Source organism: Telluria sp. LT1R51-2 (assembly GCF_059685775.1).
In genome coordinates, this window is the sequence record NZ_JCASIM010000001.1 from 3,209,544 (window position 1) to 3,266,298 (window position 56,755).

The 56,755-nt window shown below is 63.6% G+C and carries 56 protein-coding genes (2 of these 56 only partly in view); 29 read left to right on the top strand and 27 right to left on the bottom strand.

From position 1 onward, the window contains the following. From fliI to AC56LH_RS14240, 12 genes are all read left to right on the top strand, one after another. Positions 1-262 carry the 3' portion of a flagellar protein export ATPase FliI gene (fliI, locus tag AC56LH_RS14185; RefSeq protein ID WP_482899804.1) on the top strand. It extends 1,163 nt beyond the left edge of the window, so the window shows 262 of its 1,425 coding nt (coding positions 1,164-1,425); its start codon lies off the left edge, out of view; it ends in the stop codon at positions 260-262. Positions 263-302: 40 nt separating this feature from the next. Next, the gene (gene fliJ, locus AC56LH_RS14190; protein WP_499647027.1) at positions 303-746 is read left to right on the top strand and encodes a flagellar export protein FliJ; all 444 of its coding nucleotides are present in this window, start codon (positions 303-305) and stop codon (positions 744-746) included. Next, entirely contained in the window at positions 706-2,061 is a 1,356-nt protein-coding gene (locus tag AC56LH_RS14195; RefSeq protein ID WP_499647029.1) for a flagellar hook-length control protein FliK, read from the top strand. Before fliJ ends, AC56LH_RS14195 begins: the two co-directional genes overlap by 41 nt. A 199-nt stretch (positions 2,062-2,260) precedes the next feature. Next, a complete protein-coding gene (gene fliL, locus AC56LH_RS14200; protein WP_499647031.1) occupies positions 2,261-2,782 on the top strand; it encodes a flagellar basal body-associated protein FliL in 522 nt (173 codons plus the stop codon). Between the two features lie 12 nt (positions 2,783-2,794). Beyond that, positions 2,795-3,778 (top strand): flagellar motor switch protein FliM, encoded by a 984-nt coding sequence (gene fliM, locus AC56LH_RS14205; RefSeq protein ID WP_482899808.1) that lies wholly within the window; start codon positions 2,795-2,797, stop codon positions 3,776-3,778. 47 nt (positions 3,779-3,825) lie between these two features. Continuing rightward, positions 3,826-4,269 carry a flagellar motor switch protein FliN gene (gene fliN / locus AC56LH_RS14210; protein WP_499647034.1) on the top strand — a complete coding sequence of 148 codons (444 nt, stop codon included), beginning with the start codon at positions 3,826-3,828 and terminating at the stop codon, positions 4,267-4,269. Then, entirely contained in the window at positions 4,266-4,964 is a 699-nt protein-coding gene (fliO, locus tag AC56LH_RS14215; RefSeq protein WP_499647036.1) for a flagellar biosynthetic protein FliO, read from the top strand. Before fliN ends, fliO begins: the two co-directional genes overlap by 4 nt. After that, positions 4,954-5,694 carry a flagellar type III secretion system pore protein FliP gene (fliP, locus tag AC56LH_RS14220; RefSeq protein ID WP_258835324.1) on the top strand — a complete coding sequence of 247 codons (741 nt, stop codon included), beginning with the start codon at positions 4,954-4,956 and terminating at the stop codon, positions 5,692-5,694. The genes fliO and fliP overlap by 11 nt, the downstream gene beginning before the upstream one ends. Before the next feature lie 12 nt (positions 5,695-5,706). Further along, positions 5,707-5,976, top strand: coding sequence for a flagellar biosynthesis protein FliQ (gene fliQ, locus AC56LH_RS14225; RefSeq protein ID WP_183555720.1), 270 nt, complete (start codon positions 5,707-5,709; stop codon positions 5,974-5,976). A gap of 30 nt (positions 5,977-6,006) precedes the next feature. Then, positions 6,007-6,849 carry a flagellar biosynthetic protein FliR gene (gene fliR, locus AC56LH_RS14230; RefSeq protein WP_499647037.1) on the top strand — a complete coding sequence of 281 codons (843 nt, stop codon included), beginning with the start codon at positions 6,007-6,009 and terminating at the stop codon, positions 6,847-6,849. Positions 6,850-6,914: 65 nt separating this feature from the next. Continuing rightward, the gene (locus tag AC56LH_RS14235) at positions 6,915-7,826 is read left to right on the top strand and encodes an alpha/beta hydrolase (protein WP_499647038.1); all 912 of its coding nucleotides are present in this window, start codon (positions 6,915-6,917) and stop codon (positions 7,824-7,826) included. A 139-nt stretch (positions 7,827-7,965) separates the two neighbouring features. Next, complete coding sequence (locus tag AC56LH_RS14240; RefSeq protein WP_499647040.1) at positions 7,966-9,993, top strand: AsmA family protein; 2,028 nt, start codon at positions 7,966-7,968, stop codon at positions 9,991-9,993. Here AC56LH_RS14240 and flgL read toward each other — a convergent pair. The 11 genes from flgL to flgB all read right to left on the bottom strand — a co-directional run bounded on the left by flgL (position 9,980) and on the right by flgB (position 20,797). Further along, positions 9,980-11,203 carry a flagellar hook-associated protein FlgL gene (flgL, locus tag AC56LH_RS14245; protein WP_499647042.1) on the bottom strand — a complete coding sequence of 408 codons (1,224 nt, stop codon included), beginning with the start codon at positions 11,201-11,203 and terminating at the stop codon, positions 9,980-9,982. The genes AC56LH_RS14240 and flgL overlap by 14 nt on opposite strands. A 17-nt stretch (positions 11,204-11,220) precedes the next feature. Further along, on the bottom strand, positions 11,221-13,191 hold the full coding sequence (flgK, locus tag AC56LH_RS14250; RefSeq protein WP_499647043.1) for a flagellar hook-associated protein FlgK: 1,971 nt from the start codon (positions 13,189-13,191) through the stop codon (positions 11,221-11,223). Positions 13,192-13,300: 109 nt separating this feature from the next. Then, positions 13,301-14,254: a flagellar assembly peptidoglycan hydrolase FlgJ gene (gene flgJ, locus AC56LH_RS14255; RefSeq protein WP_499647045.1), complete on the bottom strand. Its 954-nt coding sequence runs from the start codon at positions 14,252-14,254 to the stop codon at positions 13,301-13,303. A 15-nt stretch (positions 14,255-14,269) separates the two neighbouring features. Beyond that, positions 14,270-15,382 carry a flagellar basal body P-ring protein FlgI gene (locus AC56LH_RS14260; protein WP_499647047.1) on the bottom strand — a complete coding sequence of 371 codons (1,113 nt, stop codon included), beginning with the start codon at positions 15,380-15,382 and terminating at the stop codon, positions 14,270-14,272. Between the two features lie 12 nt (positions 15,383-15,394). Continuing rightward, complete coding sequence (locus tag AC56LH_RS14265) at positions 15,395-16,042, bottom strand: flagellar basal body L-ring protein FlgH (protein ID WP_183555733.1); 648 nt, start codon at positions 16,040-16,042, stop codon at positions 15,395-15,397. 15 nt (positions 16,043-16,057) lie between these two features. Then, positions 16,058-16,840: a flagellar basal-body rod protein FlgG gene (gene flgG / locus AC56LH_RS14270; protein ID WP_258835333.1), complete on the bottom strand. Its 783-nt coding sequence runs from the start codon at positions 16,838-16,840 to the stop codon at positions 16,058-16,060. Positions 16,841-16,904: 64 nt separating this feature from the next. Then, positions 16,905-17,645 carry a flagellar basal-body rod protein FlgF gene (gene flgF / locus AC56LH_RS14275; RefSeq protein ID WP_499647049.1) on the bottom strand — a complete coding sequence of 247 codons (741 nt, stop codon included), beginning with the start codon at positions 17,643-17,645 and terminating at the stop codon, positions 16,905-16,907. 18 nt (positions 17,646-17,663) lie between these two features. Next, on the bottom strand, positions 17,664-19,190 hold the full coding sequence (locus tag AC56LH_RS14280) for a flagellar hook protein FlgE (RefSeq protein ID WP_499647051.1): 1,527 nt from the start codon (positions 19,188-19,190) through the stop codon (positions 17,664-17,666). A 41-nt stretch (positions 19,191-19,231) separates the two neighbouring features. Beyond that, positions 19,232-19,948, bottom strand: coding sequence for a flagellar hook assembly protein FlgD (locus tag AC56LH_RS14285; protein ID WP_499647053.1), 717 nt, complete (start codon positions 19,946-19,948; stop codon positions 19,232-19,234). A gap of 19 nt (positions 19,949-19,967) precedes the next feature. After that, positions 19,968-20,369, bottom strand: a complete 402-nt coding sequence (gene flgC, locus AC56LH_RS14290) for a flagellar basal body rod protein FlgC (RefSeq protein WP_343027988.1) — start codon at positions 20,367-20,369, stop codon at positions 19,968-19,970. A gap of 11 nt (positions 20,370-20,380) precedes the next feature. Then, positions 20,381-20,797 (bottom strand): flagellar basal body rod protein FlgB, encoded by a 417-nt coding sequence (gene flgB, locus AC56LH_RS14295; protein WP_499647055.1) that lies wholly within the window; start codon positions 20,795-20,797, stop codon positions 20,381-20,383. A gap of 167 nt (positions 20,798-20,964) precedes the next feature. Between flgB and flgA the strand changes: the two genes are divergently transcribed. The 5 genes from flgA to AC56LH_RS14320 all read left to right on the top strand — a co-directional run bounded on the left by flgA (position 20,965) and on the right by AC56LH_RS14320 (position 24,397). Then, positions 20,965-21,663, top strand: coding sequence for a flagellar basal body P-ring formation chaperone FlgA (gene flgA, locus AC56LH_RS14300; protein WP_499647057.1), 699 nt, complete (start codon positions 20,965-20,967; stop codon positions 21,661-21,663). Positions 21,664-21,780: 117 nt separating this feature from the next. Then, positions 21,781-22,095, top strand: coding sequence for a flagellar biosynthesis anti-sigma factor FlgM (gene flgM, locus AC56LH_RS14305; RefSeq protein ID WP_499647059.1), 315 nt, complete (start codon positions 21,781-21,783; stop codon positions 22,093-22,095). Between the two features lie 3 nt (positions 22,096-22,098). Beyond that, positions 22,099-22,569, top strand: a complete 471-nt coding sequence (locus AC56LH_RS14310) for a flagella synthesis protein FlgN (protein ID WP_499647061.1) — start codon at positions 22,099-22,101, stop codon at positions 22,567-22,569. A gap of 175 nt (positions 22,570-22,744) precedes the next feature. Then, positions 22,745-23,980: a GGDEF domain-containing protein gene (locus AC56LH_RS14315; protein WP_499647063.1), complete on the top strand. Its 1,236-nt coding sequence runs from the start codon at positions 22,745-22,747 to the stop codon at positions 23,978-23,980. Between the two features lie 96 nt (positions 23,981-24,076). Beyond that, on the top strand, positions 24,077-24,397 hold the full coding sequence (locus AC56LH_RS14320; RefSeq protein ID WP_499647065.1) for a hypothetical protein: 321 nt from the start codon (positions 24,077-24,079) through the stop codon (positions 24,395-24,397). A 19-nt stretch (positions 24,398-24,416) separates the two neighbouring features. Here the strand turns inward: AC56LH_RS14320 and AC56LH_RS14325 are convergent, their stop codons facing one another. Beyond that, on the bottom strand, positions 24,417-25,562 hold the full coding sequence (locus tag AC56LH_RS14325) for a DUF1501 domain-containing protein (RefSeq protein WP_499647067.1): 1,146 nt from the start codon (positions 25,560-25,562) through the stop codon (positions 24,417-24,419). Positions 25,563-25,565: 3 nt separating this feature from the next. After that, positions 25,566-26,936 carry a DUF1800 domain-containing protein gene (locus AC56LH_RS14330; RefSeq protein WP_499647069.1) on the bottom strand — a complete coding sequence of 457 codons (1,371 nt, stop codon included), beginning with the start codon at positions 26,934-26,936 and terminating at the stop codon, positions 25,566-25,568. Positions 26,937-27,122: 186 nt separating this feature from the next. Between AC56LH_RS14330 and AC56LH_RS14335 the strand changes: the two genes are divergently transcribed. The 4 genes from AC56LH_RS14335 (at position 27,123) to AC56LH_RS14350 (ending at position 32,046) form a co-directional block, all read left to right on the top strand. Further along, on the top strand, positions 27,123-28,484 hold the full coding sequence (locus AC56LH_RS14335; RefSeq protein ID WP_499647071.1) for a chloride channel protein: 1,362 nt from the start codon (positions 27,123-27,125) through the stop codon (positions 28,482-28,484). A 307-nt stretch (positions 28,485-28,791) separates the two neighbouring features. Continuing rightward, positions 28,792-30,024, top strand: coding sequence for a Na+/H+ antiporter NhaA (gene nhaA / locus AC56LH_RS14340; RefSeq protein WP_499647073.1), 1,233 nt, complete (start codon positions 28,792-28,794; stop codon positions 30,022-30,024). Next, positions 30,021-31,349 carry a TrkH family potassium uptake protein gene (locus AC56LH_RS14345; protein ID WP_499647075.1) on the top strand — a complete coding sequence of 443 codons (1,329 nt, stop codon included), beginning with the start codon at positions 30,021-30,023 and terminating at the stop codon, positions 31,347-31,349. The genes nhaA and AC56LH_RS14345 overlap by 4 nt, the downstream gene beginning before the upstream one ends. After that, on the top strand, positions 31,342-32,046 hold the full coding sequence (locus AC56LH_RS14350; protein ID WP_499647076.1) for a potassium channel family protein: 705 nt from the start codon (positions 31,342-31,344) through the stop codon (positions 32,044-32,046). Before AC56LH_RS14345 ends, AC56LH_RS14350 begins: the two co-directional genes overlap by 8 nt. A 33-nt stretch (positions 32,047-32,079) precedes the next feature. Here AC56LH_RS14350 and rfbC read toward each other — a convergent pair whose 3' ends face one another. The 6 genes from rfbC to AC56LH_RS14380 form a co-directional block, all read right to left on the bottom strand. Further along, on the bottom strand, positions 32,080-32,625 hold the full coding sequence (rfbC, locus tag AC56LH_RS14355; RefSeq protein ID WP_499647078.1) for a dTDP-4-dehydrorhamnose 3,5-epimerase: 546 nt from the start codon (positions 32,623-32,625) through the stop codon (positions 32,080-32,082). Further along, on the bottom strand, positions 32,625-33,518 hold the full coding sequence (gene rfbA, locus AC56LH_RS14360) for a glucose-1-phosphate thymidylyltransferase RfbA (protein WP_499647080.1): 894 nt from the start codon (positions 33,516-33,518) through the stop codon (positions 32,625-32,627). Before rfbA ends, rfbC begins: the two co-directional genes overlap by 1 nt. Then, positions 33,515-34,420, bottom strand: coding sequence for a dTDP-4-dehydrorhamnose reductase (rfbD, locus tag AC56LH_RS14365; RefSeq protein WP_499647082.1), 906 nt, complete (start codon positions 34,418-34,420; stop codon positions 33,515-33,517). Before rfbD ends, rfbA begins: the two co-directional genes overlap by 4 nt. After that, complete coding sequence (gene rfbB, locus AC56LH_RS14370; protein WP_499647084.1) at positions 34,417-35,493, bottom strand: dTDP-glucose 4,6-dehydratase; 1,077 nt, start codon at positions 35,491-35,493, stop codon at positions 34,417-34,419. Before rfbB ends, rfbD begins: the two co-directional genes overlap by 4 nt. Before the next feature lie 285 nt (positions 35,494-35,778). After that, entirely contained in the window at positions 35,779-37,170 is a 1,392-nt protein-coding gene (locus tag AC56LH_RS14375; protein WP_499647086.1) for a heavy metal sensor histidine kinase, read from the bottom strand. Positions 37,171-37,181: 11 nt separating this feature from the next. Further along, positions 37,182-37,853: a heavy metal response regulator transcription factor gene (locus AC56LH_RS14380; RefSeq protein ID WP_499647088.1), complete on the bottom strand. Its 672-nt coding sequence runs from the start codon at positions 37,851-37,853 to the stop codon at positions 37,182-37,184. A 131-nt stretch (positions 37,854-37,984) separates the two neighbouring features. Here AC56LH_RS14380 and AC56LH_RS14385 point away from each other — a divergent pair, with 131 nt between their 5' ends. Beyond that, complete coding sequence (locus AC56LH_RS14385; RefSeq protein WP_499647090.1) at positions 37,985-38,485, top strand: GlcG/HbpS family heme-binding protein; 501 nt, start codon at positions 37,985-37,987, stop codon at positions 38,483-38,485. 55 nt (positions 38,486-38,540) lie between these two features. Beyond that, positions 38,541-38,978 (top strand): hydroxyisourate hydrolase, encoded by a 438-nt coding sequence (gene uraH / locus AC56LH_RS14390; RefSeq protein WP_499503462.1) that lies wholly within the window; start codon positions 38,541-38,543, stop codon positions 38,976-38,978. A 46-nt stretch (positions 38,979-39,024) separates the two neighbouring features. Here uraH and cynR read toward each other — a convergent pair whose 3' ends face one another. Continuing rightward, positions 39,025-39,921 carry a transcriptional regulator CynR gene (cynR, locus tag AC56LH_RS14395; RefSeq protein ID WP_499647093.1) on the bottom strand — a complete coding sequence of 299 codons (897 nt, stop codon included), beginning with the start codon at positions 39,919-39,921 and terminating at the stop codon, positions 39,025-39,027. A gap of 117 nt (positions 39,922-40,038) precedes the next feature. Between cynR and AC56LH_RS14400 the strand changes: the two genes are divergently transcribed. Then, complete coding sequence (locus tag AC56LH_RS14400; protein WP_499647095.1) at positions 40,039-40,752, top strand: HPP family protein; 714 nt, start codon at positions 40,039-40,041, stop codon at positions 40,750-40,752. A gap of 98 nt (positions 40,753-40,850) precedes the next feature. Here the strand turns inward: AC56LH_RS14400 and AC56LH_RS14405 are convergent, their stop codons facing one another. The 3 genes from AC56LH_RS14405 to AC56LH_RS14415 form a co-directional block, all read right to left on the bottom strand. Continuing rightward, positions 40,851-41,618, bottom strand: a complete 768-nt coding sequence (locus tag AC56LH_RS14405; protein ID WP_499647096.1) for a class I SAM-dependent methyltransferase — start codon at positions 41,616-41,618, stop codon at positions 40,851-40,853. A 235-nt stretch (positions 41,619-41,853) separates the two neighbouring features. After that, the gene (locus tag AC56LH_RS14410; protein WP_499647098.1) at positions 41,854-43,446 is read right to left on the bottom strand and encodes a spherulation-specific family 4 protein; all 1,593 of its coding nucleotides are present in this window, start codon (positions 43,444-43,446) and stop codon (positions 41,854-41,856) included. 7 nt (positions 43,447-43,453) lie between these two features. After that, complete coding sequence (locus AC56LH_RS14415) at positions 43,454-45,637, bottom strand: putative bifunctional diguanylate cyclase/phosphodiesterase (RefSeq protein WP_499647100.1); 2,184 nt, start codon at positions 45,635-45,637, stop codon at positions 43,454-43,456. A 242-nt stretch (positions 45,638-45,879) separates the two neighbouring features. On the opposite strand from AC56LH_RS14415, the gene AC56LH_RS14420 reads away from it, so the two are divergent. From AC56LH_RS14420 to AC56LH_RS14440, 5 genes are all read left to right on the top strand, one after another. Continuing rightward, positions 45,880-46,932, top strand: coding sequence for a M35 family metallo-endopeptidase (locus AC56LH_RS14420; protein ID WP_499647102.1), 1,053 nt, complete (start codon positions 45,880-45,882; stop codon positions 46,930-46,932). A 6-nt stretch (positions 46,933-46,938) separates the two neighbouring features. Next, positions 46,939-49,755, top strand: coding sequence for a type VI secretion system Vgr family protein (locus tag AC56LH_RS14425; RefSeq protein ID WP_499647104.1), 2,817 nt, complete (start codon positions 46,939-46,941; stop codon positions 49,753-49,755). Positions 49,756-49,764: 9 nt separating this feature from the next. Then, the gene (locus tag AC56LH_RS14430; RefSeq protein ID WP_499647106.1) at positions 49,765-52,008 is read left to right on the top strand and encodes a T6SS effector phospholipase Tle3 domain-containing protein; all 2,244 of its coding nucleotides are present in this window, start codon (positions 49,765-49,767) and stop codon (positions 52,006-52,008) included. Continuing rightward, entirely contained in the window at positions 52,005-53,756 is a 1,752-nt protein-coding gene (locus AC56LH_RS14435; RefSeq protein ID WP_499647108.1) for a type VI lipase adapter Tla3 domain-containing protein, read from the top strand. The genes AC56LH_RS14430 and AC56LH_RS14435 overlap by 4 nt, the downstream gene beginning before the upstream one ends. 98 nt (positions 53,757-53,854) lie before the next feature. Beyond that, complete coding sequence (locus AC56LH_RS14440) at positions 53,855-54,121, top strand: PAAR domain-containing protein (protein WP_499647110.1); 267 nt, start codon at positions 53,855-53,857, stop codon at positions 54,119-54,121. A gap of 1 nt (position 54,122) precedes the next feature. Here AC56LH_RS14440 and AC56LH_RS14445 read toward each other — a convergent pair whose 3' ends face one another. The 4 genes from AC56LH_RS14445 to AC56LH_RS14460 all read right to left on the bottom strand — a co-directional run. Then, a complete protein-coding gene (locus AC56LH_RS14445; RefSeq protein ID WP_499647112.1) occupies positions 54,123-54,638 on the bottom strand; it encodes a hypothetical protein in 516 nt (171 codons plus the stop codon). A 78-nt stretch (positions 54,639-54,716) separates the two neighbouring features. Then, positions 54,717-55,472 (bottom strand): flagellar motor protein MotD, encoded by a 756-nt coding sequence (motD, locus tag AC56LH_RS14450; RefSeq protein WP_499647114.1) that lies wholly within the window; start codon positions 55,470-55,472, stop codon positions 54,717-54,719. A gap of 8 nt (positions 55,473-55,480) precedes the next feature. After that, positions 55,481-56,224, bottom strand: a complete 744-nt coding sequence (locus AC56LH_RS14455) for a flagellar motor protein (RefSeq protein ID WP_499647116.1) — start codon at positions 56,222-56,224, stop codon at positions 55,481-55,483. Next, a protein-coding gene (locus AC56LH_RS14460) for an RNA polymerase sigma factor FliA (protein WP_343027940.1) crosses the window boundary here: on the bottom strand, positions 56,206-56,755 show its 3' portion. It continues 179 nt past the right edge of the window; only the last 550 of its 729 coding nucleotides appear in the window; the start codon falls outside the window, past its right edge; it ends in the stop codon at positions 56,206-56,208. The genes AC56LH_RS14455 and AC56LH_RS14460 overlap by 19 nt, the downstream gene beginning before the upstream one ends.

Sequence of the window (56,755 nt, forward strand, 5' to 3'; positions counted from 1 at the left end):
CATCGAACAATCGATCTCGCGCGCCATGCACTCGATCACCACGCACGAGCACCAGCTGGCGGCGCGCAAGCTCAAGCAGTTGTATTCGCGCTACCAGCGCTCGCGCGACCTGATCAGTGTGGGTGCGTATGCGGCCGGCAGCGATCCGGTGCTCGACATGGCGATTGCCAAGAACACCGAGATCGAGGAATTCCTGTGCCAGGAAATCCATGACAATGCCTCGCTTCCCGAGAGCTTGGGGCGATTGACCACGTTATTCTAGTGATTGCGGGCAACGTCATGCCAGTAGAATGTAATTCACCATGGCACAAGCTTCCGCTCTCGAAACACTGATCGACCTGGCGCAACGCGATTCCGACGCGGCCGCCAAGCGGCTCGGTGCGGCCCTGAAACTGGTCGAGGATGCCGAGCAGAAGCTGGCCATGCTGGTCGGTTACCGCGACGAATACGCGCGCAAGCTTGACACCGCCCAGATGGACGGCATCACCCCGTTCGCGTACCACAACTTCGTTGCCTTCATCGGCAAGCTGGACCACGCACTGAGCGGCCAGCGCGACGTACTCAAACACGCGCAGAACAAGGCAACGTTCGAGCGCACGACCTGGCAGGAAAGCGAGCGCAAGCGCCTGTCCTATCGCACGCTGAACGAACGCGCAGCAAGCGAAGCACTCAAGGTCGAGAACAAGCGCGACCAGAAACAGATGGATGACCACGCAGCCCGTGGCGCCCGTTACAAACAACGCTGAACCCACGCCGAACTTCGAGCCCACCATGACGATGCAGACCAATACCCTTCCGTTCCAGGTCACCGGCGCCAACGCCACGGCGCAGCGCCCTGCCACGCCGGATCGCCTGGCCGACGCCGCACGCAGCAGCGGCACTGGCGGATTCAGTGCCACGCTGAACCGTGAAATGGCCACGCGCCAGCCGGCTGCGGCGCCGCCGCAACCGGCGTCGCAACCGAAACCGGCGCAGGGACCAAAGCCGGCCACCGCCGACAAGCCAACCAACCGCGAGCCGGTGCGCGATGGTCCGACCCGGTCGAGCATCCGCCCGCCGATGCACGATGGCGACGCCAAGTCCACGCAGGCGGCCAGCAGCAACACGGCGGACGCGGCCAGCGACGCCGAGGATGCGGCCGCAGCAGAAGCGGCCGCTGCAGCCGCCGCCACGCCGGTAACCGACATGCTCGCCTTCATGGCCAGCCTGACCCAGCCGGCCAGCACCGCCGCCACCGCAACCACGGACGCCGCCGCAGCCGGCGCTGCCACGGACGGCGACGCCCAACTGAAGGCGCTCGAAACTGCGCTCGACAACATGAAGGCCGTGGCCACCGACGACAAGGACACCAGCGCCGGTGGCAAGGGCCAGACGCTCGCGAGTGGCGTGCAGCAGGCGAGCGCCGACCTGCGCACCACGCAGGCACCCGGCACCGCGCTGCCACAGGGCGAGCAGGATGTCGGCCAGTTCCAGGCCCAGCTGCGCGATACACAGCACCAGCAACAGCAACTGCCGGTGGCCGAAGAAGCGCCTGCCCCGCTGGCCGCACTGCAGGCGCAGGCGGCCAAGGTCGATGCCACGGGCAATCCGGCGCTGCCGGGCGATCGCATCCCGGCGCGCCTGGGCACCCAGGCCTGGGACAACCAGGTCAGCCAGCGCATCGTGTACATGGTCGGCAAGGAACAAGCGGCCACGCTCACGCTGAATCCACCCGACCTGGGACCGGTGCAGATCGTGCTGAACGTGACCAACGACCAGGCCACCGTGGCCTTCTCGTCCGACCAGCTCGACGTGCGCCAGGCGCTTGAAAACGCCCTGCCGCGCCTGCGCGAGATGATGAGCGAAAGCGGCATCGCGTTGGGCAACGCCACGGTCGACGCCAACGTGCCTGACCAGCGCCAGCAGCAGCAGGACAGCGGCCGCCGGGCGCAGGGTGGCCAGGGCAGCACGGGTGGCTTGACGGGCGATGGCCAGGATGGCGCGCCGGCCTTGAACGAGGTCGCGCCGCGTACACGCACGGTGTCGATTGGCGACCGCGGGATGGTCGATCTGTTTGCCTGATGCCCTACTAGCGTCAACGGGGCGGCCGCATGGCCGCCCTTTTCTATTCCGCCATCGCGTCTCAGCAACAATCACACGGATTACCACGGCTTCCCCCCTCTTTTCGAGGCTTGCCGGGACGCATCTTTCCGCGACAATGCCATAATGACGAACCCTCACCAACCAGCGGCAACGACACATCTTGAAAGCGAATCCGAAAATGAAAGCTGATCCGAAAGCGGACACCGCAGCGGCACCTTCCGGCTCGAAGAAAAAGCTGATCATCATGATCCTCGCCGCCGTGCTGGTGCTGGGCGCAGGCGCGGGTGCGGGCTGGTACTTCACGCAGGGGTCAGCGGCCCATGCTGAAGACGAAGACGCACCGGCCAAGGAACACAAGAAAAAGAAAAAGAAGAACCCGGACGCCAAGGCCGAGTACGTGCCGATCGAATCGTTCACCGTGAACCTGCAGCCGGAAAACGGCGAACAGTATTTGCAGGTACAGTTCACGCTGCAAGTGGCGGGCCCCGAGCAGGCCACGCTGGTCAAGGACAATATGGCGATCGTGCGCAATCGCATGCTGCTGCTGCTGTCGAGCAAAAAGGCGTCCGAGATCAGCACCGTCGAGGGCAAGCAGCAGCTCGCCACCGAGATCCAGAAAGCCATTACCGAACCCTTCGAGAAAGATGGCGACGAACAAGAAGTGTCCGACGTATTATTCACCTCGTTCATCATCCAGTAGATCCAGACAAACATGGCCGATAATTTCCTCTCCCAGGAAGAAGTCGATGCCCTCTTAAAAGGGGTCAACGGCGATCAGGACGACATCTCGGCGCCTGAAGACACCTCGGGGGTCCGCACCTATAACCTGGCAACGCAGGAGCGCATCGTGCGCGGCCGCATGCCGACGCTCGAGATCATCAACGAGCGCTTCGCCAGGTATTTGCGGATCGGGTTGTTCAACTTCCTGCGCCGCAGCGCTGAAGTGTCGGTCGGTTCGGTGCGGGTGTCGAAATACAGCGAGTTCATCCGCAACCTGGTGGTCCCGACCAACCTGAACCTGGTGCACATGAAGCCGCTGCGCGGCACGGCGCTGATGGTGCTCGATCCGGGCCTCGTGTTCCTGCTGGTGGACAATCTGTTCGGTGGCGACGGGCGCTTTCATACCCGCGTCGAGGGCCGCGACTTTACCCAGACCGAGCAACGCATCATCATGCGGATTCTCGATATCGTGTTCGAGGCCTACGCCAAGTCGTGGGAGCCGGTGTTCCCGGTCGAATTCGAGTTCATCCGTTCCGAGATGAACACGCAGTTCGCCAACATCGCCACGCCGAACGAAGTGGTGGTGTCGTGCACCTTCACGGTCGAGCTGGGCTCGGTGTCGGGCCAGATCCACTTCTGCATGCCGTATTCGATGATCGAACCGATCCGCGATGCACTGACCTCCAGCCTGCAGGGCGAGGCGCTCGAAGTCGACAAGCGCTGGGTGCGCCTGATGACGCAGCAGATCCAGGTTGCCGAAGTCGAGCTGGTCGCGGTGCTGGGCCACGGCAAGGCCAATTTCGACGAAATCCTCAACATGAAAATCGGCGACGTGATCCCGATCGTGGTGCCCGAGATGGTGCAGGCCACGGTCGATGGCGTGCCCGTGATGGACTGCAGCTACGGCGTCTTCAGCGGGCAATATGCGCTGAAGGTCGAGAAGCTGCTCGCCAATAGCGACACATTCAACAAGTAATCGGTATATTGGCGAGGCGCGCAGCGCCCGCCGCACAGGAGAACACCATGTCCGACAATCAGGAAGACCAGGAACACATCGACGACGATTGGGGCGCAGCCATTGCCGAGCAGGCTGCAGCCGAAGCGGCAGCACTCGAACGCCAGGCGTCGCCCTTAGCCGCCCCACCAGCGGCCACGGCAGCCGTGTTCAAGGATTTTTCGAACAAGGGCGCGCGCAACGAAACGCCGAACGATATCGACTTCATCCTCGACATCCCGGTGCAACTGACGGTGGAACTGGGCCGCACCAAGATCGCCATCAAGAACCTGCTGCAACTGGCGCAGGGTTCTGTGGTCGAGCTCGACGGCCTGGCCGGTGAACCGATGGACGTGCTGGTGAACGGCTGCCTGATCGCCCAGGGCGAGGTGGTGGTCGTGAACGACAAGTTCGGCATCCGGCTTACCGACATCATCACGCCGTCCGAGCGGATTCGCAAACTCAATAAATGATCGCACGCCGCGTCGCCGCCAGCTATTTTTCGACCATTGCGGCGCTGCTGCTGGCGGCGCCGCTCGCGCTGGCGCAGCAAGCGGTGCCAGCCACCGATACCACCACCGGCCGGCCAGCCGCCCCCGCCGTGCCGGCGCCAGCCACCGTACCCGCCGCGACCGCGCCGCCGGTTGCGGCGCTGCCGGGCGATGTTGCCGTGCCTGCCGAGCCTGCCGTGTCTGCCGAGCCTGCAGTTCCTGCCGGCACGACCGTGACGACGGCGCCGTCCACGACAACCACCGCCCCTGCCATCGCGCCGATGCGCGCGCCGCCGCAAGTCGCGCTGCCGGCGTCGAACGGCCCTGGCGCAGCGGGCCTGCTGCAAACCATTTTCGCACTGCTGCTAGTGCTGGGCCTGTTGATCGGCCTGGCCTGGCTGCTCAAGCGTTATGGCCCGAAGCCGGGCGGCGGCCTGGCCAACCTGCGCGTGGTCGGCGCACTGAACCTGGGCGGGCGCGAACGCATCATGGTGGTGGAAGTGGGCGACCAGTGGATCGTTGTCGGCGCCGCACCGGGCCGCGTGAATGCGCTGCACACGATGCCACGCCAGGACGTCGACCTGGGCGCGGGCACGGGCGCCGCGCAAGGCAGCGTCCCGGCCACACGCTTTGCCGACTGGCTCAAGAACACGATGGACAAACGCAATGCGTCATAAACACCTGTGGCTGGCCGCTGGCCTGGCCCTGCTGCCGCTGATCGCGGCGGCCCAGCCCGGCATCCCGGCATTCCAGAGCAGCCCGGCGGCCAACGGCGGCACCGCGTATTCGCTGCCGGTGCAGACGCTGCTGCTGCTCACCTCGCTCACCTTCTTGCCCGCTGCCCTGCTGATGATGACGAGTTTCACGCGCATCATCATCGTGCTCTCGCTGCTGCGCCAGGCACTGGGCACCCAGACCGCGCCGCCGAATCAGGTGATGGTCGGGCTGGCATTGTTCCTGACGTTTTTCGTGATGGGGCCGACCTTCGACCGCATCTACAGCGAAGCCTATCTGCCGCTGCAGAACAACCAGATCCAGATGACCGAGGCGATGAACCGGGGCGCCGTGCCGCTCAAGGAATTCATGATCAAGCAGACGCGCGAATCCGACCTGGCGCTGTTCGTCAAGATTTCGCGCTCCCCGGCATTGCAGGGCCCCGAAGACATTCCGCTGCGCGTCTTGATTCCGGCGTTTGTCACGAGTGAACTCAAGACGGCGTTCCAGATCGGCTTTGCGATCTTCATCCCGTTTTTGATCATCGACATGGTGGTCGCGTCGGTCCTGATGGCGATGGGCATGATGATGATGTCCCCGGCCGTCATCGCGCTGCCGTTCAAGCTGATGCTGTTCGTGCTGGTCGACGGCTGGCAACTTCTGCTGGGCTCGCTGTCCCAGAGTTTCTACTAGAGGGCCCGCGCGATGACTCCCGAGAGCGTGATGACGATGGGCCGCACGGCCATGGAAGTGACCCTGATGGTGTCCGCCCCATTGTTGCTGGTGGCGCTGATCGTCGGCCTGATCATCAGTATTTTCCAGGCCGCGACCCAGATCAACGAGGCCACGCTGTCGTTCATCCCGAAACTGGTCGGCGTGTTCGTCACGCTGGTGGTGGCCGGCCCGTGGATGCTGTCGGTGATGCTGGACTACATGCGCCAGGTGTTCACGGGTATTCCCGGCCTGATCGGCTAAGGCCCGCGTGCGCACGCCCGGAGGCGCCCGATGCTGACGCTGACCTCGGCGGAAATGAATGCCTGGATCGCCGGTCTGCTGTGGCCGCTGTCGCGCATTCTCGGCCTGATCGCCGCGGCACCACTGTTCGGCAATGCCGGCGTGCCGGTGCGCGCCAAGGTCTCGCTCGGCATCCTGCTCGCAATTGTGATCGCCCCCCTCGTTCCAGCTGTACCTGCGGCCGACCCGACCTCGTGGGCGGGCCTCCTGATCCTGACCAAGGAGATGATCATCGGGCTGGCGATGGGCTTTGCCATGCGCATCGTGTTCGCTGCCATCGAGTACGCCGGCGAAGTCTCGAGCCAGACGATGGGCCTGGGTTTTGCGATGTTCTTCGACCCCAGCACACGCGGACGCTCGTCGGCCATCAGCCAGTTCATGGCGCTGGTCGCGACGATGGCGTTTCTGGCCGTGAACGGCCACCTGATCCTGCTCGAGGCGCTGGCCGAAAGCTTCATCACGATGCCCATTACCGACACGCCGTTTTCATCGAATACCGCGCTCGAACTGGTGCGCTGGGGTGGACGCATCTTCTCGGCCGGGCTGCAGATCGCCATGCCGATCATTGCCGCGCTGCTCATCACGCAGGTTGCCCTCGGCATCCTGACGCGCGCCGCACCGCAGCTGAACATCTTCGGCATCGGTTTTCCGATCACGCTGGGCGTGGGTTTTTTGACGCTGAGCCTGGTACTGCCCTACCTCGGCGCGCCGATCGTCAACCTGTTCAACCAGGGTATCGAAGTGAGCAGATCATTGCCACGCGCCAGCAATCCGCAGCCGGGAGCTGCCGGTGCGCAGCCGACGGCGACACCGGTGGTGCCGGCGCCGGGATAACGGCGGCTGCCGCGCTGCGCTGCGCTGCGCTACAATGAGAATCATTCTCATCATTGACCATGCGCATGACCACGCCTGCTGCCGTTCCCACCTCCTTCCCACGCCGCCGCATCCTCGGCGCCGCTGCCGCACTGACCGCCCTGGGCACCCCGTTGGCGCGCGCTGCGGCTGAGTGGCAACCCGCCACGCTGCACCAGGCCCGGCAACTCGACATCACCTCGCCCATCACCGGCCAGACCTACCGTATCTTCATCAGCATCCCGACCACCCCGCCGCCACCGGCTGGCTACCCGGTCATCTATGCACTGGATGGCAACGCGACCTTTCCGACGCTGGCGCTGATGGCGCGCACGATCCTGCCGCGGGGCGCTGCGCTGCCCGTCGTCGTCGGCATCGGCTATCCGGGCGAGTTCGATTACGGGATGGGGCGCGGTCGCGACTACACGCCGCCGTCTGGCGCAGATGGTCCTGTGAAGGAAGGCGGCGCCGACCTGTTTCTTGACTTTATCGAACGCGAACTGAAACCGCTGATCGCAACGCTGGCGCCGCTCGATCCGGCGCGCCAGGCGCTGTATGGCCACTCATACGGCGGGCTGTGCACATTGCACGCGCTGTTCATGCGCCCGGCAATGTTCCAGACTTATCTGGCCGCCAGTCCATCGATCTGGTACCGCGAACGCGTGGTACTGGATGGTATGGACGGCTTCAAGCGGCGCGTTGCCGCCCTGCCGTCGAAGCCGTCGTTGATGCTGGCCGTGGGCGAGCTGGAACAACCATCCACCGCGAACGGCCCGCTGCAGGGTCGTGACGCGATTGCAGCCACACGCCGCATGGTGGACAACGCGCGTGAACTGGATGAGCGGCTGCAAAAAACGGGCACACTGGCGCGCGTCCAATTTCACCTGCTGGCGCACGAGGACCACGGGTCGGCAACCTTCCCGGCCATGGCACGTGGCCTTGAATTTTTCCTCACCTGACGTAAAGCGTGAAAAAATACCAATTAAATGTGCAGTAGTGCGACTTAGCCAACCAACAATATTGCCAAGACCCTGCTAGCCTGACGATCCCGGTGCCTCGCTGCGCCAGCCGCTGACCCACTCATGGGCACGAACGACAATGACCCTTTCCAGACCTCTCAAAATTACCGGCTGGATCTTGCTGGCCATAACCGTGGCAGTGATCCTGTTCCTCATGCTGTTCGACTGGAACATGCTGCGTCCTTACATCAACCGCAAGGTGTCGGAGACGACCGGGCGTGAATTTGCCATCCGCGGCGACCTGGACGTCAAGTTCCAGCGTGATCGCAACGGCGAAACGGGCTGGCGGCGCTTCGTGCCGCAGCCGCATATCACCGCCGACAACGTCTACATGAGCAATCCCGTCTGGAGCACGGTCGGCAAGCAGATGGCCGCTGCCCAGCGCGTCGAGGCCGGCGTGCGCATCCTGCCGCTGCTGACGAAGGATGTCGTGATCACCGACCTGCGCCTGGCCAATCCGGACATCGCCGTCCAGCGCCGCGCCGACGGCAGCAATTCCTGGACCTTCAAGGACAATGGCCCCTCCGAATGGAAGGTCGATTTGCAGCGCCTGGCCTTCGACCGCGCGAAGGTGCGTTACGTCGATGAGCCAGTGGGCCTTGATTTGCGCGCTACCGCCGATTCGATCAAGGGCGGCGAAACAGCCTCCACGGCGGTGGGCGTGCCACCGTACGGTCTGGCATTCACCCTTGCCGGCACCTACAACAAGGCAAAGATCACCGGTGGCGGCAAGGCCGGTGCGGTGCTGTCGCTCACCGGCGACGACACCAGCTTCCCGATCGAAGCGCAAGCCACCGCCGGCGACAACAAGCTTGGCCTGCGCGGCATCATCCGCGATCCGCGCTCGCTGTCGGGCTTTGCCCTGAAAATGCAACTGGCCGGCGCCAGCATGGCCGACCTGTACGAGTTGACCGGCGTGCTGCTGCCGGAAACGCCGCCGTATGCCACCAAAGGCACGTTGCTGGGCAAGAAGGACGGCGACTTCTGGACTTACACCTATAAAGACTTCACCGGCAAGGTCGGCGCCAGCGATATCGCAGGCACGCTGGCTTATGCCCAGCGCAAGCCGCGGCCACTGCTGACCGGCGCGCTGACATCGCAGCAATTGCGGCTGGCCGACCTGGGCCCGACCGTCGGCGCCGACACCGGCGAAGGCACCAAGGCCGCCGGCAAGGTCAAGGCCCCGGCGCCGGGCAAGGCCCTGCCGGTTGACCAGTTCAACACGGCCAAATGGGGCGCGCTCGATGCCGAGGTCAAGTTCACCGGCAAACAGATCCTGCGCACTGCCAACATTCCGCTGCGCGACATCGACACCACGATCCGCATGAAGGACAAGGTCCTGACGCTGACCCCGCTGAGCTTTGCGCTGGCGGGCGGACGCATCACGTCGAATATCCGGCTGGACGGTCGCGAAAAGACGCTGGATGCCTCGGCACGGCTGGCGGCGCGCGGCGTGAAGATCCGCGAGCTGTTCCCCAAGCTCCAATCGATGCAGGCAACCTTTGGTGAAATCAATGGCGATGGCGCGCTGGTCGGCAAGGGCAACACCGTGGCGGCCATGCTGGGCACGTCGCAGGGTGAAATCAATGCCGTGGTCACCGAAGGCACGGTCAGCCAGTTCGTCCTTGAGCTGGCTGGACTGAACGTGGCCAATGCGGTCTATGCCAAGATTTTTGGTGACAAGCAAACCATGCTCAACTGCGTGGCAGCGACGACCACGGTGCGCAATGGCCGTGCGAACATCGATCGCTTCGTGCTCGACAGTGAAGATGCGGTCGTGAACGCAACCGGCTATGTGGACCTGGCCACCGAGAAGCTCGACGTAGATGTGCGGCCGAAGACCAAGGGCGCGCGCATCCTGTCGTTGCGCACGCCGCTGTATGCGCGCGGCACCTTTACCGATCCGAAGGTGGGCCCGCATGTCGGACCGCTGGCGCTCAAGGCTGGCGCGGCGGTGGCGCTGGCAGCGATCAATCCGCTGGCTGCCTTGCTGCCGTTGATCAACGTCGACAAGGCGCCCGATACGAACTGCGGCGCCGAGATCAGCGCCGCGAAACAACCACCGAAGGTGAACGGGAAAGTCGCGCCGAAGATCAAAGGTAGTTAAACAGCGACAACCCGGACATCGTCTTGAACGACATCTGCGCTGCCTGCAGCGTCAGTTGCTGCTGCGAAAAGTCCGAGATGGCCTTGACAGTGTCAAGGCCCACCAGATCATCTAGCGTGGAAGCGTACTGGATGTCGAGGTCGTCACCGGTGCTGTCGAGGTAATCGAGCTCTTTCATGTGCGCGCCGACCGATGACTGCACCGTCAGCACGTTGTCGTGCGCATTCTTCAGATTGTCGATGGCCGTGTTCAGGCCATTGGTCAGCGCTGCCTTGCCGGCCGAGCCTTCGCCCGGCAGGCGCAGCGTGGCGATCAGGTCGGTCACGGTGGTAAACACCGACTGCTTCTGGCTCGGTTCGACGCTGAACGTATCGCCGTTGGCCGGCGCGCCCTTGATGTCGAAGGCCATCCCGCCAAAGGTGATCTGCTTGCCGGCTTCATAGGCATTGCCGCTGCTGACCACGGCTTTCGGATTGCTGCTCGTGTTGTAGACCGAATACGTGGTCACGGGCGGCGTGTCGGTACTGACGGCAAACTCGATCCCGTACTTGGTGCTGTTGAACGCCTGGCGGTCCACGACCGAGCCGGACGAGATCAGCGCCGCGCCCGTGTTGCTGCTCCCGGCCTGGGTCTGAAACGTACCGTTACCGGTCGGGATCGCCTCAAAAATGGCGCTGCCCGATGCCGACAGCGGTAATTTGCGCGAATCGCTTACCTGCAACTGACGCACGCCCTGATCGCCCTGGTAGGTCGCGCCGGTCGGCGTGCTGGTGAACGGCTGGGTCGTGGTCATGTAACCCGAAAACAGAAAACCGCCCGATCCGTCGGCAGTATTCGCGATCCCCAGCAGGTCGGCCAGGCGGCCTTCGAGCTCGGTGGCCAACTTTTCGCGGTCGCTCTGCACCATCGAGGCATTACCGCCCGTGACGGCCAGCGTCTGGATGTCTTGCAGCAAGTCGCCCGTGTTCTGCAGCGTCGATTCCACCTGCGCCAGCGACGACTTCGCGCTGTTGCGGTTGGTGGCGAACTGGGCATTGATGTCCTGCGACTGGCTTACTTCGAGCGCGCGCGCCGAAGCGACCGGGTCGTCGGCGGCGGTCAGCAGGCGGCGGTCGGTCGACAGCTGCATCTGCGTGCGCGCAAGCGCGCCTTGCAGTGTGTTGATCTGGCTGGTCGAGTTGGCATACAGGTTTGCGGTGCTGATACGCATGATGTTCTTTCGCTACGTTAGCGGCTGATCGACAGCAGCGTGTCGAAGATGGTGCCGGCGATCTGCATCACCTTGCTCGATGCCTGATAGGCCTGCTGATACTTGATGAGATTGGCGGCTTCTTCATCGAGATTCACGCCCGACACATCGGCCTGGGCGCCCTCGGCCTGTGCCAGCAAGGCATTGCCGGCCTGCGCATTGATCTGCACTTCGCGCGTCTTGTTGCCCACCTGGCTCACCATCTGCGCATACGACGACGTCAGCGTGGCGGTGCCATTGTTGAAGATGTTCTTGGTCTGCAGCTCGCCCAGCGCGGCGATGTTGCGGGTGTCGCCCACGCCGCTGCTGTTGGCCGCGATCGTGAACTTGTCGCCGTTGCCCGGCTTGCCGGTCATCGTGACACTGACGCCGCTGAAGCTGTAGGTCGAGCCGTTGTCGAACTTGACGTTGGCAGCATCCACCTGGCTTGACTCGCCCTTGCTGTTGACCACGGTGACCATGCCAGCCGGGAAGCCGGTCAGGCTGCCGCTGGTTTCATCGAAAGCAAGCGTGACCGGCAGCGTCGGCGGCGCGGTCAGGAAGTCCTTGGACACCTTGCCTTCGCTGATCTTGCCGGTGCCGGTATTGGTCAGCGGCATGCTGGTCAGAACCGGTGCTGCGGCGGCGATCTGCGAGACATCGTTGGCCAGCACCTTGAAGTTGGCCGCACCGTCGATGGTCGGGCGCACCAGGAACGTATCCTTGTTGCGTGCATTGTTCTTGAAACTGAGTTCGACGCCGTCGACTTCAAACGTGGCCACGCCGTTCGCGCCCGGCGTGACGGTCCCGACTTCCTTGTTGTCGGACTGGCGCACGACCTTGTAGTTGGTGCCGTTGAACGTGACTTCGTAGTCGCTGTCCTTGAGCTTGCTCGGATCGGTCACCTTGGCGCTCAGCTCGGCGGCCGGATTGGCATCGGTGCCCTTGGCGTTGTTGATGCTCGCGCCAACAAAAGCCGGCGCCACGTTGAAGAACGCCTGCCCCTTGTTGCCGTTCTGGTCCAGGCCCAGCTGGTGCTGTGCGTTGAACTCAAAGGCCATGCCGATCGCGATCTTGCCGAGCGCGCTCTGGGCCGTATCGAGCGTTTCGGTACGAAACTCGAGCAGACCGCCCAGCTTGCCGCCGGAGAGCGCGCCATCGGGCAGCACCGCCACCTTCGTACCGACCTGGTAACCCACTTCCATGCGGGTCAGGTCGGTTGGCGAGACCATCGCCGCCAGCTGGAACGAGTCGTTGCCCACCACCAGCGGCTGGCCGTTGCCGATGGAAATCGTCAGGCTGCTGTTGTCGCCCGGCGTGACGGTGGCCTTGACGAACTTGTTCAGTTCGAGCACCACCTGGTCGCGCTGGTCAAGCAGGTCGTTCGGCGGGCGCGTCGCGGACGAAGCGAAATTGGAAATCTGCTCGTTGAGCTTGGCGATCTGCGAACCGTAGGTGTTGATGGCGGTGACGCTCGCCTCGATTTCACCATTCACGCCGGTGCGGATTTCACCCAGGCGCGAATCAAGGTCTTGCAGGCGCGTGGCCAGCGTTTCGGCACTCGACAGCATCGCCTGGCGCGACGGCACCGACGCGCGGTTGGCAGCCATGTCCTGCACGCCCTTGAAAAAGCCCTGCATCGCCGGCGACAGGCCCGACGTGGTGTCGGCCAGCAGGTTGTCGATCTGCTTGATCTGCGAATAGTACGATTCCAGGCCGCTGGTGCTGGCCTGGGCCGTGCGCACCTGCGTGTTCAGGAAATTGTCACTGTAGCGCTTGATCTGCGCGATCTCGGTCCCGGTCCCGAGGAAGCCGACACCGGTATCGAGCGCGGCCGAGGTGGCCTGCACCACGGTCTGGCGCGAGAAACCCGCCACGTTCGCGTTGGCGATGTTGTGGCCGGTCGTGGCGAGGGCTGCCTGTGCTGCATACAACCCGGTCTTACCGATGGCGAGGAGGCTACCTGACATAATTTTTTTCTCTCTGTGACAGTACAGTCAACGGCAGGTTTTCAGAAAACTTGACGGTCGGCTGACATAAGAATGGCGTTCGACGGGTGCGTGTGCTCATCTATGTACATCACGCCAGCGAATTCTTGATCAGGCGGGTCAGCTTGGCCGCGTAGTTCGGGTCGGTCGCATAGCCGGCGCGCTGCAGGCCCTGGGCAAAGGTGGCCGCGTCGCTGCTGCCGATGACTTTTTCGTAACGCGGATTCTTCGCGATCATGTTTGCATAATCGCGGAACGAATCGGCCGGGCTGTCGTAGGCGCGGAATTTCTCGACCTTTGTCTGTGGCTTGCCATTCACGTATTCGGTGGTGACGGCGGTGGCGACCTTGCCTTGCCAGCCCGGGCCGGCCTTGATGCCGAACAGGTTGTTGCTGTTGCTGCCATCGGCATTCTTGATCATGCGTTTGCCCCAGCCGGTCTCGAGCGCAGCCTGGCCCAGCATGAACTTGGCCGGCACGCCGGTGGTCTGCTCGGCCGCATGGGCGTGCTCGTGCAGTTTTTCCTGGAATGCGCGCACGTGCGGCGCCTGGATGCGGCCCGTCTCGGTGGTTGCCGGCAGCGGCGGCGCCTTGCTGGCGGCCGTGCCAGCACCGGGCGCGGCGCCATTGCCGTACATGGCGGCAGCGTTGTTCAGCGACGGCGTCAGGCGGCCAGCGCCGGCAGCAGCGTCACCACCCATGCCATCGGCGCCAATGGCCAGCGCCTGCTGCCCCATCTGGTTCGCGCTCAGCTGGCGCACCAGCACATCGGCCAGGCCGACACCGCGCTTGGCCAGGTTCTGGCTGGTCTGCTGGTCGAGCATCGTTGTGAAGGTCTTGGTCTGCTGGTTGTCCAGCATGCCTTCCTGCGGCGTGGCGTCACGCATGCTCTTCATCATCATGTTGATGAACATCGCCTCGAACTGGGTCGCCGCTTCTTTCATGGCGGCCGGCGTGCCGGCTTTCGCGCTGTTCTTCAGCCCGTTGAGGCTGTTGGTGTCGAGCGCGAGCTTGCTGGTCTGGTCAAGGTTGGGCGATGCGATCATGACGTGTCTCTCGATTTAGATGATTTCGAGCTCGGCGCGCAGCGAACCGGCGGCCTTGAGCGCTTGCAGGATGGCCAGCAAGTCTTGCGGGGTGGTGCCGATCGAGTTCATCGCCTTGACCACTTCGGCCAGCGACGCCCCGCCCTTCACGTTGATCATCTGGCCCGGTTCCTTCTTGATCTCGACCGACTGGTTCTGCGTGACGACGGTCTTGCCGCCAGCCAGTGCGTTCGGCTGGCTCACCTGGGTGTCCGAGCCGATCGTGATCGACAGGTTGCCGTGCGAAATCGCGCAGTTGTCGAGCATCACGGCGCGGTTCATCACGACCGACCCGGTGCGGGCGTTCATGATGACCTTGGCCGAAGCCAGCGGCTGATTGACGTCGATCTGTTCCAGCATGCCCAGAAAGGCGACGCGCTGGTCGCTCGACGACGGCGTGCGCACGCGCACCACGCGCCCGTCCATGGCCGTGGCGATGCCGGGCCCGAACTGGTCGTTGACGGCTTCGACGACGCGCGCGGCGGTGGCGAAATCGGTCTCTTTCAGTTCCAGGCGAATCTGGTTGTTTTCGCCCAGGTTCGATGCGACGGCACGCTCGACCGTGGCGCCGGCAGAGATGCGACCGACGGCGAGGTGATTGACCTGCACCTGCGCGCCACCACCCTGCGCCTGGACACCCACGCCGCCGACCACCAGGTTGCCCTGGGCCATGGCGTAGACCTGGCCATCGGCGCCATGCAGCGGCGCCATCAGGAGCGTGCCGCCGCGCAGGCTTTTGGCGTTACCGATCGACGATACGGTGATGTCGAGCGTCTGGCCTGGCTGGGCAAACGCCGGCAGCGAGGTCGTGACCATCACGGCCGCCACGTTCTTCAGTTGCAGCTGGGTGCCGGCCGGCAGGTTAACGCCCTTCTGTTGCAGCATCGCGCGGATCGACTGCACGGTGAACGGCGTCTGGCTGGTCTGATCGCCCGTGCCGTCCAGGCCCACGACGATGCCGTAGCCGGACAACTGGTTCTGACGTACGCCGGCGATGGTGGCCAGGTCCTTCAGACGTTCGGCCTGGGCCAGGGGGGCGATGCCGCCGAAAGTGGCAGCCAACAACAGAGCGGAAGCAAATTTACGCATGGGTAGGTTCTTTCAGAACGGCAGCATCGACAGGAAGAAACGCGACAGCATCGACGTCACTTCGGCGCGATCCAGGCGGCTGTTGGTGCGGTATTCGACGCGCGCATCGGCGATCACGTTCGACGAGACCATATTGCCGGCCTGGATCGTGTCCGGACTAACCATGCCCGAGAAGCGGATGAACTCGGTGCCCTTGTTCATCGCGACCTGCTTTTCGCCGGCCACGATCAGGTTCCCGTTTGGTAGCACTTCGGTGACGGTCACGCCGATCGTGCCGGTGAAATTGTTCGACGCGCTCTGGTTGTCGCCATCGGCAAACTTGGTGCCCGATTCCAGCGCCACGCCGGCGCCGATCACGCCTGCCAGCAGGCCCGGGCTGGTGAAGCTCGCGCTGCCGCTCTTGTTGCCCGAACTCGCGCCGGCCTTGGTCGCCGACGTGCGCTCGCTGATATTGACGGTCAACAGGTCGCCGATATGACGGGCGCGGCGGTCTTCGAACATCGGCCGGTAGCTGTTGACATTGAAGATCGCGCCATCGGTGGCAGGGGCCCCGTCGACCAGCATCGGACGCGCGCTGGTCGGACCCTGCACGATGGTGGTGGGAGTGGCGGCGCAACCGGCGAGCAATACCAGCGCAGCGAACGAAGTCAGGATTTTCATGATGGCTGAAGAAAATTAAAGCTGCGACAGTTTTTGCAGCATCTGGTCAGATGTCGTGATCGCCTTGCTGTTGATCTCGTAGGCGCGCTGGGTCTGGATCATCGCGACCATTTCCTCGACCACGTTGACGTTCGACGCTTCCACATAACCCTGCATGATGTTGCCAGCGCCGTTTGTGCCAGGCACGTTCAGGTTCGGGTTACCCGACGCGGTGGTTTCGGTGTACAGGTTCTCGCCGCGCGACTCGAGGCCGGCCGGGTTGATGAAGGTGGCCAGTTGCAAGGCGCCGATCTGGGTGGTGGCCGTTTCGCCGGCGACATTGACCGATACGGTGCCGTCACGGCCCACCGTGATCGACTGGGCATTGATCGGCACGGTGATCGGCGGCTGGATCACGAAGCCGCTCGACGTCACGAGCTGGCCGTTCTGGTCTTTCTGGAACGAACCGTCGCGGGTGTAGGCCTGGGTGCCGTCCGGCATCAGCACCGGGAAATAGCCTGGACCGTTGACCATCACGTCCTTGTCGTTGCCGGTCAGCTGGGGATTACCCTGGGTGTGGATGCGCTCGGTAGCGACGGTGCGCACACCGGTACCGATCTGCAGGCCCGACGGCAGATTCGTCTGCTGGGACGATTGCGCACCTGGCTGGCGCACGTTCTGGTACAGCAAGTCCTCGAACACGGCGCGCGACTTCTTGAAGCCGGTGGTGCTGACGTTGGCGAGGTTGTTCGAGATGACGTCGAGATTGGTCTGCTGGGCTTCCAGACCGGTCTTGGCGATGTAGAGCGAACGGATCATTGCATTCTCCTATTGGTGGCAGGCGAATGCCTCCACGGACAATAGAATTATGCAGCGGCAACACTTAATTCAAAGCGAGGAGTTGGGTGGCTTTCGCCGCGTTGTTCTCGGCGTTCTTCAACAAGCTCATTTGCGTGTCAAAAGAACGTGCCAAAGCAATCATGTCGACCATGCAATCGACCGGATTGACGTTGCTGCCCTCGAGCGCCCCGCCCGCCACCTGCACGGTCGGGTCGGCCTGGACCGGCGCGCCGTTCTTGACGCGAAACAGCCCGTCGTCGCCACGCACCATGTCGCCTTGTGGCGGATTGACCAGCTTCAGGCGCCCGATCACCGCCGGTGCGGCCGGCGTGTCGACGTTCGAGATGGTGGAGATGGTGCCATCGCTGCCGATCGTCACGGTCGCGTCCGGCGGGATCGTGATCGGACCACCTTCGCCCGCAATCGTCTGACCGCCCGGCGTTTGCAGCACGCCGTTCGGACTCATCTGGAGCGCACCGTTGCGGGTGTAAGCCTCGGTACCGTCGGGCATCTGCAGGGCCAGCCAGCCCTGCCCTTTCACCGCCACGTCCAGATCGCGCCCCGTGGCCTGCAGCGGGCCGGAAGCGAAATCGTTGCCTGCAGTCGAGTCGACGACAAACGCGCGGGTCGGCATGCCCGGGCCCTGCACCGGCGCCGCGCGGAACATGTCGATCTGGGCGCGAAAGCCCGTCGTGCTCACGTTGGCCAGGTTGTTGGACGTCGTGGCTTGCTGCTCGAGGATGTGCTTGGCGCCGGAGGCGGCGGTATAGATCAGGCGGTCCATGGTGATTTCCTAGATGGTTTAACGCAGGTTCACCAGCGTCTGCAACACCGAATCCTGCGTCTTGATCGTTTGCGCATTCGCCTGGTAGACGCGCTGCGCGGTGATCATGTTGACCAGCTCGGCCGTCAGATCGACGCTCGATGCTTCGGTGGCCGACGCCTGCAGCACGCCCAGGCCGCCGGTACCGGCGGTGCCCATCAGCGGGATGCCGGAATTGGACGATTCAGCCCAGGCATTGTTGCCCAGTGGCTGCAGGCCATTCGGGTTGGTGAAGTTGGCAAGCACGACCTGGCCCAGGACCTTGGTCTGGCCATTGCTGTACTGGCCCTGGATGCTGCCATCGGCGCCGGTGGAGAAGCGCTGCAGCGAACCCGGCTTGTAGCCGTCCTGCGCCAGGAACTTTTCGCTGGTGGTGGTGCCGTACTGGGTGGTGCCGGCGAAATCGATCTGCACTGGCAGATTCAGTTCGGCGCCGGTCGATGGCACGATCGGGATGTCGATGTTGAACTTGCCCGCAGTGCCCGTGCTGGCCAGATTCAGTGCGCCATTGGTGTCGAACTTGAGCGTACCGATGGCTTTCGGCTCCATCTTGAGCGCCTTGGCAATCGCGGCGTCGATCTGCACCGGGGTCGCACCGGGGATCGCTGCGGCGGCAGCGGCGGCGGTGCGCACTTCGGCCAGGTTGTCGGGCGTCGCCAGATTGCCGGCGCCGGCCACGACGGCATTGGCGGCGTCGTTGGCGTAGGTGGCAATCGTGGTGGCCAGCGTGGCCGCCACGGGCGGCACGACCTTGCTTGCCGCATCCCAGGCGCCGCGCGAGGCGACGGCCGCCGGGTCGGTCTGGGCCTTGCCCACCGCGTCCAGCGCACCAATCTCGGTGCCGTCCTTGGCAGCAAACACATTCCAGGTACCGTCGCCGGTCGGCGACTTGACGTAGAAGGTCGACAGCGTGTGCGAATTGCCCAGCGTGTCATACACGCTCATCGGCACCTGCTTGTTGTAGGTGTCCGGATCGGCCGGATCGAAGTCCGCTTTCTTCGGCGGGCTGGCGCGCGAATCAAGCTGAAGCTGGATCTGCACTTCCGACGTGACCTTGGGCGGCTGGTCGGCCGTATCGATCCTGAGCGGCACGGCGGTGCCGGCGGCCAGCAGGCCATTGGCGCCCAGGCCATAGCCGGTCAGCTTGGCCCCCTGGGCGTTGACGATGAAACCTTCCTTGTCGAGCGAGAACTGGCCATTGCGCGAATATTGCGTGACACCGGCCTGCTCGATGCGGAAGAAACCGGCGCCGTTGATGGCGATGTCGAGCGGGTTGCTCGAGGCTTCGACGTTACCCTGCGTGAACTGCTGGGCGATGGCGGCGGTTTTCACGCCGATACCGGCGGTCATGCCGCCCGCACCGTTGAGTGCATTGGCGTAGACGTCGGCAAATTGGGTGGTCGAGCCCTTGAAACCAACCGTGCTGGCGTTGGCGATGTTGTTACCGATAACGTCCAGCGATTTGGCAGCAGCGTTCAAGCCGCTCAGGCCTTGTTGGAAAGACATGGTAATGCTCCAGTATAAGGTGAGAGAGTAAGCGGCCTGGCTTACAGAACTTGTTTGATATCGGCGAGGGAAACAGCGCCCTTGCCCGGCAGGTTCAGCTTGACGCCGTCCTTGCCATTCGTCGTGACGCTGGCCACGCTGTCGAATGACAGGGCTTTGGCGTCGGTGAGCTGTTCGCCGCCACGCGATGCGATCACGCGGAAGGTATAGCTTCCATCGGGCAGCACAACGGGCTTGCCGTTGGCGTCCAGATTATTCGGGTCGGGGACACCATCCCACGCAACCGGCACGATCCCGGCTTTCTGCTCGCCCAGCTCGATCGCCGCCACATCCTTGCCCGTGGCCTTGTCGACGACCACGACCTGCAGCTTGTCGGCCGGGCTGTCCAGCTCGACGCCCAGGATGGCCTGGCTCTTCGACAGCAGGATGCCATTGCCTTCGACCAGCACGCCGTGGCCGATCAGATTGGTTGCCGACAGCGATTCGCTCGACTGGTAGCTGGCCTTCAGCGACTCCAGCGTGGTGTTGAGCTTGTTCACGCCGGTGACGGTCTGCAGCTGGGCCAGCTGGCTCGTCATCTGCGCGTTGTCCATCGGGTTCATCGGATCCTGGTTCTTCAACTGGGTCACGAGCAGCGTCATGAACTTGTCGGTGTCGGCCTGGACGCCATCTTCGGCGGTCTTCGCCTTGGCGTTCATGGTTGCCTGCAGGCTGGAAATATCGGACGTTGCGGTCTTGCTGGTAATTGGGCTGGTCATGGTATCGATCTGGTAGCGCTTACTGGCCGATGGTCAGGGTCTTGAGCAGCATGGTCTTGGCTGCATTCATGGTTTCGACGTTGGTCTGGTACGAGCGCGAGGCCGACAGCATATTGACCATCTCGTCGACCACGTTCACGTTCGGCATCGATACATAGCCCTTGTCGTCGGCCATCGGATGCTTGGGGTCGTACATCTGCTTGAGCGGCGACGGGTCTTCGACCACTTCGCGCACGCGCACGCCGGTCGCGCCCGAGGCGGTGGGGACCGACTCGAACACGACCGACTTGGCGCGGTAGGCTTCGCCCGACGGCGACGTGGCGCTGTCGGCATTGGCCAGGTTGCTGGCCACCGTATTCAGGCGCTGCGCCTGGGCGCTCATGGCCGAACCGGACACGTTAAAGATATTAAATAGCGACATGGCGAGTTTCCTTATTGGCCCTGGATCGCGCTCAGGAGGCCCTTGATCTGGCTGTTGATCATGTTGATCCCGGCCTCGTAGCGCAGCGCATTGTCGGCAAACTGATTGCGCTCGACGTCCATGTCGACCGTGTTGCCGTCGACGCTGCCCTGCACCACGCCGCGGTACAGTACCGGCGTGCCATTGGCCAGCGTGTCGCCGGTGGCAAGACCGCGCGCCATGTGCTGGGTGTTGGTGGTGTTCATCGCACCGCCCGGCTTGCTGCCTGCCATTGCTCCCTGCAAGGCTGCCGCGAAATCGATGTCGCGCGCCTTGTAGTTCGGGGTATCGGCATTGGCGATATTGGACGCCAGCAGTTCCTGGCGCTGCGAGCGCAGGGACAATGCCGTTTCATTAAAACGCATGTAGTCGTCGAGTTTGCCGATCATGCCGCCTCCGGGCTGTGCTTTGTTGGGACAGAAGCGATCATACGGTTCGGTTCGCCACACCAATCGACGGAGAAGAGCCAACATTCCCCCCGCTATTCAAAGTTTCACTACGGAATCATTGGACCTAAGATAGCAGCATTCCCGAATCTCTGGTCGACCGCCCAACCATGACAGCAAAACTTGTCGCTTTTTCGCTGCTGGCACTTGTATACAGTGTTGCGCAGGCCCAGCAGGGGGCGAACAGCCGCCAGCAACCCGAGGCCGTGCGCGCCGTGGTGCAGCAGTTCCTGGTCACCCAGAGCGCCGGCCTGCCAGGCAAGGTGAGCGTGCAGGTCGGCGGTATCGACCAGCGCCTGAGCCTGCCAGCCTGTCCGGCGCCGGAAGCCTTCCAGCAACCGGGCGCCCGTCCATGGGGCAAGACAACGGTGGGCGTGCGCTGCACGGCGCCGGCGTGGACGATGTATGTGCAGGCCCAGGTCAGCGTGGTGGCCGAGTATGTTGCCGCCGGCGTGCCGCTGGCCCAAGGCCAGCCGCTGTTGCCCGGTCAGCTGGTGATGGTAAAAGGCGATATCGCCGCGATGCCGAACGGGATCATTACCGACATGGCGCAGGCGCTGGGCCGTACGCCCACCGTGTCGCTGCCTGCCGGCACCGCACTGCGCGTGGATGCCCTGCGCAGCCAGGCCGTCATCAAGCAGGGCCAGGCGGTGCGGCTGGTATCGCGCGGTTCGAACTTTTCGGTGAGCAGTGAAGGCAAGGCCATCAACAATGCCAGCGATGGCCAGATTGTCCAGGTACGCACGACGGCCGGCCGGATCATCAGTGGCACGGCGCGCGATGGTGGCACCGTGGAGATCGTTTTATAAATAATTGTAATTTCTCCTTCGCCGAATCGGTGATGATTGCTAAAGTTTGTAAAGGCACAGCCGTTACAACAAGCAGATCCCGGAGCTTGTGCTCCGCGCACCGAGAAGGATGAAGCCGTGAAAATCAACGATACACTCAAGAGCAACCCAGGCCTTCAACCCGCCACCACGCAGACGAACAATGCGCGTGGCGCCGACAAGGCAGCAACGACCGCGCCCCTGACCGGTGCGCAAACCGACAGCGTGCGCCTGTCCCCGCAGGGCCAGGCCATGGCCAGCAGCATCGGTAGCGGCGCGGCCGTATTCGACGCCAAGAAAGTAGAACGTATCAAGATGGCCATCGCCGATGGCCAGTTCCAAGTCAACTCCGAGAAAGTGGCTGACGGCTTGCTCGACACCGTACGCGACTTGCTCCATTCGAGACAACGCTAAACCATGACCAACAGCCCGTTCCAGACCCTCGCCGCCGAACACCATCACCTCACTGCCCTTCTGGCGCTGATGAAACAGGAACAGCAATCCCTCGTGTCGCTCGATGCCGACACGCTGGCGGCGCTGACCCCACGCAAGAACGCGATGCTGGCCGACCTGGCCTCGCTGTCGCAACAGCGCCACGCAGCGCTGGCCGCGGCAGGCTGCGATGCATCGGAAGCGGGCATGGAACCATGGCTGGCCGTCAATGACGACGGCGACGTACGGCAACAATGGGAGCGCATGCTCGACGCTGCGCGCGAAGCAAAAGAACTCAACCGCGTCAATGGCATGCTGATCAACAAGCAGCTGGCGCACAACCAGGGCGTGCTCAACGCCCTGCGCACCCCGACCAATGCACCGACCGGCACCATCTACGGCGCCAGTGGCCAGACCATGGGCGTGGGTGTCTCCAAACGCTACGTCGTCGGGTAAGCGCTGGCGCTGGCAAGACCACCTCTGCGGCTTGTCTCGTTAAAATAAAGTAATTGAACAACGGCGCCAAATAAGCGCCCGGCCTGGATACATCGACGGCATAATACCGGCTCGGTTCGGTTTGCCCCCCTCTTTGTCCATCACTGCGCATCCCATTGCGCCAGGTCCGTTCGCCATGCTCGCCACCCAGCAGATTTTCCTGATCGCATCCCTGCTTTGCTTTCTTGTTTATCTTGCGCTGGGGTCGGCGGGCTCGCAATCCCTGCACGGCATGCGCGCAATGCGCTGGGCCGCGCTGCTGGGATTGCTTGGCAACCTGCTGTATGCGTTCGGCCGTGAATTGCCGACGCTGCTGGGTTACGAAGTGGCAAACATGGCCTATTCCGGCGCCGGCGCGGCACTTGCCGCCGGCTATCGCCAGCTGTCCGGACGCCAGGCGCATGTCAGGATGCTGGCATTGCTGGTCGCTGCTGTCGGCGTCCTGACGGTGGTGTTTCATGACTGGTTCGACTCGTTCACGCTGCGCAGCGCCGTCGTCTCGCTGTTCCAGGCCGGCGTCTGCATCGACATCGCGCACAGCGTGCTGGCCGGGCGCGGCGAGCACCAGCGCCGCCTGCATGGCCAGTTGCACCTGCAAGGACCGGGACAGCAGCATGTACAGCGCTTCGTGCTGCTCATGTGCGCGCTGGTCGCCGGCGGGCATGGGGTACGCATGCTCTGGCTGCTGGTCGCGCCCAACCCACCGACCTCGCTGCTGCAGCCCAGCACTGCCAGCCTGGCGATCCTGACCGTCGCCGCGCTGGCATTGCCGGCGCTGACCCTCGGGGGCCTGTTGACCCTGCACCGCCACATCGTGCACCAGGCCGAATACATCGCCAACCATGACCACCTGACCGGTGCCTGGTCGCGCAAGGCGTTTTTCGAGATCGCCGAACGCGAGACCACGCTCGCCACCCACCGGCGCCAGCCACTGGCCCTGATGCTGATCGACCTCGACCATTTCAAGGCCATCAATGACAGCGCCGGCCACGAAGCCGGCGACATCGCCTTGCAGCTGGTGGCCACCCGCGCGCGCGACACGCTGCGCGCCATCGATTGCATCGCGCGCCTGGGCGGCGATGAATTCGCGGTGCTGCTGCCGGGCGCCGACCTGGCGCGCGCGAGCGCCGTGGGCAAGGCGCTGGCTGCAGCACTGCGCGAGGCTACCAGCACCATGCCGGCTACGCAACGCCAGCTCACGCTGAGTATCGGCGCGACTGTCACGCTGGACGGGGAACCGTTCAAGACCACGCTCGCGCGCGCCGATTCGGCGCTGTACGCCGCCAAGTCGGCCGGCCGCGACCAGGTGATCGCGCTGGCTCCGCCGCTGCATGTCGTGCGGCCATCGCCAAAATTCGCTGCCAGTCGCTGAGCGATCAGTCCTACGTCGTGACGCTCCGCGCTCCTATTGGGAAGCGTGGCATGCGCACCCACCTCTTGTTCATACCAACGCATTCAGGAGAACCGCATGAACAACGACAATACCAACGATCCGAAAGACACCGGCCTGCGCGACGGCGGTCCCGATTCCTATGCCGGCTTTGTGGCGAATGATGCCGACGGCGACTCGAGTATCGGTCACCCTGCCAAAGGCACCAGCCAGTCGGGCATCAACAGCAATTTCGCCAAAGCGGCGCCAGAGAGCAACGTTGGTCCGGCAGGCGCGCCGCAGGCGAGCCACGGGCAGGCAACCGGTGACGTCCCGGGTGGCTCGCGCCCCAAGGCGCCAGGCGAGCCGGACGGCGAAGCATCCGACGGCGGCACGGATACACCAAAACAACAGGGCTGATTGGCCACTCTTGCAGCTATCAGCCGCGCAGCAGGCGCGTCGTTGACTTTCCCGGCTGCGAACCGGGAAACAACACGCGCGCCGTGCGCTCCGGATCCAGCTGAATCGCTTCGGCGCAGGCATGCGCCACCAGTATGTCCAGGCCGAGTGTCGGCCTGAGATCGCGGTTATCAAGCAGGTCGCCGGAAGCGAGTCCGGGCCAGTCGGCAATCACCTGCCCACCCTTGACTGCACCACCAATCAGCATCGCAGCCGAGGCCGTCCCGTGGTCCGTCCCACCCGTGCCGTTGGCCGCGACAGTACGGCCGAACTCGGTTGCGACGAGAATCGTCGTCTGGCTCCACGTATCGCCCAGCCCCTGCTGCAGCCCGCCAATCAAGTCATCCAGATTGTTCAGCTGCGTTGCCATGCGCCCTTTCTGCGCACTGTGCGTATCCCAGCCATTGGTTTCGATCATGGCGATCCGGGGGCCATCGGCGCGCGCCAGGAAGCCTGCTGCCACCTTGCCCAGTTCAGCTGAGGACTGCTGGCCCTTGCCAGTGGCAGCCATGCCGGCCATGCCCTGTGCCTTGAGCGCCGTCGACCAGAGCGCGCCCAGTTGCGCATCCTCTTCATAGAGTTTTTGCACGCGTAGCAGCAGATCGTCGTTGGCGTGCGGCAGGCCGGATGGCGCATACGACGCGACATCGACCGCGCCACGCAGGGCCAGCGGCAGTGTGGGGGCAAACGCAATCGCCTGATTGCTGCGTCGTGGCAGCATGCCGGCCAGCCGGTTCATCCAGCCGTCCTTGACGTCGAACGGCGCCTTGCCGCCCGTCTCCAGAACATTCTGCGCATCGAAGTGCGAGCGCTCGCGGTAGGGAGACGCCACCGCATGGAACAGGCTGGCCTGCCCCGCCTTGTACAGTCCGGCAATGCCGGTCAGCGACGGGTGCAGCGCAAAAGTGCCGTCGAGCTTCAACGCCTCGGCGGGATCGATGGCGAGCGCCCCGCGCAGGCGCGCATAGGCCGGATCGGCGTAGGGAATCACCGTGTGCAGGCCGTCGGCGGCGCCGCGCTGGATGATGAACACGAACCGGCGCTCGGTCTCGGCGCCAGCGAATGCGATTCGGGGCGCGGCGAGCAATGCTGCTGCGCTGGAAATAAAACCACGTCGATTGAGCATGTTTTACCTTCTCAGGAATTCGGGCGACGCCAGCAGCAATGCGAGCGCGTTGGCGGGGCTTTCTGCCTGTGCAATCGCCATGGCGCTGCCCCGGCTCAAGGTAGTTGGCAGCACGCGTGGCGCCAGGGCGCGCGCATCGATCTTGTTGCCGAACTCCGTGGCAAGTCGTTGTGCAATTTCTACCCGGCGCAGCAGCGCATCCGGGGCCGCCCAGGTGGCCGTCACATCCCCATAGCCGGCCGGCGAGCCGGGTCGCCAGACAGGTTGGCCGAGCCGGCCCAGCAGAAACTGGATGCGCGCAGCCGGCACCGTCTGCACGCCCATCGCGCGCAGGCCGGACAGCGTCCAGTCCCAGGGCGACTTGAACTTGGCGGCCATTGGCGGCAGGCTGTCTGCTGCACTTATCAGTTCGCGGTACAGCGCCGTCAGGTCGCCGCCGCTCTGCAGAAACTTGTCGGCCAGCCGCTTGACCAACGCCGGCGGTGGATCGTCGGTGATGAAGTGGCGGGCCAGTTTGGTGGCGATATGGCTGGCGGTCGCTGGCGCCCTGGCCAGATCGCGCAGGATGGCCGTTGCCTGCTGCTCGCCATCGTCGGCATAGCTGCGGCCAAGCACCGTGCGCACGCCCGGCTCATGCTGGTTCGCCTGGAACCGGAAAGTTTGCGCGGCGTCCTCAGGCGACTGCGGGCCGGGCAGCGTCCAGCCGGTCAGTGCGCGGGCAAATTCCAGCACGTCGGCCTGGGTGTAGCCGCTGCGCACACCCAGCGTGTGCAGCTCGAGAATTTCGCGCGCCAGATTTTCGTTCAGACCACGGGTCGGGCGATCCGGCGCCTTCGCGCTGGCCCGGCGTGCTGCGACGCTATCCGGCCCCGTCGAAACGGACTGGTCGAGATACAGCAGCATCGCCGGATGGCGCACGGTGGCGAGCAGCAGATCCTCGAACCGGCCCAGGACATGGGGCCGGATGGCGTCGGCCTCGTAGCTGGCAGAAAAGCCGAGGACCGGGACTTTTTCAACGGAGATCGCGAAATGGTTGGCCCAGAAGTGGGTCAGGCGCTCGACGAACGGCGTGCTGCTCTGCAGGGCGCTGTTGGTGCGCGCCTCCACGCCGGCCAGATAGGCTGCCCGGCCCGCGCGCTGGTAGTCTGCACGGACGCTCGCACGCTGCGCCTCGGGTGCGCTGCGGATGGCGGCTTGCTGCTCGGTCCACTGTGCGACGCGCATCGGCGTGCGCTCGATGGCACGCCATGGCGGCGGCAACGGCTCGTACTCGTCGAGCTGCGCCAGCAGCCAGCGCCGTGGATCGGCAACGGGCTGGTCGTCCGGTCGCGCACCGAGGCCCAGGCGGTTGCGCGCAATGGAATCGTTGATCATGGCCCCGAGTATAGAACCGTAACTGCCCTGGCAGGCCATACCGGCCTGGCTGGTATGTAACTGTCCGTAACCGCCTGACCAGTAGTGCGTGCAGATTTCCTTTCATATTTGTGTCATTACAACAGTGTGGGTGCAAATACATTCGCACAAATCTATATAATACGGCCTCGTCCCCTCGAGCCCACCATGTCCCACGACCCCTCTCCGCACGACGTACGCTCCGCCTTCAAACGCGAACTCATTTCTGCCAATCTCTGGCGCACCCGCATCGTCGTCGTCGGCACGGCCTCCATCGCCGGCCTCGTTGTTGTGGCATTCACCTGGCTGGCCGAGTCGGCATTCGCCCGGTTCAACAAGATCGCCGAATTCGCCTGGTGGGTGCCCCTGATCTGGACGCCGCTCCTGTGCGCCGCCATCGTCTGGATCACCCGGCGCTTCGTGCGCGGCGCGGGTGGCTCCGGCATTCCGCAAGTGATGGCGGCGCTCGACCCGGCGATTTCCGGCGGCCGGCGGCCCCTGCTCGTGTCCCTGAAAATCAGCTTCGCCAAGATCGGCCTGACCTCGGCCGGCCTGCTGGGCGGCCTGTCGCTGGGGCGTGAAGGCCCGTCGGTCCAGATCGCTGCCGGCGTGATGCTTGCCGCGCGCCGCTGGCTGCCGCGCGGCAGTGGCATCAGCGCCCATTCGCTGCTGGTGGCCGGTGGCGCGGCCGGTATCGCCGCCGCGTTCAATACGCCGCTGGCGGGGATCATGTTCGCCATTGAAGAATTGTCGCGTGCGCCCGAGCAGCGCAACAGCGGCCTGATCGTCGCGGCGATCGTGCTGGCCGGCCTGATCGCCGTGTCTGTTCACGGCAATGGCCCGCACTTCGGCGTCATCCATCCGGGGCCGATCGGCTTGTCGTTGCTGTGGCCGGGCTTGCTTGCCGCCGTCGTGTGCGGCTTTGCCGGCGGCCTGTTCGCGCGCGTGCTCATCGCCAGCCTGCGCGGCGTTTCGCCCGACCTGCCCACCCGCTGGCGCGCCCGCTATCCGGTGCGCTTTGCACTGGGCTGCGGCTTCCTGATCGCGGTCATCGGTGTGCTCAGCGGTGGAGCGACCTACGGCAGCGGTAACGAAGCCACGCGCAGCTTGCTGGAGAACGAAGCCAACGTGCCGGCGGCGTTTGCGCTCTTCAAATTCGTCGCAACCTGGCTGACTGCCTGGTCGGGTGTGCCGGCCGGTATCTTCGCGCCGTCGCTGTCGATCGGTGCGGCCATGGGTCAGAACATCGCCTCGATTACCGGCTACCCATACAGCGCCGCACTGATTGCGCTGGGCATGGTGGGCTTCCTGGCGGCCGCCACGCAGGCGCCGCTGACGGCTTTCATCATCGTCATGGAAATGGTCGATGGCCACAGCATGGTGCTCAGCCTGATGGCCTGCGCGGTTGTCGCCAGTACGGTGTCGCGCGTGCTCACGCCGCCGCTGTACAGCGCACTGGCGACGATCCAGTTGCCGCCGCGCCCCGTGCACCCGGCGGCCCCGGGCGAGCCACCCGAGCGGATGCCATGACGCGCATTCCGCGCCGAAACGTGGGGCGGCTTGTCGATTGATTACGTTATAATCCGGCCAGGGTGTTCATGCCGCCAGGCATGACAGGATTTGCGCTGGTCGGGCCGCCACGCGGGCTACCACGCGACCACCATGCACCTGCACTCACACCCGGCTTCCCGGCCACTATCCGCTATCCATGACATGATCGGCCGCCATGGCTGTATCAGTCTACCCCCTACTCTCACGAGCGCCCCGGCAGCAGCTGCGCCGCCTCATTCCACACGGGGGTTGCCAGATGACGCCCAAGCACTTTTGGAGATCCACCATGCGCATTGAAAAGCGTCTATCGAACACGTTCAAGGCATTCGCAGCATCCGGCAAGGCGGGCGGCACGGTCCTGATCCTGTGCACCATCCTGTCGCTGATGGTCGCCAATTCCCCGTGGGGTGCGCCGTACCTGGCGTTCTGGCAAATCAATCTGGCTGGCCTGAGCGTCGAGCTGTGGATCAACGATGCGCTGATGGCCATCTTCTTCCTGTTGATCGGCCTGGAACTGCAGCGCGAACTGAATAACGGCGAGCTGTCCGACCTGCGCAACGCGCTGTTGCCGATCATTGCCGCAGCCGGCGGTGTGGCGGTGCCGGCGCTGATCCACTTCACGCTCAATGGCGGCACCCACGCCCAGCCGGGCATGGGCATTCCAATGGCCACCGACATCGCGTTCGCGCTGGGCGTGCTGGCCCTGCTGGGCAGCAGGGTGCCGGCGTCACTCAAGATTTTCCTGACCGCGCTGGCCGTCATGGACGACCTGGCCGCCATCATCGTCATCGCCGTGTTCTATACGGCCGAGCTCAAGGTCGGCTATCTGGTCGGCGCGCTGGGCATGTTCGTCGCCTTGTTCCTGATGAACCGTCGCCTGCGGGTGCTGGCGCTGTGGCCCTACTTGCTGGGCGGCGCGGTGATGTGGTTCCTGATGCTGATGTCGGGCGTGCACGCGACGATTGCCGGCGTGCTGCTGGCCTTCACGATCCCGTATTCGCACACGCAGGACGATCCCGCGTCGCCCGCACACCGCATGGAGCACGTGCTGCACACGCCGGTGGCTTTCCTGATCCTGCCGATCTTCGCGCTGGCCAATACCGGCATCGTGATCGGCGCCGGCTGGGCCGGCGAACTGATGTCGTCGAACAGCCTGGGCATTATTGCCGGCCTGGTTGCCGGCAAGCCGGTCGGCATCTTCCTGTTCACCTTTGCCGCCGTGACGCTCGGCGTGTGCCGCTTGCCGCTCGACCTGGCATGGCGCCACGTGATCGGCGCGGGCCTCTTGGGCGGGATCGGCTTCACGATGTCGATCTTCATCACCAACCTGGCGTTTGTCGGCGAGGCCGGGATCATCAACGCGTCGAAGATGGCGATTCTGGCAGCGTCGCTGACGGCAGGCATCCTGGGCTTCGTCTGGCTCAAGCTGTTCGGCGCGCCGGCCGAAGGCGATCTTGACCCGGACACCATGGATTTCGACGACGGCGCCACGGACACCGGGCCAGCCCGGGCGGCATGACCACCATCCTGCATCCGGCCAGGGTTGTCGTCCTGCTGTTTGCAGGCGCGATCCTGGCCGGCACGTTGCTGTTGATGCTGCCGCTGGCGAGCGCCAGCGGCCATGGCGCGCCGTTGATGGTGGCGTTCTTTACGGCAGTATCGGCCGTGTGCGTCAGCGGCATGGCCGTGGTCGATACGGGCACCTACTGGTCGGGCTTCGGCCAGGCGTCGATCATGTTGTTGTTCCAGCTGGGCGGCTTCGGCATGATGACGGCTGCCACGCTGCTCGGGCTGATGGTCAACCGCTCGTCGCGCCTGCGCACGCGCCTGATCGCGCAGACCGAGACGCGCTCGCTGGGCATGGGCGACATCGCCAGCGTGGCCCGGGTCGTGCTGACCGTGTCGGTGCTGCTGCAGCTCGTGATCGCCGCCATCCTGTTCGTGCGGCTGCGCGCCGGGCACGATCTGGCGTGGGGCGACGCGGCGTGGAGCGCCCTCTTCCACGCCGTCTCGGCGTTCAACAACGCCGGCTTTTCGCTGCATGCCGACAGCCTCACCCGCTATGCGAGCGACGGGCTGGTGCTGCTGCCGATCATGGTGGCCATCGTGGTCGGCGGCATTGGTTTCCCGGTGCTGCACGACCTGCGCCACCGCTTGCGCGATCCGCGCCACTGGTCGCTGCACACCAAGCTCACCCTCACCGGCACGCTGATGTTGCTCGTGGGCGGCTTCGCCACGGTGCTGCTGTTCGAGTGGAACAATGCCGCCACGCTGGGCGGGCTGTCGACACCCGACAAACTCCTCAACAGCATGTTCATCTCGGTGGCGTCGCGCACGGCGGGCTTCAACACCGTCGACTACAGCGCGCTGACGCCCGAGACCTGGGCGCTGCACTATCTCTTGATGTTCATCGGCGGCGGCAGCGCGGGCACGGCGGGCGGCGTCAAGGTGGCGACCGTCATGATCCTGGTCCTGCTCGTCGTGGCCGAAGCGCGCGGCCAGTCCGATACCGAGGCCTTCGGCCGCCGGGTCGGGATGGCGGCGCAGCGCCAGGCCGTTACCGTGCTGGTGCTGGGCAGCGTGATCGTGGCGCTGGGCACGCTGGCGCTGCTGCGGATCTCGCATTTCCCGACCGATCAGATTATCTTTGAAGTCATCGCGGCCTTTGGCAGCGCGGGCCTGTCCACCGGCATCACGGCCCAGCTGCCGGCCTCGGGCCAGGTGGTGCTGGCCTTACTCATGTTCATCGGCAGGGTCGGCACGATCACCCTCGCGACCTCGCTCGTTCTGGGCAAGCGGCGCATGCCCTATCGTTATCCGGAGGACCATCCAATTGTTGGGTAGAATTTTCACAGAACAGTTCGCCTTTTCGGCGGGCGACAGCGTCGTCGTCATCGGCCTGGGGCGCTTTGGTGGTGCGGTCGCGCAATCGCTGATGCGCCTGGGGCACGACGTCATGGGCATCGACCGCAAGGAAGACCTGGTGCAGCTCTGGAGCGAGCGGCTCACGCACGCCGTGCAGGCCGACTCGACCAACGAGAACGTGATGCTGCAACTGGGTGTGGCCGACTTTTCGCACGCCATCGTCGCCATCGGCTCGGACCTGGCGGCCAGCCTGATGACGCTGATGGTGCTGTCCGAACTGGGCATCAAGGATATCTGGGTCAAGGCGATGACGCCCGAACACGGCCAGATTGCGCAGCGCATCGGCGCCCATCACGTGGTCTACCCCGAAGCGGACATGGGCGCGCGCGTGGCCCACCTGATCACCGGGCGGCTGATGGACTTCATTGAGTTCGAGGACGGGTTTGCGATCGCGAAGATCAATGCGCCGGCCGAGACGCACAACCTCACGCTGGCCGAATCGCACGTGCGCGCGCGCTTTGGCGTGACGGTGGTGGGCGTGAAACGGCTCAACGAAGACTTCCAGCATGCGCTGGGAGAAACCCGGATCCTGCCGGGCGACCTGTTGATCGTGTCGGGCCCGACCAAGAAGATCGAGCTGTTCGCCGGCGGCGAGAAGAAAGGCAAAAGACGCTAGGGCCGTGCCAGGGCCCCGCGTCTGCTCGCCCTGTTACTCGAACACTTCCGCAGTGGCGAACATGGTGCCCTTCTCGTCCTTGGCCGACACCGACGGCGTCGCGCTGATCGGCCAGTTAATGGCCAGGCTCGGATCGTTCCAGACGATGCAGCGTTCGTGCTCGGGCGCGTAGTAGTCGGTCGTCTTGTAGACGAACTCGGCCGTTTCGGACAGCACGACGAAGCCGTGCGCGAAACCTTCGGGCACCCACAGCTGGGCCTTGTTTTCGGCCGACAGGATTTCACCGACCCACTGGCCGAACGTCGGCGACGCACGGCGCAGGTCGACCGCGACGTCGTAGACGCTGCCGGCGACGACGCGCACCAGCTTGCCCTGCGGCTGCTTGATCTGGTAATGCAGGCCGCGCAGCACGTTGCTGGTGGATTTCGAGTGGTTGTCCTGCACGAACGACACCTTGCGGCCGACTGCTTCTTCAAAGCGGGCCTGGTGGAAGCTCTCGTAGAAAAAGCCGCGGTCGTCGCCGAACACGCGTGGTTCGATCTTCAGGACGTCTGGAATTGCCAAGCGAGTAATTTGCATCAGAATACCTTTTCATTCAAAACGCGCACCAGATACTGGCCGTAGCCGTTCTTGCGCAGCGGTGCAGCCAGTTCTTCGAGCTGGGCCGCGTTGATCCAGCCCTTGCGATAGGCGATTTCTTCAGGGCACGCCACTTTAAGCCCCTGGCGCTGTTCGATCGTCGCGATGAACTGGCCGGCGTCGAGCAGCGACTCATGCGTGCCGGTGTCGAGCCAGGCGTAGCCGCGGCCCATGATCTCGACGTTGAGCTTGCCGATGTCCATGTACATCCGGTTCAGGTCGGTGATCTCGAGCTCGCCGCGTGGCGACGGCTTGAGCGTGCGCGCCATCTGCGCGACGTTTTCGTCGTAGAAATACAGGCCCGTCACCGCATAGTTCGAGCGCGGCGTGGCCGGCTTTTCTTCCAGGCTGATGGCCTTGCCGTCGTCGTTGAATTCAACGACGCCATAACGCTCGGGATCCTGCACGTGATAGGCGAAGACGCTGGCGCAGTCGGTGCGGGCATCGGCGCGCTCGAGCAGCTGGTTGAAATCGTGGCCGTAGAACAGGTTATCGCCCAGCACCAATGCCGACGGCGAATTGCCGATGAAGTCTTCACCGATGATGAAGGCTTGCGCCAGGCCGTCCGGCGAGGCTTGCACAGCGTACGACAGGTTCAGGCCCCAGCGCGCGCCGTCACCCAGCAGTTGCTGGAAACGCGGCGTGTCTTGCGGCGTCGAGATGATCAGGATGTCGCGGATGCCGCCGAGCATCAGGGTGCTCAGCGGGTAGTAGATCATCGGCTTGTCGAAGACAGGCAGCAGCTGTTTTGAAATTGCCAGCGTGGCCGGGTGCAGGCGGGTGCCGCTGCCACCGGCGAGGATGATGCCCTTGCGTTGCGTAACGTTGCTCATAGGTTTCCTTGCGCCGACAGTTCGGCGATCAATCGGTTGACGTGGTGGCGCCAGTCGGGCAGGCGCACGCCGAAATTGGCGCTGAACTTGCTGCAGTCGAGCTGCGAATTGGCAGGCCGCGCGGCCGGCGTCGGGAACGCGCTGGCCGCGATCGGCTGCACGGCATCCGGCCCGGCCTTGAGCACGGCGCCATGGCTTTGCGCCTGCGCCAGCACGTGCTGAGCGTAGGCATGCCAGGTGGTGGCGCCGGCGGCGGCCAGGTGGTACACGCCCGACAACCCCTGCACATCCGTGCCCGGCGCGGCGATGCGGTGCAGCGCCAGCGCGGTGACGTCGGCCAGCAGTTCGGCGCCGGTTGGCGCGCCATGCTGGTCGGCGACCACGTTGAGCGACTCGCGCTCTTTGGCCAGGCGCAGCATCGTCTTGGCGAAGTTGCCGCCGCGCGGTGCGAACACCCAGCTGGTACGCAGGATCAGGTGCCGCGCGCCGCTGGCGGCAATGCGCTGCTCGCCGTCGTACTTGGTGCGGCCATACACCGACAGCGGATTGACGGCGTCGGTTTCGATCCAGGCGCCCTCTTTCGTGCCGTCAAAGACGTAGTCGGTCGAGTAGTGCACGAGCCAGGCGTTGCCGGCGGCGGCTTCCTCGGCCAGCACGCCCGGCGAGACCGCATTGACGTTGTGCGCCGTGGCGGCGTCGGCTTCGGCCTTGTCGACCGCCGTGTAGGCAGCGGCATTGACGATGACGTCGGGCGCAAACCCGCGCACGACGGCGCGCAGCGATTCGGGATCGGTGAAATCGGCTTCGCTGCGACCCAGCGCGCGCAGCTCGCCCAGCGGCGCCAGCGCACGTTGCAGTTCCCAGCCGACCTGGCCGTCCTTACCCAGTAGCAGGATCTTCATGCGGCGCCGTTTTCTGGCGTGTACTGGCGGTCGACCCATTCCATGTACGCGCCGCTGGTGACGTTCTCGACCCAGGCGCCGTTGGCCAGGTACCACTCGACGGTCTTGCGGATGCCCGTGTCGAAGGTTTCAGCCGGGCGCCAGCCCAGTTCGCGCTCGAGTTTGCCGGCGTCGATCGCGTAGCGGCGGTCGTGCCCCGGACGGTCTTTCACGAACGTCATCTGCGTTGCGTACGACGCGCCATCGGCGCGCGGCTGCAGTTCGTCGAGGATCGCGCACAGCGTGCGCACGACGTCGATATTGGCTTTCTCGTTCCAGCCGCCGACGTTGTACGTTTCGGCCAGGCGGCCGTCTTCGAGCACGCGGCGAATCGCGCTGCAATGGTCGGTGACATAGAGCCAGTCGCGGATCTGCTGGCCATCACCGTAGATCGGCAACGGTTTGCCGGCCAGCGCGTTGTGGATCACGAGCGGGATCAGCTTTTCCGGGAAGTGATACGGGCCGTAGTTGTTCGAGCAGTTGGTCGTCAGGACCGGCAGGCCGTAGGTGTGGTGGTAGGCGCGCACCAGGTGGTCGGACGCTGCCTTGGTGGCCGAGTACGGGCTGTTCGGTTCGTAGCGGTGCTGCTCGGTGAAGGCCGGCGCATCGCTGCCCAGCGTGCCATACACTTCATCGGTCGACACATGCAGGAAGCGGAACCCGGCTTTGGCTTGCTCGTCCAGGCCGTTCCAGTAGGCACGCACGGCTTCGAGCAGGTTGAAGGTACCGACGATATTGGTCTGGATGAACGCGCCCGGGCCTTCGATCGAACGGTCGACATGGCTTTCGGCCGCGAAGTTCAGCACGGCCCGCACCTTGTGCTCGGCCAGCAGACGTGCCACCAGGGCGCCGTCGCCGATGTCGCCGCGCACGAAGTGGTGGCGGCTGTCGCCTTCCAGGCTCGTCAGGTTTTGAAGATTGCCGGCGTACGTCAGCTTGTCGAGGTTGACGACGGGTTCGTCATTGTGAGCGAGCCAGTCGATGACGAAGTTCGAGCCAATAAAGCCCGCTCCGCCAGTCACGAGGATAGTCATGCCTGCAGTTCCTGAAAAAGGTATCGGTGGCTGCGCGGCGCTCTGGGCACTGCGCGAACCTGAGAATGGTTGTGGACAAACGGCGTGGGCCATTCATGCACTATTGCTACTATTTTATGATGACTAGATAGCAAAAACGTGACATATTGGCACATTTTCCCGGCACTGTAGGTATTTTGTCAATGCCGGATAGCCTTGTACATTTCGTTGAGGTAATAGTAACATTTGGCTGGAAAGTGTGCCGCGCGAATGACCGACGGACGAGGTACAGGCAGCTACATCCCGTTATCGTGTCTGGTCTTGCACAGATTGTGGGAACAACAGGGTGAAGCGATTGCCCGTGTCGTCGCTTTCAACCCGGGCTTCACCACCGTGCAGATGCATGATCGAGGCGACAATGGCCAGTCCCAGACCGCCCGAATCACCGCCCTGGCTGCGTGCCGGGTCACAACGATAAAATCGTTCGAACACGTGCGGAAGATGGACGGCCGGGATGGGCATGCCAGTATTGTGCACGGTGATGCTGACCGTCTCGTCATCGGCGCCGGTGTGGATCGTTACCGTACCTGCGGCAGCGCCGTAGCGCAGCGCGTTGGCCAGCAAGTTAGCCAGGGCACGCCGCACCAGCGCACGGTCAGCAACCAGTTCGCCGGCCGCGCGCACCACCATGCTGATCCCGCGTTCTTCGGCCACGCCTTCGAAATAGTCCACCAGCTGGGTGCACAACTCTGCCAGATCAATCGTCTCAAGCGTGACGCCGCTGGCCGGCTGCTCCGAACGCGCAAGAAACAGCATGCTGTCGATCATGCGCGCCAGGCGCTCATATTCTTCCAGATTTGATGCCAGTAGCTGTTCATAGTCGTCGGCACTGCGGCGCTTGCGCAGCGCGTGTTCCGTATGGCCCATCAGGTTATGCAACGGCGTACGCATCTCATGGGCCAGGTCTTCGGAAAAGCGCGACAGCTGGACGAAACCGTCGGCCAGGCGCGTCAGCATCTGGTCGAGCGCTGCCCCCAGTTGCTGCAGTTCCTGCGTTTCTTCCAGCGGCACCGGTGTCAGCTTCACCGCCACGTTCTGCTGCAGGCGCCGCAGGTCGACGGCTGCGGCCTGCTGCGCCATCAGCCGCACAGGCCGCAGCGCGCGCTGGCTGATCAGCCAGCCCAGTACAAACGACAGCAGCGCCCCGCCGGCCAGCGCCACCCCCAAGGTCATGCGGTAGCTGGCCAGCATGCGCTCGCGCTCGGCCAGCATCTTGGCTGCGACCACGGTAAAACGGCGGTTGCCCTGCCAGACATCGACCCAGGCCAGTCGCGCCGCCTGGCCGGTTGCGACATCGGTGAGGCGGATCGATGGCGCGTGCGGCAGCGACGGCAGTGCCAGGCCGCCCGGATTGACAGCGATCAGCAGCTGGCCCGTGGCGTCGAGCATCCACAAGGCGTTGTCGCGGTTGCCCAGCATGTTGGCGTACAGCTGCGGGCGCCGGCGCAACGCCTCGATACTGTCGCTGTCGGCAACCAGCGCGCGCATGCGATCGATCCGGCCTGCCAGCGCGATGTCGTCGCGCCACGCCAGCTCGCTTGCCAGGGACCGGTACAGGAACACGCCGATGGCGCCCAGCAGCAGCGCGCTTGCCAGGGCAAACCACAGCGCCAGGCGCATGCTCAGCGAACGAGGCATTAACGCAAGCCTCATGGCGTCTCGCCCAGCATGTAACCCATGCCACGGACTGTATGAATCAGTTTCAGTGGATAGGGATCGTCGATTTTCACGCGCAGGCGGCGGATGGCCACATCGACGACATTGGTGTCGCTGTCGAAATTCATCTGCCACACGTGCGAGGCGATGACCGCACGCGAGAGCACCTCGTCGACCCGGCTGACCAGCAGATGCAGCAGCGCGAATTCCTTGCCCGTCAGGGTAATCCGGTCGCCCTGACGCGTGACCCGGCGGCGCAGCACATCGACCTGCAGGTCGGCGACGCGAAATTCCTGCATGTCGCGCGGCGGGCCGCGCCGCAGCAGCGTGCGCACGCGCGCCAGCAGTTCGGCAAACGAAAATGGCTTGACCAGATAATCATCGGCGCCCAGTTCGAGCCCGCGCACGCGGTCTTCGATGGCGTCGCGTGCCGTCAGGAACATCACCGGCGTGGCCGACTTGGCGCGCACCAGTTGCAGCAGCGCCCAGCCGTCAAGGCCCGGCAGCATCACGTCGAGGATCACCAGATCGAAGTCGAACTCTTCGATCATGTAACGGCCGTCAAAGCCATTGCTGGCCACTTCGACGATGTAGCCGGACTCGCGCAAGCTCTTTTGCAGGTAGTCGGCCGCCTTGCGTTCATCTTCCACGATCAGTATGCGCATTGCCTGGCTCCTTGTGCCGCAATCTTACTGCCCGCCGCGCTCAAGATGACAAAACTGTCATCTGGCCGTCATCTGGTTGTCGCCGGGCGCTGCGTACCATGCGGCCATTCGAACACCACCGGGATGATTCCATGTACCACCAACTGCCTGCAGGTTTGCTGATCGTGTTGTCGCTGGCCTGCGCCCAGGCCAGCGCCGCCGCCCCGCTGACCGTACCCCACCGCACTATCTCACTCGATGGCGCCAGTCGCCTGCTCGACGCGGCGATGACCGCCTGCCATGCTGACGGCAAAATGCTGGCTGCCGCCGTGGTCGACCGCGGCGGCAACCTGGTCGCCCTGCGCCGTGACGATGGCGTCGGACCGCACAACACCGTCGCTGCCCAGCGCAAGGCCTACACGGCGCTGTCAACGAGAACGGCGACCCGCCTGCTCGCCGCCAATGCCCGCGCCAGCGTCGAAGCCGCCAACCTGAACACCGTCGACACGCTGCTGCTGCTCGGTGGCGGCGTGCCACTGATGGCTGACGGCGAGCTCATTGGCGCCATCGGCATTGCCGGCGCTGGCGGACCGGCCGCAGACGAAGCCTGCGCACTGGCCGCAATCGACAACGTGTTGCGCAAGACGCCCTGATCGCTGGCGACATTGACGTTCCGCTTATTTCTACACTTACCCCTACGGAGAACGCATGAAATTCCTTCAGACCCTGCTCGTTGTGACCCTCGGCGCTGCTGCGCACTGCGCCAGTGCCGCGGCCGCACCCACCGTCGCACCTGCCACTGCGATCAACCCGCTCAGCGTCCATGTCCTCAACCTGCAGGACGGTTTGCCATCGGCCGATGTGGCTGTGACTCTTGAGCAGCGCGTGGGCGACGGGTGGACGATGCTCGGCGAAGGCGTCACCAACGCCCAGGGCCGCATCCCGGCGCTGTTCCCCGCCGGCGTGGCCATGGTACGCGGCACTTACCGGGTCACATTCAAGACCGGCAAGTGGTTTGCCGAGCACAAGAGCCCGACGTTCTTCCCCGAGATCCCTGTCATCTTTACAGCCGATGGCAGTGTGCCGCATTACCACGTGCCGCTGCTGCTGAGCCCTTACGGCTATTCGACGTACCGCGGCAATTGAATCCGTACAGCGGGAAAGACTGTCGGCGGCGCGCCGGCACAGAGCATCAAGCACCTGACGTCAACTCCCGCACCAAGTCGGTCAATACGTCGACCAGTGCTTTGCTTGCTGCCGTGCGATACGCCCCTTTGCGCCAGGCATAGACGACATGGCGCGACGGCATCGCCGGTAGCAATGCAACCGCGTGCAGATCGGTATAGGCGGCAGAAATCGGGTTGGGTAGAACTGTTCCCAGCGTTCCCTGACGGACGATCTCGACCAACGCGCCGATGGCATTGACTTCGACGGCGACCTTTGCCGCGATACCGTGGGACGCGCAGTACGCATCGATTTGCTGGCGGGTAGCGAATGACTTGTTGAGCAACACCAGCGGTTCGGCAGAGAACGCCGCCAGCGGCAACGCCGCAGACCGGGCGGCGAGTCGATGACTGGCGGCGGTCACGAAGCTGAGTTCTTCTTCGTACACCGGTGTGTAATCGAGTTCACCCGGCTGCAGCGGACTGAAGGCGATGCCGATGTCGAGTTCGTCGTTGATCAGCATCGCTTCAATGTCTTCCTGCGCGATTTCCAGAAAACTGACTGTGACCCCTGGATGCAGTGCATGGAATCGGGCGATCAGCGGACCGATCAGATACAGCGATAACGTCGGCGGCGCAGCGCAACGCAGCACGCCACGGTGTGCGGTGCCGACATCCTGGATCGCGCGGGCGCCGGCGTGAAGATGCTGCATGCCGAGTTTGGCGTAGCCCATCCATGCCTCGCCGGCATCGGTCAGGCGCACGCTTTTTCCGCTTCGGTCAAACAGCTGGACGCCCAGCAATGCTTCGAGCTGCTTGATCTGCTGTGATAGCGCCGGTTGCGACACATGCAGCGCGGCGGCAGCACGGGTGAAGTTGCGATGCTCTGCAACGGCAAGAAAATAGCGAATATGGCGCAGCAGCATGGACGTTCCGATGATTCGTTTTACTTATCGACATCATCGCATATCGGTCTTGGACCATATGGTTGTGGGTTGTTATATTTGCAGCCCTCCCACTCAGTTTTTTAGAAAGATGTGATCTTGTCGTCCTTTCAGCAATGGTGTCGTGACTTCCTTCCCGCCCCGATTCAAATAGCGTCTCGTGAACAGTTACGCAGCAGCCTGGGCGCGCTGATCGGGATATTCTTTACGGGCGTGATTGCCTGGTTTTTCGGCGGGCCAGTCGACAATCTGCCATTGCTGGCAGCGCCCCTGGGCGCGTCTGCCGTGCTGTTGTTCGGCGTACCGGCAAGCCCTCTGGCTCAGCCATGGGCGATCATCGGTGGAAATCTGATCGGCGCAGTAACAGGCGTCAGCTGCGCTTACTTGATCCCGATGCCGCTCCTGGCGGCCGCAGTTGCCGTGGCAGTCACGGTCATGCTGATGTTTTCGTTTCGCTGCGTGCATCCACCGTCCGGTGCGGTGGCAATTACAGCGGTGCTGGGAGGCAGCAAGATTCATGCACTCGGCTACGCATTCGTGCTGTTCCCGATCGGTCTCAATTCTGTTGCCCTGCTTGCCGGCGCCCTGGTTTATCACAGGCTCACCGGGCATTGCTATCCTCACCGCTCGGTTCACAAGACGCCTGCGGCCAACCATGACGCGACGGAGATGTTCACACGTGCGGATCTTGACGCGGTATTACGCAGGCGCACCGAAATACTGGATGTCGATGTCGATGACCTGGAATCGGTGCTGGAAGAAGTGGCGCAGGAAAGCCAGCGACGTCGTGTGAGCATGTCGACTTCGTCCTGAAACGGGAGATGGTTGACCAGTGTGCATCGCGGCGGAAAGTGCGATGGCATTTCCGCCCTCGGGCCGCTACTCATCGACAGCAGCCAGCAGCACCGCGTTCAGGGCTTGCGAAACACGATCGCATGCTGGATCGGCAGCGACTTGATGCTGCGTTCCCATGTCAGGCCATGCGCCGTGGCTTCACGCCGTATCTGCGTCTCGCTCATCTTGTGCAGCGGCTTGATCGCGACTGCCGGATCCTCGGCGCGGTATTCGACGAAGACAACGCGCCCGCCCGGCTTGAGGGCGCCGACGATGCTGTCGAGGACTTCTGCGGGATAAGCGAGCTCGTGATAGACATCCACCATGATTGCCAGGTCAACGCTGGCCGCTGGCAGTTTGACGGCGGTTTCGCTGCCCAGCACCGAGACCACGTTGCGCACGCCGCGCTTTGTCATCTGGCTGTCGAGCATGGCGATCATTTGTGGCTGCACGTCGACGGCATACACACGGCCGCCGGGCCCGACTTTTTTCGCCAGCTGCCAGGTGTAGTAGCCGGTGCCGGCGCCGATGTCGGCCACCGTCATGCCGGGCGCCAGCGCCAGTTCCTGCAGCAGCAATGCCGGCCGCTCCTCGTGCGCGCGGCTTTCGCGCTCGAGCCATTGCGCGCCCTCCCATCCCATCACACCGGAGATCTCGCGGCCCATGTAGCGCTTGCCGATGCCATCCGGGCTGGGTGCAACACGTTCATAGCGCGTGTCGACGGTGGTTGTCTGTGCCATGGCGTCGATGCTGGCCGATGACAGCAGCGTCAGCGCCGACAGGCAGGCCAGCAGGACAGGGAGTGTACGGTGGGTGTGGCTGGTGCGCGAGCGGGTGCGGTGCATGATCGGTTTCCATAAGAAGTCGCCGCCTGCAATCGCGTGGGCAGGCTTGCCGTGAATGGGAACGATCAGTGTAGCTGCGTCGGCGGCCCGATGTACTTTCGCGTGGCGACTGGCGTACCTGCCGCACTTGCGCTGGTACCTTTCAGCGGGAATGCTGGCAAGGCGCATGACGGGAAATCGGCCAGCCTTGGCAAGGCCGGCCTCGTTGGGGCTCTACAATCAGCCCGGAAAACGACTAGTCCTGGAAGTAGAATTGCTGGCTCGACGCTGCGCTATACGGCCAGGCGCTTGCCCACGAACCTGCAGTATTGGTGTCCATGGTGAGGGCGTTCCCCGTCGTCCTGGCAGTGAAGTACACCAGTCCGCCAGCCTCTCTCATGGCAAACAACTGACGATCTCCCAGCGTGCAGCTTTCCCACGTCACCGCGTTCGCGTTGCTCGACCCGGCTGTCAGACAGAGACCGCCATACGTCAGCTTGTAGAAATTCTGGCCCGAGACGTTTTGGTAGACCAGATTCCAGCTGGCAGCGGATGGACAAACCTGCTGCTCCGCGTGACCACTCGTGGCCGACAGGCAGAGATAGCTGGCTTTGTTAACGATCTTGTGGCTCAGGTTCCCCCAATTGACGCTTGACGCTGCCGTACTGATGCCATTCAGGAGCTCGGTTTCTCGCGTCCAGTATGGCGGCAAGCTTCCCCAGGTGTTTTCGCCAGCCTGCCAGTTGCCGCCGATGTTGGTGACATAGCCATAATCCGCACCACGGTTCTTGATCTCCTGAACCACACGCTCCATATCCGCCTGTGCAGGTACGGAGTGTACGAGATGCCATGTCAACACGCCTTTGGCGCGTGCTGCCGCCGTTGCGTTGGTGATCGTTTGGACCTGGCTGGTGTACGAAGACGTATCGCTCTCGAACAGCACGGCTATTTCGCCTGCCTGTGTTGCACTGACCACGCAGTTGTCAGGCACGCCCGCATTGAACGCAATCGTTGCATCCGCACGGTACTTCTTCACGATGGTCCGCAGCTGCTGGTATTCGTTCACGAACGCGGCACAGTTCCAGTTCGACGGGGCTGCTTCGTCGAAAAAGATGCCTTTGAGGTTGGGCATCTGCTGGAAATAGTTGCGGACCTGGGCTTCGATCCTGTCCCAGGTTTGGCAGACTCCCATTTGATTGCAGGAATGGTTGAAGTAACCTGTCGGGACATACCCGATCAGCCGTACGTTGCGGCTCGTCTGTTGATCGACGATGCTTTTATAGTTGGCAAGATCCGGGACCAACGTCGTTGTCTGGCCCTGAAAGATGCCACTGTCAGGGTTGATCAAGGCCAGCGATCCGGCAGGTAGCTGGTTGTACAGGCTTGCATTCGTGCCCCAGTAGCTGATGACGCCGATCTTGGTCGCGACTGCCTGCGCCTGAACCGGGGTCGACATGCCGCTTGCAACGCAAGCCAACATGGCGCTCAAAAGTGCATATTTTTTCATACTGTCTCCTTGGTATGATTCGCTGAACATCGATGGATGAGCGCCGGTTGACGAGCGGGCGCTGACTGGCGGCAGGCACATTGTTGGCCAACAGGCCTGTTTGACACAGGTTGCGATTGACTTTCGTTTCATACCGGCCGCACCGGGCCAGGACCTTACGTCAGCAACGGTCGAAGAAGCAAAATCCACGTCAAAACGACGTTTCATCGCGTGTTGAAGCTTATAACGTTGCTGCGGGGCGCACAACGACTTACGAAATACTTTTATATCTCGTTGTTTTTTTGCTTTTTGGTTATCTTTGACTTTCGAGCTCTTTCTATAAGCGCTTTCCAGCTTGCGCAATGACCTTCTATTGGCGCGAACCAGCAGGCGCCGCGCGCAGCAGCGCTTCGATGGCGTCCGGCGCCACCGGCCGGCTGTAGCAGAAGCCCTGCATCTGGTCGCACCCGTGGGCGAGCAAAAAGGCGAGCTGGTCGGCCGTTTCGACGCCTTCGGCAATCACGTTGAGCTTCATCGAATGGGCCAGGCCGATGACGGCATCGACAATGGCGGCGTCGTCGGCATCGTCGGTCAGGTCGCTGACGAACGAGCGGTCGATCTTGAGGCTGTGGATCGGGAAGCGCTTCAGGCTGGCCAGGCTGGAGTAGCCGGTACCGAAGTCGTCGATCGCCAGTTGCACGCCCATTGCGGTCAGGCGCGCCATCGTTTCCGTGGCCGCCACCGGATTCTGCATCAGCACGCTCTCGGTGATTTCCAGCGTCAGCGCGCGCGGGTCGCAGCCGGTTTTTTCGAGCAGCACCGCGACGCGCTGGGCCACGTCCTGGCCCAGGAACTGGCGCGCCGACAGGTTCACGCTGACGCGCACCGGCGGCAGGCCGCCCTGCTGCCAGGCCACTTGCTGCGCCATTGCGGTTTCCAGCACCCATTCGCCGATCGGCACGATCAGGCCGGTTTCTTCGGCCAGCGGAATGAAATCGGCCGGCGACACCATCGGCTTGCCCTGCGGCTGCCAGCGCAGCAGCGCTTCGACGCCGCCCAGGTGGCCGGTGGCGATATCGACCACGGGCTGGTAGTGCAGCACGAATTCGCGGCGCTGCAGCGCGCGTTGCAGTTCGCTTTCCATGCGCAGGTGCAGCGCGGTCTGCGCGCCCATGTCGGCCATGTAGAAGCTGAAGCCATTGCCGCCGCCGCCCTTGGAGCCGTACATCGCGCTGTCGGCGCACTTGAGCAGCGTGGCGCTGTCGGTGCCGTCGCGCGGGAACATGGCGATGCCGATCGAGCCGGTCGGGAACACTTCCTGTCCGCACAGCAGCAGCGGCTGGAACAGATTGTCGAGCAGCTTGCGGGCCACACGGGCGGCATCGTTCTCCCCGTTCATCTCGGGCAGCACGACAACGAATTCATCACCGCCCTGGCGCGCCACGGTGTCGCTCTCGCGCAGCGTGCCGGCCAGGCGGCGCGCGATCTCCACGATCAGCTGGTCGCCGGCATCGTGACCGAGCGTGTCGTTGACGTGCTTGAACCGGTCGAGGTCGATAAACATGACGGCCACCTGTGTGCCGGCGCGGTGCGCATGGGCGATGGCGCGCTCGAGCCGGTCTTGCAGCAGCACGCGGTTCGGCAGGCCGGTCAGGGCGTCATGGTTGATCACGCGCAGCAGCGCTTCTTCGGCGCCCTTGCGGCGCGAGATGTCTTCGACGACCGCGATGAAACGCTGGTTGCCGTAGGCATCGCGCATCGTCGAGACGCTGACATTGACCCAGATCGGCGTGCCGTCGCGCCGCAGCAGGCGCCGTTCGCGCTGGTAGTCGCTGATCTCGCCATCGCGCAGGCGTTTCACCAGTGTCAGTTCGTCGGGCAGATCGTCGACGTGGGTCAGTTGCTGGAAGAAGCGCTGCAGCAGTTCGATTTCGCTGTAGCCCAGGATCTGCGCCATCTTGCCGTTCACGCGCAACAGGCGTCCGTCCGGGCCCAGCAGCACGATGCCCACCGCCGCCTGGCTGAAGGTCAGGCGGAAGAATTCTTCGCTCTCCTGCAGGCGCAGGCGCGCCTTGCGGCGGAAGGTGATGTCCTGACCGATCAGCAGCAGCATGTAGCCACCGGCCTGCTCGGTGCGGCGGATATTGAATTCGAGATGGCGCACGCCGTCCGGGCGGCCGTCGAGCGAGACGAGGATGTGGTCCTGCGGCATGCCGGTCACCAGTGCATCGCTGACCCGCGCGGCCAGGCCGGCGTCGGGCAGCCAGCGCGCCAATGGATGGCCGGCGCTGGCCGCTTCTTCGGGCGCGTCGATCAGCTCGGCCATCATGCGGTTCATCGAGCGCACGCAGCGCTCGGCGTCGATGACCAGCAAGCCTGCCGGCATGCCGTCGATCACTTGCTCGAGGTAGTTGCGGTTCTGGCCGAGCAACGCTTGGGCATCACGCAGCGCGTGCGCTTCGCTGGTGTGCCGGGCAAGTTCGGCAGCGGTGGCGTGCAAATCGGTCACCGCAACAAGGGGCGGCGCGGCAGTCTCGGTTGTCTGGATCATCATGGGAAGCACCTGTGCTATCCAACGTGATCGAATGTTATTTTTTTGTTGGATACGATTGTTGCATGATAGCAAACCGATGCCATACAGGCGACCGTTGTCGGTCCCCTGTTGTTATTTTGTGTGAGAGTTCTGCCCAGCAGCTGACCTGAAGCAAGCTGGCCAACAGCTGCCGCTGCAACAGCGCAATGTGGGCAGAGAAAATAAGGTGAGAGTCATCCGGTCGAACCCAACCGGAGTCCACCATGCATTCAGGTTCTTTGCTGTCGCGCGCCGTGGGCGCCCTCGCTGTGTTGAGCAGTGCCGGCACGGCGCATGCGCAGATCAACGTCACCCTGAACCCGGCGCAGCCGGCGGCTGGTCGCAGCAACAACGTCCTGATGACCGTTACGCTGACCAATACCTCGGACACGGTCCAGCATCTGCTGCGCTGGCGCACACTGCAACACGACCTCGAGGCGCCGCTGTTCGAGGTACAGCGCGACGGCCAGCCCGTACGCTACCTGGGCCGCCGCATCAAGCGCGCCGCGCCCGGGCCAGCCGATTACTTGCACCTGGCCCCGGGTGCGGCGCTCACGCAGACGGTCGAGCTGTCGCGTTTCTACGAGATGCACGTTGCCGGCAACTACACGATCCGCTATCGCAGTCCCGCCCTGCCGGCGCCGGGCATCACCGCCGGCGCAGTCGTGGGCCAACTTGCCTCCAACCCTGTCACGATCCGGGTCGACGGCAGCAGCACGCCGATCCCGTATGACGCCGCCTCTGGACCGGGCTTTGCCAATTGCACCGGGGCGCAGCAGATGCAGCTGGTGACCGCGATGGTGGCCGGACGCGCGATGGCGGCCGACAGCCAGGCCTACCTGACTTCGGGCACGCCATACGGCGCGCGCTACGCGCTGTGGTTCGGGGCGCAGGACGCCGCGCGCGGCGCCAGGGTCACGGCCAATGTCACGGCGATCAGGGACGCGTTCGACAACAAGCCGGTCAGGATCGACTGCGATTGCGATGCGCCGTATTTTGCCTACGTGTATCCGGCGCGGCCCTACACGGTCTGGGTCTGCAAGGCGTTCTGGGCCGCAGCAGCGACCGGCACCGATTCGCGCGGCGGCACGCTGTTGCACGAGCTGAGCCACTTCGATGTGGTGGCGGGCACCGACGACCATGTGTACGGCCAGACCGGCGCAGCAGAACTGGCGCGCAGCGCGCCGCAGCGGGCGATCGACAACGCCGACTCGCATGAGTATTTTGGCGAGAACACGCCGGCGCAGGCGAGCCTGTCGCAGGCTGCGCGGGAGTGATCGACCATGACACTGCCTCTCACCACGCTTGCCGCCGCCCTGGCCAGCTACCGGCTCGACACCCATAACCGGCCATTGCGCATGGTACTGGGCCAGCCCGGCGCGACCGATGTGAATGCGCTGCTGCCGCACTACGCCAGCGCCAGCGAATCCGTGTGCGGCGGCCTCGAGCTGCAGATTCTGTGCCTGTCCGAAAGCGCGACGCTCGAACTCAAGCGTTTCATCGGCCTGCCCTGCGAGCTGCAGATCGTGACCGACCGCGGCCACCTGCGCAGGCTGTGCGGGATCGTCACGGCGGCTGCATCGGGCCACAGCGACGGCGGCATCGCGAGCTACAAGCTGACCGTGCGCGACGCGCTGTCGGTATTGGACGCGGCGCGCACGACGCGCGTTTTCCGCGACAAGAATGAGCTCGAGATCATCGAACTGGTCCTCAAGGAATGGCAGAGAAACAATCCCGTGATCGCATCGACCTTCGACTTCGAGATTGCCAGCGGTCTGCTCAACCGCAAGCTCCCGAAGCGCGCGCTCACGATGCAGTTGAATGAGTCAGATGCCGGTTTCGTGCGCCGCCTGATGCAACGCCGCGGCATCGCCTGGTTTGTTCGCCCGGGCAGAATCGACCGGCAGAATCAGGCCGGCGGCGATGCCGCGGGCGTGGGCCACACGCTGGTGCTGTTCGATGATGACCAGGCGCTGGCGTGCAATGCGGCCGGCACCATCCGCTTTCACCGCGACGGCGCGACCGAGGAGCGCGACGCGATCACGCTCTGGAGCGCCGAGCGCACGCTGGTGCCCGGCCATACCTCGCTGCACAGCTGGGATTACCTGAACCCTGCCAATGGGGGCGCCACGACCAGTTCGCCGCTACGCGTCAACCAGGGCAAGACGGGGAACGCACTGGCTGCAAGCCTGGAACATTATCAGGTGACGGCGCCCCATCTTGGCGACAACCGGCCCGACCTGCTGGCCATCAGCGATGCACTGGTGGCCCACCAAGAATTTCTCTCCAAATGCTTCCACGGCGAAGGCGCAGTGCGCGACCTGGCCGTTGGCGAGTGGTTCGGTTTGACGGGCCATCCCGAGATCGACAAGCACCAGCCCGAACAGCGCGAATTCGTCGTGACCGCGCAGCGCATCGATGCCACCAACAACCTGCCGGCGGACATCAACGCCCAGGTTGAACGGCTGTTTGCGCGCAGCGGCTGGGACACCGTCCGGCTCGGCGACACCGATCAACCGCTGCGCTACCGGTCTCGCTTTACCTGCGTACGGCGCGGCGTGCGGATCGTGCCGCCACCGCCGGTGATTCCGCAGCCGCAGTTGCAAAGCGCGATCGTCGTCGGGCCAAAAGACGAGGCCGTGTGGTGCGATCACCTGGGGCGCGTCAGGATCCGTTTCCCGGCAACCCGCGCGCAGGATCACGCACATGCCGATGGCGCCGGCGCGTCGGGTTCGGATCGCGACTCGGCCTGGGTGCGCGTCTCATCCGGATGGGCGGGCAACGGCGCCGGTAACCAGTGTGGCGCACGCCTGTTGCCACCCGTGGGCGCAGAGGTGCTGGTGGCGTTCGCCGCTGGTGATCCCGACAAGCCGGTCATCATCGCCCAGGTCTATAACGGCGCCGCCCCGCCGCCCAGCTTCCGGCGCGAAGACGGCCTGCCCGCCAACCGCCATCAGTCAGGCCTGCGCAGCCGTGAAATCCGTGGCCAGCGCGGCAACCAGCTGCGGCTCGACGATACGGCCGGACAGATCAGCGCGCAGCTGGCGAGCGACCATGCAGCCAGCGAACTCAATCTGGGCTACCTGACCGAACCGCGCCAGGAAGGCAGCGCCAGGCCGCGCGGCGAAGGGGCCGAACTACGCACCGAAGACGCCATTGCACTGCACGCAGCGCGCGGCATCCTGCTCAGCGCCTGGAAGCTGCTGGGCGGTGCCGGCAACAAGGGTGCGCAGCTGGCCCGCGACGATTATCTTGGCCTGCTGCGCGACTGCGGCGACCTGTGCGCGTCGCTGGGCAACTACGCTGCAGAGCATAACGGACTGGCCATCGACACGGCCGAGCAGGAGGCGCTGCTGGCGCGCTTCACGACGTGGGAAGACGGCAGCAATACCCGGCCGGAGGCGGCGCAGCCAGGCGAGCCGGTGATCGCCGTGACGTCCCCGGCGGGGATCGGCTTTGCCAGCTCGAAAGCCGTGGTCAGCTACGCCGGCACCAACGTCGACACGGCCGCGCAGCAGCACATGCAACTGACTGCGGGCCAGCGGTTCTCGGTCAATGCCGGCAAAGGGTTGTCGCTGTTCGCGCATCACGGCGGGCTGCATGCGATCGCCCACAACGGCAAGCTCCTGATGCAAAGCCAGCACGACGACACGACCATCGAATCGGCGCAGAACATGCAGCTCACAGCGTCGGAAGGCACGGTGACGGTCACGGGCAAGGTCATCCTGCTGGTGGCAGCGGACGGCTCGTTCCTCAAACTGGGCGACGGCCCGCCCGTGCTGGGCAGCAAGGCGCCTTTGCGGTTTCATGCACCGGATTACACGTTTGACGGACCTGAATCGATGGCGGCGCAGTTCCCGACGTTTGGCGCCGGCGGTGCGGATCAGAAACTGGAGCTGCGCTATCCGCGGGGCGTGGCCGATGACGACGGCGCCGAACCGCTGGGCGCCTTGGTGAAGGACATGAAGATGCACGTGGCGCTCAGCGATGGCACGAGCCTGGAGAGTGTCAGCGATGCGCAGGGCAAATCGGAATTGCTGGCGCGTGATGCGATGCACATGGCTGAGATCGTGCTGTCGCGCGGTGGCAAAGACCAATAGGAGAGCGAGATGGCCGGCAAATATCCGAAAAGTGAATACGTCATTAAACGCGATAACGCGCTGCTGCAACCCTGTCGCATCAGCGACAAGGTTGTCGACGTACCGCGCGAGCAACCCTGCAACATCATCGTGGTACATGGCGTAAATGATGTTGGCACCAGCTATGGCGCAGTCGAGGAAGGGCTGTGCGCGGGACTGCAGGATCGCCTGCTGCGCAAGTTCAAGCCCGGGACGTACCGGATGCCTGGCGCGAAGGATAAGGCGACGCTGCTGGATGATCCTGATGCGGTGTTTTTCAAACGCGACACGGCGCCCGATACGGATAGTCCGGTGATCCCGTTTTATTGGGGTTTTCGTGAAGTGGGCAATCTGACGAAGACTGTGAATGGCCAGAAGACGGATCGCAACGGCAATCGCCTCGACAAGGACCTGTCCAAGGGCGGCGGCCCGTTCGGCAATGCCACCAGTACCCTGCCCGACATGTGGAACAAGGGCATATATGCGCCAATCGATCCGGCCGGTGACCCGCTCCGACCTGTCAAGAACGGACCGGGCCGAATGTACATGGTGCTTGCTGCACGACGCCTGGCGGCGCTGGTAGCAATGATTCGCCAGTATGAGCCGAATGACACTGTCAACATCGTCGCGCACAGCCAGGGGTGTTTGATCAGCTTGCTGGCACAGGCTTTTCTGATGGAGATGGGTGAGCGTACGGCGGATACGCTGATTCTGACGCATCCCCCGTATAGCCTGGATGAAAAGATGGGCATGGCGATGCGGACCGCTACCTTCATCCAGGGCGACAAGGACGTAGCGATGGAAAGATTCTATGGTCTGATCGATACCAGACAAAGCGTCCAGGCGCGCTTGCAAACGCTGGTGAATATCGTTGCAGGCGTCGCAAAGTCCAAGGCAACCTCGCCAGTATTCGCCCGCATCAGCGAAGCAGCCTCCGACGGCATGGTGCATGGACGCTGGACGCCAGATGCAGACCGCGACAACCGGGGCAAGGTCTACCTTTATTTCAGCCCGGAGGACATGACAGTTGCACTCGACAATATGCGCGGCATTGGCTGGCAAGGTGTACCCGATAGTATTGACGATACGCGCACCGCAGTCGACACGGGGATAAACTCCATTGCCAACGAAACGAGCTTCGAGGCAACGCGCGCATTCATGCCAGTGCAGCGCAAAGCGCTCAGTGAGCTGGGACTTGCGTTCCGCCAGCGGGTGTTCACGGCTAAACTGCGCCCCGCTCCGGGATCAGGGAAGGCCGCGGCAGTTCTGGTGGGCCAGAGACCACATGATTTCGTGTTGCGGTTGCCCGGAGAAGACGATCGTGCGCACGTAGCTGCCACCGGCCGTACGCTGCGCGGATCGTTGCCAGCGATTCCGCATCCGGACACACAGCGCCGTGGCGTCAGGACGATTAATGGCGAGGCGCTCAAAATCCCATGCCAAGCCGACATTCAGGGTAATCAGATTGATGCCGACAAGATTCCAGCGGATTCGATGCTCTCCCAGGTCGAACTCAAGTATCGAGGGCCTTGCGAGGAAGTCGATGCCATTGATGCCGCCACTGCCGTCACAAGCAATAAAGGTCTTCACATCAGGAGCGAAGGCCTGAAGCCTGCAGTCATTGCGTCATTGCGGTCATGGAGGACCGGCGATGTCGTGGAGTCTGATCTGAAACGGCTGGAAACCGCGTACAACCAGGTCAAGCGTCCCGGCAATACCAACCCTGAGGATAGGGAACGCATAGTGTCGGGCGAACGTTTCGCCAATGGTGCGATCAAGGCGCAGATAGAAGAAAGCCCTAATGCGGCAAGGCTGCGCTGGCAGAAAGAATTGAGTCCGAAATCGTTTCATAGCGTGATTTTTGCAAGTAGCAAGAATCATCGGCAGGTCACTGCATACGATATATCGATTGGGAGCGGCAAGGCGGTGAGTGATCCGACGTTTCGCGCATATCTGTGCGCGGTGGCGGATTGGCGGCTCAAGATTATGGACAACGATGGGCAGCCGCGAGACGGGATACTCATTTGGGACAAATTCCTGACCCTGTTTCATACCTACCTTGCGGGTGAACCCGATTGGCGTAAGCAGACGATCGAAGGCAATGCGAAATATTACTCACGTGGTGCTCTTCCAGAAGGATTACCACTATTGACAGGGAAATTATGGGAGATCGTTATTTCCGAGACGATATCAGGGGCGCGCGTAATGGCATCCCAATCGAAAGGAAAGTCATGAACAGCACATCAACAAACAGCATCACCTACAAGCGCCATGCGACATGGAAGTGCGTGCTGGGAGCGCTAATTGCGTATCCAGTTCTATCCTTACTTTGGATGCTTTTTGATATTTGGGTCTTGCGCCCTGACCTTCTCAATATCGACATGGGGACGACAATGAATAAAGTTAGATGGCTCGGCATTCCTCTATTGTTGGTGACCACGCTTTTTGGTGGCAAGTGGCTGGTCGACGCACATGCAGCCGACAGCCGCGCACGTGAATGGCAGCTGAAAACGCAACAGCTGGAGAAACTGAACTCCGCTGCGACATCGGAACAGGTGAGACGCGAATACGTGCTCGAAGTGCTGGGACTAGGCATCACGCTCGAACAGTACCGCCAGGGCAAACTATGGAATATGCTGCAACAAGGGGGCCCCTATACGAGCGTTCGCGAGCCTGATCCCAACAAGTATCCATGGTCCGGAACGGCCAAGAGCGGCCAGACTGGCAATCGCACTAATGATGCTTTGGAAAATGGCGCAGATGCGTCACCGATGTTTTGGGGCGTGCCATCGATGTATGCACGTGGCCCCATGGACGACCCTGAGAAGCAGCCTAGTGAAACCTGGCCAATGGCTGGATTGGCGGGTAACGCAGAAGGCACCGGCATGGCATGGCATCTGTTTGCGATCGGTCCTTGGCGACTCGGCGAGCGCCCGGACCAACTACTGGAGCAAGCATTCACATTTTTCGATGCAAACCCTGACCTTCCGTATCTGGTTTTGCTTAGTACGGACAGCGATTCAAGCCGTGACTACGGGAAAGCGGCCGGCAAAGAATTTCGTGTTCAGGATGGTTATTACATCCCAGAATATACCGACGCCAGTGCAGTCTTCATACTGGCTCGACGTGAACGGGTTGAGCCATTGCGACCCTATGCGTGGGACGATCCGGACAACGACTATCTGCAAGAGACCCTGCGCCAGATGTACTACCAGCTTCAAGACAATGTGCCAATACCTGCCAGAGTAGCGGAGAGATTCCCGGGCATCACCAGACAACCCACCGTCGCCGAATGGCTCCCCGCCGCCGCCAGATTCGCCAAACACCCCGTCTTCGACCGCCCTGAAAGCACGCTGCTCGACGACTACAAGCGCTGGGCCAATCCGCCCCCGAAAGACTGGAAGCCCACCCCCTGGTTCCCGGTCCCTTGGAACCGCAACCAGCTTGCCGCCTTCGACGCCCTGCCCTCGATGGGCTTCATCCACCGCCCCGTGTTCGTCAAGTTCGAGGATGACCAGGGCAAGCCGGTCAAGCGCCGCGACGCGCGTCAACAGCTGCTGGAAGCCGGCTGGCAGCAGGCGCTGCAGACGCTGCCTGAAGCGCAGCGCACTGCAGGCCCGGCGCGCATCATCGCCGCGTTCAACCATGACACCGAGCAGAAGATCGCGCTGGCAGGCACGCTGCACGCATATGCCGCGCAAGGTGGCCCCGACATCGACACCGGCAAAACGTCGCAGTTCATCGATACCGACCAGCGCATGGGCAATACCGGCGCAGCGACCTTCTTCGTCCAGATGGCTGTGGGCGTGATGGGCAGCTATATCGAGGGCGGCGCCTCAGCAGCGATCAATCTGCGCGATCCGGCCGGCGCCAGCATTGTGTTCATCAGCCCGCCGAGCAAGGAACGGCGCAAGGCGCAAGGTGCAAGGTGCAAACATCTTCAAGCACATTGTCCAGCCGTCGATCGACCCGGACAACTATAAGCCACCGACAGTGGCCTCGGTGCTGGGCGAGAAGGCAGACGCCATCCCCGAACACGACAGTGCAGGCGACTGATCACCATCAGAAGAAAGGCTCAATCATGCGCAATATCATCCGGCTCGGCGACGCCACCTCGCATGGTGGCAAGGTCCTCAGCGTCAGCGCGCAGCATGTGAAGGTGGGCGGTATTCCCGTAGCGTGCGTGGGCGACACCTGCAGTTGCCCGATCAAAGGTCACAACGGCTGCAAGATCGTCAGCGGGTCGGCGCAGCATAAAATCGACGGCAAGTTCATTGCCTTCGATGGCGACAAGACAAGTTGTGGCGCGACGCTGATCGCCAGCGCCACCAATTGCAAGGCGCCCTGAATCAGCGCGCGGCCATCCTGACCGTGTGCGAGAACTTTACCGGCAGCGCCGGGCTGCTCTTGATGCCACCCGCGTCGAGCTTGCGCAAATCCGTCACCCATGGGCCGGCGTAGCGGATCTCGTAACTATGCTGGCCCGGCTTGAACGCATACGCCTGCGTGATGTCGAGCGTGTTCAGGTAGGTCGTCTGCGGCTTGATTTCGAGGTAATCGGCAGCGTTCAGCGGGCCGCGTTTGACCATGCGGCCCGTGTAGGCGACCGTGTCCGTCAGTGAACTGAGTGCAAACCGTGGCGCGCTCAGGTCGTCGCCCAGTGCGATCTCGCGCGGAATCCATACCGGCGCATCGCCCCGGTTCTCGATCAGCACCCGCACCTTGACCTTGCCGGCCCCGGTTTCCACTTCGAGCCGGTGATGGACGTTCACCTTGGCCTCCACGGCCTTGACCACGCCAACCACACCGACCAGCGCCAGCACCATTGCCAGCTTGGCCGCCGGCGAGCTTCGTTTGACATGCATTGCGACTCCTCGAGGATCACGGCAGGCGTCACCCGCGCGACGCTGCCTGTCGATTATGACATGATTCCATCAATACATTCACGGAAGTATGTTTCCACCGGTTTCCGGCAGCGCCGCCAGGATCATCACCGCCACGCGCCGGTTGCGCGCCTTGCCAGCCTCGTCGGTGTTGGGCGCCACCGGACGCGTCGCAGCAAAGCCGATCGCCGACAGGCGCACCTCGGGCACGCCGTTGGCGGCGAACAGCCGCACCACGCTGCTCGCGCGCGCGGTCGACAGTTCCCAGTTCGACGGATACAGCGGATTGGCAATTGGCAGGTCGTCGGTGTGGCCTTCGACCTCGATGCGGTGTGAGTCGTTTTTGAGCAGGCCGGCCACCTGCGCCAGGATGACCTGGCCTTCGCCATCAAGCACCGCCTCGCCCTGCGGGAACAGCACGCTGGCATTGATCTCGACGCTGATGCCGCGCGCATTCTGGATCACCCGCACCTGCCCCGACTTCACCAGCGGCAGCAAGGTCGCCGACAGTTCGCGCGCCATCACGCCCATCTTTTCCTGCTCGCGCCGCGCGGCTTCGTTGCGGCGGCGGTTGATGATGTGCGACAGCGGCAGCACCGGTTCGACGTTGGTGTTGACCTTGGAGGCGGCGCCGCGCCCGCCAAAGGCATCGCCCAGCGCATCGGACAGCACCTGGTACTTGCCCTCGTTGACGATGGAGATGGCGTACATGACGACGAAAAACGCGAACAGCAGCGTGATCAGGTCGGCGTACGAAATCAGCCAGCGCTCGTGGTTTTCGGTGGGGATATCGTTGTCGTAGCGCTTGCGGGCCATGGCGGTGGCTAGTGGTGCGTGAGCAGGCTGGCGACGCGTTCGTCGATGACGCGGCCGTGGTCGCCGCTGGCCAGGTCAGAGAACACTTCGGCCAAAATTTCGTACTGCGACACCTTGTCGCTGACGATGGCCTTGAGCTTGTTGCCAACCGGGTAAAAGAACAGGTTGGCCATGCCCACGCCGTACACGGTCGAGACAAACGCGACCGCGATGCCGGAGCCCAGGCGGGCCGGGTCGGACAGGTTTTCCATCACGTGGATCAGGCCCAGCACGGCGCCCAGGATGCCGATCGTCGGCGAATAGCCGGCCGCCGATTCCCAGATGCGCGCCGCCTGCCGCTGAGCAAATTCGTAGCCGTTGATTTCGTGTTCGAGCAGGCTGCGCACCTTCTCGGGCGCGATGCCGTCGACCACCAGGCGCAAGCCCTTGGCGATGAACGGGTCGGCCTTGCTCATGAATTGTTCGAGCGACAGCAAGCCATCGCGGCGCGCCGTCAGGCTCCATAGCGCGATTTCGCGCGACAGTTTCTGACGGCCGTTTTTCGGTGGCACGAACACCCAGCGCAGCATGGTGATGCCGCGCAGGAAGGTACGGGTCTCGCTTTGCAGCAGCACGGCGCCGAAGGTGCCGACCACCACGATGGCAAATGCGGCAGGCTGGATCAACGACGAGAACTTGCCGCCGTCGAGGGTGTAACCGAGAAAGATGCCGGCGATCGCCAGCACCAGGCCGATTACGCTGGCCCAGTCCATAATTGCTCCCGTAAGGTGGTGCGCAAACGTGCGACGGCCTGGGTGTGCAGCTGCGACACCCGCGATTCACTCACGCCCATCACGGCGCCGATTTCCTTCAGGTTCAGTTCTTCTTCGTAGTACAGGCCCATCAGGAGTTTTTCGCGCGGCGGCAGCTTGTCGATCGCGTCGATCACGGCCTGGCGGAAATCGGTTTCCATCAGGCTGCGCAGCGGGTCGGCATCGTCCACCGCATAACGGTCGAGGAAATTGTCGCTGCCTTCGTCGGCATGAAAGTCTTCGTAGTAGAGCAGCTGGTGGCCGCCCGAGTCGGCCAGCATGTCCTGATACTCGTCAAGCGAGATCTTGAGCGACGCGGCCACTTCGGATTCGCTGGGCGGGCGGCCCAGGCGCTGCTGCAGCGACTGCATTGCCCCCTCGACCTTGCGCATGTTCTGACGGGTGCTGCGCGGCATCCAGTCGCTGGCGCGCAGCTCGTCGAGCATTGCGCCACGGATGCGCAGCACGGCATACGTTTCGAACTGCGCGCCG

Coding starts and splice junctions, on each gene's coding strand:
- AC56LH_RS14445 (WP_499647112.1), bottom strand. CDS start 54,638: ATGCATGTCAAACGAAGCTCGCCGGCGGCCAAGCTGGCAATGGTGCTG.
- fliL (WP_499647031.1), top strand. CDS start 2,261: ATGAAAGCTGATCCGAAAGCGGACACCGCAGCGGCACCTTCCGGCTCG.
- AC56LH_RS14310 (WP_499647061.1), top strand. CDS start 22,099: ATGACCAACAGCCCGTTCCAGACCCTCGCCGCCGAACACCATCACCTC.
- flgB (WP_499647055.1), bottom strand. CDS start 20,797: ATGATCGGCAAACTCGACGACTACATGCGTTTTAATGAAACGGCATTG.
- AC56LH_RS14240 (WP_499647040.1), top strand. CDS start 7,966: ATGACCCTTTCCAGACCTCTCAAAATTACCGGCTGGATCTTGCTGGCC.
- AC56LH_RS14345 (WP_499647075.1), top strand. CDS start 30,021: ATGACCACCATCCTGCATCCGGCCAGGGTTGTCGTCCTGCTGTTTGCA.
- AC56LH_RS14260 (WP_499647047.1), bottom strand. CDS start 15,382: ATGCGTAAATTTGCTTCCGCTCTGTTGTTGGCTGCCACTTTCGGCGGC.
- AC56LH_RS14430 (WP_499647106.1), top strand. CDS start 49,765: ATGGCCGGCAAATATCCGAAAAGTGAATACGTCATTAAACGCGATAAC.
- AC56LH_RS14320 (WP_499647065.1), top strand. CDS start 24,077: ATGAACAACGACAATACCAACGATCCGAAAGACACCGGCCTGCGCGAC.
- flgK (WP_499647043.1), bottom strand. CDS start 13,191: ATGTCAGGTAGCCTCCTCGCCATCGGTAAGACCGGGTTGTATGCAGCA.
- AC56LH_RS14195 (WP_499647029.1), top strand. CDS start 706: ATGACCACGCAGCCCGTGGCGCCCGTTACAAACAACGCTGAACCCACG.
- flgG (WP_258835333.1), bottom strand. CDS start 16,840: ATGATCCGTTCGCTCTACATCGCCAAGACCGGTCTGGAAGCCCAGCAG.
- AC56LH_RS14325 (WP_499647067.1), bottom strand. CDS start 25,562: ATGCTCAATCGACGTGGTTTTATTTCCAGCGCAGCAGCATTGCTCGCC.
- rfbB (WP_499647084.1), bottom strand. CDS start 35,493: ATGACTATCCTCGTGACTGGCGGAGCGGGCTTTATTGGCTCGAACTTC.
- AC56LH_RS14385 (WP_499647090.1), top strand. CDS start 37,985: ATGTACCACCAACTGCCTGCAGGTTTGCTGATCGTGTTGTCGCTGGCC.
- AC56LH_RS14435 (WP_499647108.1), top strand. CDS start 52,005: ATGAACAGCACATCAACAAACAGCATCACCTACAAGCGCCATGCGACA.
- AC56LH_RS14265 (WP_183555733.1), bottom strand. CDS start 16,042: ATGAAAATCCTGACTTCGTTCGCTGCGCTGGTATTGCTCGCCGGTTGC.
- nhaA (WP_499647073.1), top strand. CDS start 28,792: ATGCGCATTGAAAAGCGTCTATCGAACACGTTCAAGGCATTCGCAGCA.
- AC56LH_RS14315 (WP_499647063.1), top strand. CDS start 22,745: ATGCTCGCCACCCAGCAGATTTTCCTGATCGCATCCCTGCTTTGCTTT.
- motD (WP_499647114.1), bottom strand. CDS start 55,472: ATGGCCCGCAAGCGCTACGACAACGATATCCCCACCGAAAACCACGAG.
- AC56LH_RS14280 (WP_499647051.1), bottom strand. CDS start 19,190: ATGTCTTTCCAACAAGGCCTGAGCGGCTTGAACGCTGCTGCCAAATCG.
- flgA (WP_499647057.1), top strand. CDS start 20,965: ATGACAGCAAAACTTGTCGCTTTTTCGCTGCTGGCACTTGTATACAGT.
- AC56LH_RS14440 (WP_499647110.1), top strand. CDS start 53,855: ATGCGCAATATCATCCGGCTCGGCGACGCCACCTCGCATGGTGGCAAG.
- fliQ (WP_183555720.1), top strand. CDS start 5,707: ATGACTCCCGAGAGCGTGATGACGATGGGCCGCACGGCCATGGAAGTG.
- AC56LH_RS14380 (WP_499647088.1), bottom strand. CDS start 37,853: ATGCGCATACTGATCGTGGAAGATGAACGCAAGGCGGCCGACTACCTG.
- AC56LH_RS14455 (WP_499647116.1), bottom strand. CDS start 56,224: ATGGACTGGGCCAGCGTAATCGGCCTGGTGCTGGCGATCGCCGGCATC.
- flgJ (WP_499647045.1), bottom strand. CDS start 14,254: ATGATCGCATCGCCCAACCTTGACCAGACCAGCAAGCTCGCGCTCGAC.
- AC56LH_RS14330 (WP_499647069.1), bottom strand. CDS start 26,936: ATGATCAACGATTCCATTGCGCGCAACCGCCTGGGCCTCGGTGCGCGA.
- AC56LH_RS14420 (WP_499647102.1), top strand. CDS start 45,880: ATGCATTCAGGTTCTTTGCTGTCGCGCGCCGTGGGCGCCCTCGCTGTG.
- flgF (WP_499647049.1), bottom strand. CDS start 17,645: ATGGACCGCCTGATCTATACCGCCGCCTCCGGCGCCAAGCACATCCTC.
- rfbC (WP_499647078.1), bottom strand. CDS start 32,625: ATGCAAATTACTCGCTTGGCAATTCCAGACGTCCTGAAGATCGAACCA.
- fliR (WP_499647037.1), top strand. CDS start 6,007: ATGCTGACGCTGACCTCGGCGGAAATGAATGCCTGGATCGCCGGTCTG.
- AC56LH_RS14335 (WP_499647071.1), top strand. CDS start 27,123: ATGTCCCACGACCCCTCTCCGCACGACGTACGCTCCGCCTTCAAACGC.
- flgL (WP_499647042.1), bottom strand. CDS start 11,203: ATGCGTATCAGCACCGCAAACCTGTATGCCAACTCGACCAGCCAGATC.
- AC56LH_RS14375 (WP_499647086.1), bottom strand. CDS start 37,170: ATGCCTCGTTCGCTGAGCATGCGCCTGGCGCTGTGGTTTGCCCTGGCA.
- AC56LH_RS14405 (WP_499647096.1), bottom strand. CDS start 41,618: ATGCACCGCACCCGCTCGCGCACCAGCCACACCCACCGTACACTCCCT.
- fliM (WP_482899808.1), top strand. CDS start 2,795: ATGGCCGATAATTTCCTCTCCCAGGAAGAAGTCGATGCCCTCTTAAAA.
- fliP (WP_258835324.1), top strand. CDS start 4,954: ATGCGTCATAAACACCTGTGGCTGGCCGCTGGCCTGGCCCTGCTGCCG.
- flgC (WP_343027988.1), bottom strand. CDS start 20,369: ATGTCGCTATTTAATATCTTTAACGTGTCCGGTTCGGCCATGAGCGCC.
- fliN (WP_499647034.1), top strand. CDS start 3,826: ATGTCCGACAATCAGGAAGACCAGGAACACATCGACGACGATTGGGGC.
- uraH (WP_499503462.1), top strand. CDS start 38,541: ATGAAATTCCTTCAGACCCTGCTCGTTGTGACCCTCGGCGCTGCTGCG.
- AC56LH_RS14415 (WP_499647100.1), bottom strand. CDS start 45,637: ATGATGATCCAGACAACCGAGACTGCCGCGCCGCCCCTTGTTGCGGTG.
- AC56LH_RS14285 (WP_499647053.1), bottom strand. CDS start 19,948: ATGACCAGCCCAATTACCAGCAAGACCGCAACGTCCGATATTTCCAGC.
- fliO (WP_499647036.1), top strand. CDS start 4,266: ATGATCGCACGCCGCGTCGCCGCCAGCTATTTTTCGACCATTGCGGCG.
- cynR (WP_499647093.1), bottom strand. CDS start 39,921: ATGCTGCTGCGCCATATTCGCTATTTTCTTGCCGTTGCAGAGCATCGC.
- rfbD (WP_499647082.1), bottom strand. CDS start 34,420: ATGAAGATCCTGCTACTGGGTAAGGACGGCCAGGTCGGCTGGGAACTG.
- AC56LH_RS14425 (WP_499647104.1), top strand. CDS start 46,939: ATGACACTGCCTCTCACCACGCTTGCCGCCGCCCTGGCCAGCTACCGG.
- AC56LH_RS14235 (WP_499647038.1), top strand. CDS start 6,915: ATGACCACGCCTGCTGCCGTTCCCACCTCCTTCCCACGCCGCCGCATC.
- fliJ (WP_499647027.1), top strand. CDS start 303: ATGGCACAAGCTTCCGCTCTCGAAACACTGATCGACCTGGCGCAACGC.
- rfbA (WP_499647080.1), bottom strand. CDS start 33,518: ATGAGCAACGTTACGCAACGCAAGGGCATCATCCTCGCCGGTGGCAGC.